The organism is Brevibacillus sp. NPDC003359 (assembly GCF_042878995.1).
Classification (GTDB): domain Bacteria; phylum Bacillota; class Bacilli; order Brevibacillales; family Brevibacillaceae; genus Brevibacillus.
Window position 1 is genome coordinate 115,343 of the sequence record NZ_JBIAOR010000009.1, and the last position, 57,431, is coordinate 172,773.

Consider the following 57,431-nt stretch of genomic DNA (forward strand, 5'->3'; position numbering starts at 1 on the left):
CCATCGAAAACGCCAAACTAGCAGATAAAGAAATTGGGGAAGGCATCTATCGCGGGCCTCTTCACGGGGTACCAATCACAATCAAAGATTCTTTTGCCACAGCAGGACTCGCCACTACTTCTGGTTTCACGCCTCTAAAAGGCTACATTCCACAACATGACGCAGCAGTGGTTAGTAGACTGAAGCAGTCAGGCGCCATCATCCTGGGCAAAACGAATGTCCCTCCTCTTTTGATGGACATGCAAACAGACAATGATATTTATGGTCGGACGAATAATCCATGGAATCTGGAGAGAACAACAGGCGGAAGCAGCGGAGGATCGGCAGCCGCAGTTGCTGCCGGGCTTTCCTATTTGGATATTGGCAGTGACATTGGCGGTTCGTTGCGTGTTCCTGCTCATTTCTGTGGCGTTCTTAGCTTGAAGCCGACAGAAGGAGCCGTTCCGGCGAAAGGACACATGCCTGGCTTTGAAGGAACCTCTGATTACACTTCCTCACGTCACCTTGCGTGCTATGGCCCCGTGGCCCGATCGATCGAAGACCTGGAGGTGGCCTTTTCCATCATCAGCGGCGGAAACGGCAACGCCGGCTTGCCTCATGGACCGCAGATCTTACCCCCGACTACCAAAGAGGGGCCTATACACATACGCTGGATGGAGGAGCTCCCCGGCTACCCGACGAGCCGAGCTATTCGGGATCAGCTGCGGCGACTTGTCAAAGGGCTGGAGCAACAGGGTATGCGCGTAGAACAAGTGACGGCACCGCCCATGGATGTCCGCAAGACATGGGAGACGTGGGGAAAAATGATCGACGCGGAGTTAAACTCTACGACGCCCCCACTTCTTCGAGGTTTGGCTCATCTCATGACGATGCCGATTTATCGCCAGCTTCCCACGGCTACCATGCTCATCCCGCTGACGTTCAAAAACTACATGCGTGTCTTGACCACTCGGGAGCAGCTCATTCGCAGCTTCGAGCAATTCATGGCAGACTGTGACGTATTCTTGTGTCCGGTCAGTTGCACGACTGCTTTCCCTCATCAGGCAAAATCGAGAATGTGGGGCTATAAGCCGCTTTATACCAAACCGCTGTACGTAGACGAGAACCCGCAAAACTACTGGGCCGCTACGACTTTTTATACGAATCTGTTTAATGTAACAGGAAGTCCCGTCGTGACGGTACCAATTGGTTTTGATGAGCAAGGTCTTCCAATAGGTATACAGTGTGTGGGCAAGCGGTGGCGTGATAAGGAATTGCTACAAGGAGTGTCCAAATTGTATGCGACCTGCCCAGAGTGGCGAGCGCCTGAATTTTCTGTGGAGTAACATGATAAGCACAGCACAATAACTGGCGTAAAATATTCCAACCCAACTTGCATAAAGCCCCGTTCCTATGAAGAAAACTACCAGTGCGAACCCTATTTCTGGTAATGAGGAGGGGCTTTATGCTTCCATTCTTGAAAAAACGCCTGACACTAATCGTTTCCCTGCTGTGCGTGACGCTTCACCTGTCCGGCCTGTCGTATGCAAAAGAGACAACAAACGCTCCATCTGCCCAACAGTCACATCTCTTCCTTTCGAAGTCGTTCCTTCAATCCCAGGAGAGGCTTGCCTACTCACTCGGCATTCAAGCATACATCTACGGCTATCCGTTGGTGATGTCCGCCAAAACGATGGAAGAAATGGTCAAAAATCGGGCACCGATCAACCAGTTTTATTACGCGGATACAGTCGCTTCCCCTGCTTATCGAGATATCGTGACGCCGAACTCCGATACATTGTATATGAGCGCATGGCTGGATTTGTCGGAGACACCTGTCCGCTTGACTGTCCCCGCCAATCCGCAAAATCGCTACTATACCGTGCAAATGCTGGATGCGTACACGAATACGTTCCGCAATGTCTCCAATCGTTCCACCAAGCAGCAGGCCGGACAATATATCATCGCAAGCCCACAATGGAAAGGACCCACTCCTGCCCATATACCCGTGATCTACGCCCCTACGAATACCGTCTGGCTCATTGGCCGTGTCGAGGTAAAGGGTGAAGATGATTTGCCGCAAGCTGTCTCGTTCGAAAAGCAAATCGCGATTTCCCCTGTCCACCCAAAATTGCAAACGGCACATGTTCCCGAAACGATTCCCCCTGATGTGCTGTCGTCCCTTTCCTTTTTTCAAATCATGACGAAATGGATCCAGAGCAATCCTCCGCCAGAATGTGATCGCGTGCTGCTCGATCAATTCGCACAAGCCGGGATCGACGTCCAAAAGGGCTTTGATCCTTCTGAGCTCGGCCCAGCCAAACTTGCAGGTCTACAACGCGCCTTACAGGATGCTCCCGCCATCGTGCAAAATGGCTTTCCCGGCTACACTACCTTCCGTAATGGATGGGGCGCCTTTTCCCCTATCGGTACATATGGAAACCAGTTTCTCGCCCGTTCCTTTATCACCTATTCCGGTATAGGTGCCAATGTACCGAACGAGGAAGCCTATTATCGTGTATTGACAGATGGCGGAGGCAAACCGCTTACGGGAGCGAAAAGCTATAGGCTCCATTTTACAAAGGAACAGCTGCCCAAGACGTCTGCTTTCTGGTCGATCAACGTCTATGACAATGAGCTATTTTTAGCCAAAACAGCGGCCGATCGCGCATCGGTTCGCAGTAATACAGGGACGCTTACGTACAATCCGGATGGCTCCCTCGATCTGTATTTGCAACAGCAACCTCCCAAAGGCAAAGAAGGCAACTGGCTCCCGCTTCCTACTGGCGAGTTCAATCTCGTCCTGCGCGTATTTGCACCGGAGCCTGCAACGCTTGATAAACAACATGCTTGGCCCCCTGTCATGGAAAGCATGCCTCAACAATAAAACACCAAAAAGGCACCGCCTCATCGCGAGGGGTGCCTTCATTATTAGGCTGGTTACTTCTTCAAATCTTCAATGGAGTTGATCTCCATATAGGTTGGAACAGCCAAGCCGAGCTTCGTTCCTTGCAGGTTCGGACCGAGGTCCTCTACGTCTTTACCCAGCTTCTCCATGTAGTCTGCGTGCGTGGTTGGCAGCCAAGCTGCTACCATTCCATCCACATCGCCGTTCGATACACCTACCCACATGGGGCCAGCTTCTACTTGGCTAAGCTCCACCTTGTATTTCAGCTTTTGTTCCAGAACTGTCTTCACCACATTTGTACTGGCGATCTCAGAATCCCAAGCGACATAGGCGAGCGTCAATTTTTTGCCTTCCGCAGGCTGGATGCCTTCTACCCACTTGTTGACGGCAGCTTCATTGTTTTTCACCCATTCGGCTGCTGCCTCTTCTGGCTTCTTGCCGCTCTGGATATCGAGCATCACTTTTTCCATGTCATCAGGTGTCCACGTAAACTTGTCGAGGAACGCATACGCGCTTGGGTGCTCCTCCTTCAGTCCTTTTCGCACGATGGTATGAATCTGCTCATCCTTCCCGAAGGTGCCTTTCGGGTCTTCGAGATATTTCATCTCGAACTTGGAGAACATCCAGTGCGGTGTCCAGCCTGTCACGATAATCGGCTTTTTGTCTTTGTAGGCTTGTGTCAGTGCTGCCGTCATCGCTGCACTGGAGCCCTCTACCAGTTCCCAATCTTTCAGATCGTAGTCTTTCATGGCTTTTTCGGTCGCTTTCATCAGACCAGCGCCAGGATCGATTCCTATAATTTTATGATCCACTTGTGCTCCAACACTATTCGGTGCAGACGTACCCGTATTGCCCTCGGCAGGCTGATTTCCCTGCGGTGTTCCCGCGTTTGAACATCCTGCCATCACCATGCTGAGTCCGAGTGCTACTGCTAGCCCTTTCAAAGTGCCTTTTTTCATTTTCATGAAAACCCCTCCTACGCGTTTTTTCTCCTACCCACACTTTGCGTGAGACGATCCAGCAGAATTGCCAAAATAACGATGGCCAGACCCGCCTCAAAACCTTCACCGATTTTGATCTGTGTTACAGCACGATATACGTCCGCCCCCAAGCCTTTCGCCCCAATCATCGAGGCAATCACGACCATGGACAGCGCGAGCATAATGCTCTGGTTAATCCCGGCCATCATCGTCGTCTTCGCAATCGGCAGCTGTACCTTCGTCAGCTTTTGCCAGTAGGTAGAACCGAATGCTTCAGAAGCCTCGATCAGATCGGCAGGAACTTGACGAATTCCCAGGTTGGTCAGACGAATCGTCGGTGGCATCGCAAAAATGACAGAAGCGATAACCCCCGGTACTTTACCAAGTCCGAAGAAAAAGATGGCAGGAATCAAATAGACAAACGCCGGCATCGTCTGCATGAAATCAAGCAACGGTGTGACGATCTTTTGTACCGACTCGTTCTTCGCGCACCAGATACCGACGGGAATCCCGATAATGATGGAGATCAAGCCTGCGGTCAATACTAGCGCAAGTGTTTCCATTGAATGCTCCCAATAACCCAGATTCTGAATCAAAAGAAGTCCAATGAAGGTAAAAAGAGCAATTGCCACTTTGCCAGCGCGATACGCTAGCAGCGTAAACAAAATGATCAATGCCCAAAAAGGCAGTCCTGTGAGAATCCACGAAAACAAGTCAACGGTTCCACCGATTCCAGCTGATATGAAGTCGAACAAGAAGCCTAAATTCTCTTCCAGTCCATCTACAATCGTTTCTATCCAACTATCGAGTGGCAGCTTCGGAAAAAGTTGGTTTTGACTCATGATGGATTCACCTGCCCCTCTTCATTCGTTGGCTCTGGATTATGCTGATTCACTTTTCCTGCCAGACCACCCAAGACGGCTCCTTTCACAATCACACCCAGAAGGCGATTTTGTTCCCCTGTAACCGCCACAGGAATATCGGAAAACGCAACGAGGTCGAACATCTCATTCAGAAGCGTCTGCGGTCCGACAGTCGGCACCTCGGTTCGCAATGCTGATTCCAGTGTCTGCCCTGCTTCCTTGGCTCCGTTTACCGCGTCTGCCGTCAGCACACCCAGCAATGTTTTTCGCTTATCGACTACGTACAGACTGGATACACCACGCTCTCGCATCAGTTGCAACGCGACGCGAGGTCCTTTGTCCAATGTGATCGTCTCCGCCCGCTTCATGACATTTTCAGCGGACAACACCTTGGAACGGTCCACATCCTCTACGAAGCGTTCTACGTATTCGTTTGCCGGATTCGTCATGATCTCTTCCGGGGTACCAATCTGCACGACCGCACCGTCCTTCATCAAGGCGATCCGATCCCCGATTTTCAATGCTTCGTCCAGATCATGCGTAATAAAGATAATCGTCTTCTGCATCGTGCTCTGCAGCTCCAACAGCTCATCTTGCATGTCTTTGCGAATCAACGGGTCCAAGGCACTGAAGGCCTCATCCATCAACAACACATCTGGCTCATTCGCGAGCGCTCGAGCCAGACCGACACGCTGCTGCATCCCGCCACTTAGTTGATCGGGGTAGCTTGCTTCCCATCCCTCGAGTCCTACCAGTGCGAGTGACTTCTTCGCTTTTGCCTCTCGCTCGGATTTTGGCATCCCTTGAATCTCCAAACCGTACTCCGCATTTTCTAGTACCGTCCTGTGAGGAAACAAGGCAAACTTCTGAAACACCATGCCGAGCTTCCTTCTTCTTACTTCCTGTAACTGCTCCGTGTTCATACTGACGATATCCGTACCGTCAATCAGGATTCTGCCTTCTGTAGGCTCAATCAACCGGTTCAACAATCGAACCAAGGTTGACTTCCCGCTTCCCGAAAGCCCCATGATGACGAAAATTTCGCCTGCATGCACCTCAAAACTCGCTTGGTTCACCCCAAGGGTAAGACCTGTTTCCTTCAATATCTTTTGCTTGGTCTTCCCCTGCTTCACCTGGGACAATGCGCGTTGGGGCTGGCGTCCAAAGATTTTGGTCAAATTCTCTACTTTGATCTTGGGCATGATGTCACCTCCAACTTTCTGCCCGTATCCGGACTGTTCTTTACCCTTACAATTGTAACCAGCCATTTTTTTTACCTCAAACTGGATGAGGAATGATAATCCGTCATTTTCAGCGTTCAGAAAAAACTTTACGTACTTTACTTCCTGTATTCTCAGTTTATCACGTATATACTGTACAATATCTCCATTTACTTTTTGCTTTTGGAGACGTACAATTCTATTCAGGTTACTATGACTAGAGGAGCTGCTTTTTTCAAAATGGATACCAATCAGGAAAAAATCCTCGAAAAAGCTCAGGAACGCGTGATTGAAACTCTGGCTCGCAACATAGATTTGTATGGCATTACCATGTCAACGGGACTGCTGTATGGCACGTTGCTCTTTCAGGACAAGTCAATGACACTCGATGAGATGGGCGAGGCACTGGGCATGAGCAAAACCAGCATGAGCACCGGCGTCCGCACATTGATGGATTTAAATATGGTAGAAAAGATATGGAAAAAAGGGACACGGAAGGATCATTACGAGGTCAATCTGGATTGGTACCAGAACTTCATCGACCTCTTTTCCGTGAAGTGGCGACACGCCTGTGAACATAATGTACTTGCCTTGAAAAAGTCGCTCCATGAGCTTCGCACCCTCCAACAAACAGAAGAGCTTACGGAAGAAGTCAGCGAGCGAGTTGACCTTAGTATCAAGCGCATTGAAAATGGGTTGGAATATTATCTGTGGCTGTCTCGTTTGATCGACTCCTTCGAATCACATGATATCTTTCAGTTTGTACCGAAAAAGGAAAATGAATCATAAGAAGTTCGCAATCGAAAAAGACTCGTTCCTTACTACTTAGGAATGAGTCTTTTTTGTGGTACAATTATCCAGAGCGACATTCACGCTCTTCTACGATGAAAGGAGTGGTCTGTAATGAAAAAAGACATGAATCAACATTCTTATATAGCTGTGCTTGTACCAAACAACCAAAGAGGGGGACACCAACACTAGCCCCCTTACCCGAGGAGGAAATGGATTGATTCGTAAAACAGCTCTACTGATTATTGATGCGCAAGTAGGTATTATTGAAGGGCAATTTGGTCCTGTTTATCAACCGGCTACACTTGTCCAAACATTGAAAAAAGTACGAAAAATTGCCTACAGCAAGGATATTCCTGTGCTGTACGTTCAGGATGCGGATGTCGGAGAAGTCGGTTCATACGACTATGCCATCCACCCGGAGATCGCACCTCTGCCATCAGAAACGGTGATTCAAAAACTAGCGACAGATTCGTTCCACGGAACAGACCTGCACGAAAAGCTGCAAGCGCTTGGGATTAACCACCTTGTGATCATGGGGTGCAAAACCGAATTTTGCATCGACAGCGCCTGCCGCAAAGCGACGACACTCGGCTATGATGTGACTCTCGTCAAAGACGGGCACTCTACATCGGACAATGTGGTACTGTCAGCGGAACAAATCATCGCCCATCACAATACGTGCTTGCACGGATTGGGAAATATTGAGCCATTTATATTGGTACGGGAATCAACGGAGGATGTCTTCGCCCCTACCCATGATTCATACCGGTAACATTTTGCTGAACTTCTCGAAACCGTCTCTTCAGGCGGTTTCTTGTTTTGTCCTGCCCGCGAGTGGTCCATGCTATTATGGAAGAAACGAATCTGCCTATCGCGAAGGAGAAACCATGTCGACTGCTATCGCTATACCAAGATTGGGAGTAGGAGCTGTCATCCTAAACGACAAAAATGAGATTTTGCTGGTTTTACGAAACAGAGATCCAGAGAAGAATACGTGGAGCATTCCTGGGGGAAAAGTTGATCCCTATGAACAACTGGAGACGAGTGTCATCCGTGAAATCAAAGAAGAAGTCAATCTCGATGTCGAGGTAAAGGCCCTGCTGTGCACCGCAGAAACCATCCGCCCGGAAACTGCCGAGCATTGGGTTTCGGTCATTTACGAAGTCACGATCCTGCGTGGAGAAGCACGTAATTTAGAGGTAGACGGGGCGATTGGAGACATGCGCTGGTTTTCACTCGATGCACTTCCGTCGAATCTGGCTTGCTTCACCGTACCAGCTATCGAGCATGTGCAGAATCGGAACCGTTCATGAAAAGAAAAACGGACAGTTGCCCATGTGGCCTGTCCGTTTTTTTCGGAAGAAGATTACTCCCCTTTTTTGATAATCTCTTGCACTCTGCCCACTTGTCCATCAGTCAAACGAACCTTGATTCCATGTGGATGTGTACTGGAGTTCGTCAGGATATCCTTCACGATCCCACGGGTGCGCTTGCCAGTGCGTTGGTCCTGTTTCAATACAATATCGACTTCAAGGCCGGCTGCGATGTCTTTTCGGTTTTTTCCGTTCATTTTCCCTTCTCCTTTTTTCGTTCTATGTCCCACCTATGATATAATCGACAAACAAATCCATCTCACCGGAGGAATCCATGCTTACTTTTGAAGAAAAACTAGCGATTATTGAATCTTTTCCACAACTGACTCGGAATGACGTCTCCCTGAAACGGGTTAATTTTCATTATGAAGAAAGTCTTCATGAAAAGAAAACAGTTGTCTATCATCTTCATCCGAACGGCAACGGCTTTGTGTTCGTCGGCTTTGTGAAGAGCTATCAAAAGCAAAAAGACGATAAGGGCTTCATCAATATCCGTGATTTCTCGGCGGAAGAACTGCGCACGGTTATCGAAGCGTCGATCCACTCTCTCTCCCAAAAACGTGAGGAAGCGCCTAAAAACACTGCAGCATCAGATCAATTGGAGCAAACGTGGATCGACAAGCAAAACCGCACGCTCTTGCTGCAACAGGAAGACGCCCTGTGGAACGTATACCACGGTATGAATCTGGAAGCTTCCTTCGAATCGTACGTGGAAGCCGAGCAGTACCTGATCGAAGAAGGATTCTCCTTGCAAGACTAAGCTTTTCCTCCTCCTCGCTACATGTACCATACCAAATCGTAGACGTTTTGATCAAATTGGCGCAAGCGACCCGACTGCTTGCGCCATCCCAACACAGGGGGACGGTACGACATGATCAAGTACAGAGATACGCTTCTCACGAATATCCACAAACAGATTGAGACGTGGTACGACCAAGAGATTTCCGTCTCTCATGATGATCTTTATCGCTTTCTCCATTCGTTGAAGGGGACATCGGGGACGATTGGATTGACCGACTTGTCTGATCTGTCTCAGCTTCTCCTGGAACAAATGGACGACATACCTGCCAAGAACTGGCCGACGTGTGAATGGCGAGTGTTTTTGCAAGAGTTGATCACCTTATGCTGCGAGAAGCGACCAGAACGGGAAGTTTTTATCGAGAATCCCACGCTTCGCCGGGAATCCCCTTGTGAGCAACAGCCTTTGGTCCTCATTCTGGATGATGACGTCACCCTGCTTATGTATCTAAAAGAATATTTAGAAAAACGCAACTGGTCTGTCATCGCAACGGTCTATCCTCACAAGGCTCTCGACTATTTTCACGACATGAACCCTGACTGCTTCATTCTGGATTTGAACATCCCGGAAACGGACGGCTTCCAAGTGATGCAGACGATCAGTGAAAAAATAAAGAAGCAATACGTACCTACCACCATCATCAGCATCGATTGCGAACGGGAGACGCGTCTGAATGCCTATCGCTTGGGGGCAGATGACGTCATGTGCAAACCGCTTGATATGGAAGAGCTGGTCGTACGCCTCCAGCGCCAGCTTCGCCGGAAGAGCTGGATGAACAGCATCTTATTTTTGGACGAGCTAACGGGTGTCAACAATCGCAATTCTTTTGTTGATACGTACCAACGGCTTCTTTCTGATGCCCAACGGACGAACACCCCTTTCTCGCTCGCATTTTTGGACATCGACTTTTTCAAGGGTGTCAATGATACATACGGTCATTTAGTTGGCGACGAGGTGCTTACTCGTTTTGCTGCTTTCATCGGGCAAAGTGCCGAAAAGCATGACGTATTGTTCCGATACGGTGGAGAGGAATTTATCCTGCTTATGCCGCGTACTACTGTACAGACAGGAAAGATACGTCTGGAGCAGATGCTCTCTGCTTTTTGCTCACTGACCTTCGATGCTCCTGCTGGCATGTTTTCTCTGAGCTTTTCTGGGGGAATTGTACAGGTAGACGATCCGCAACAGCCGCATACCTATTGGATCGAGGAAGCGGACACCGCCTTGTATGCTGCCAAAAATGTAGGGCGACGCAGGATTGAAGCCGCTCTGCTCACCGAAACGCACGACTCCCCTAAAGTGAAGATGAAAGTCGCTATTATCGATGACGATCCGATGATTCGCGCCATGCTTGCTGATTCCATAAAAGCCAGTTTTGACGGTTGGATGCACGTCGACATCCAGGCTTACGCGGAAGGTGCAACTTTCTTTGCCTCTACTTGGCATCAAGGACAAGAGCCCTATCTCGTCATTTTAGACGGGCTAATGCCACAGATGGATGGCCTAGAGGTTCTCCAGAAAATCCGGAATTTGCCGAATGCCAAGAAATATACAGTGATTATGCTAACAGGCCGTACGGAAGAACAGGACATTGTCCGTGCTCTCCAACTCGGTGCGGATGACTACATGACCAAGCCCTTTAGCACGCGTGAGTTAGAGGCTCGCATTACGCGACTGGTCAAACGAATGTTGTAAGGAGGTAACAAGATGGCAACGATTATGCTAGCCGAAGACGAAGCCGTGTTGCGCATGTTGATAGGCGACACGCTCGAAGATGAGGGACACGAGCTCGATATCGCTTGTGATGGAGAGGAAGCCCTGCAAAAAATCGGTCAAAATGAGTACGACTTGATTATTTTAGATTATATGATGCCAAAGCTGACAGGCTTTGAAGTATTACAGCAGCTCAAACAGATGGACGACAAAAAGGCAGTCAAGGTCCTGATCCTCTCGGCCAAAAGTCAACATGCCGAACAGGAGAAAATGCGTGCAGCTGGTGCTGATGACTTCATGCCGAAGCCCTTTAGCCCGATGGATCTTGTCCGGAAAGTGGAGGAAATGCTCGCATGACCGGGTGGTCGATTATCAGAAAAAGTATCACGCGTCGCTTCATGGCGATGATGCTTCTCTTTCTGTCACTATTGATTGCGGGCGCTGGCATCGTTCAATATTTGAATCACAGCGCACTCACCGAATATCAGACAGCATTACAAACTACCACGCAAAAACAAGATTTGGTCAGAGAAATCTCTGAGCATACGAACCAGATCTTTTTTAGGGCCAGGGGTTATTACGCTTTTTTGAACCCGTATGAGTACAATGAGCTATTTCTGGAGAAAGAGAAGCTGGAACAAGCCCTGGAAGCATTCAAAAAACTGCCGCTCAATCAAGAGGAACAAGTGCTTGTCGCTTCCATCGAGTCTTTCATCACGAACTTTTTCACCAATGTGTTTCCGACAGCTTCGAATTATGCAAAGACCGGAGACTATGAATCCCTGCGAAAATTCTCGTCCAGTGGCTTGAATCAGGCAGAGAACAACCTGCTTCAATATGCCGTGCGTTACGAGGATGAGCATGAACAGGTGTTGTACAAGAAAAACCAAACACTGTTCCAAGAGCTATCACAGCAAAGCACCTGGTTTCTCGTGTACGCGCTGATGGTGCTCGTGATCATGGTGGTAGTCACCATTCAAACCACACGGGATATCGGCAGGCCGTTGGTTCGTCTATCCAAAGATGCAGAGCAATTTGCCAATGGCGGTACACCTCTTTTGCAGGATTTGAACAGGGTTGACGAAATCGGCAGGCTCTCCCGCTCCCTCGATTATTTGATCAGGCAAATTCAAGCCAAAGAAGAAGTTCTCATGGCTCAAAACGAAGAGCTGCAAGCCCAGCAGGATGAATTGATGATGCAGCAAGAAGAGCTACAAGAAGCATTGGGCAAGATGGAGGAAAACGAACGGTATTTAGAAAAGAAAAACCGTTTCATCCTCTCCTTGTCGAATACATTGGATAAAAGCGAGCTGCTGTCCAGTATCATTCGCAATATAACCGAGGTCATGGATGCCGATAAAGGTGTCATCGTCATGCTGAACGCTGACAGGGATGCAGCCAGCTTTGGCGTTTCTCAGGACGTGCTGGAGCAACTGCGAAAAGGATTGGATGAAGGTCCATTCGTGCGAATCAAGGAAACGAGCCAGCCTTATGTCCTGATCCGTGAAAGTACAGACGCTGAGCGCGGCTACACGGAGGAAATCTCTCGCACTTCCGAGCTTTACCTTCCTGTGTTCGATGCCCATCAGACAATCGTGGCATGTATCATCCTCTCCCGAATCGATCGCAAATTCACGGATCTGGAGCTACAAGTCATCATCGCACTCGCCAAGCAGATTTCCTTGGCATTCGATAAGATCACGATGTTTGAAGAGACGGAGCGACAGCGCAAAATGACTCAGGATATGCTCGATTCTGTACAAGAAGGCATTCAGCTCATTGATCTTGGTGGAGAAACCCTGCAGGTGAACCGGAATTTTAGTGAACTCTTGTGCTACGACCATCAGCTCGCTTCGCAAGGATTTGCCTTGGAACAGTTCCTCTCCTATCTACAGAGTCAAACCTTAGAACCAGATCGGCTGATTCAATATGTCAGAGCTGTCGTTTTAGATGAAGGTGCCATTCCTTCAGGCAGCATTGTGTTTCAGATGACAGGACCGCAAGTACGCTATATTCAGCTCTATGCAGAGCCACTGTACCGAAACCAAGAGAAATGGAGTACCTTGCTCGTTTACCGTGACTTCACTAATGAATACGAGATCGACCAAATGAAATCGGAATTCGTCAGTACGGTCAGTCATGAGCTGCGTACCCCTCTCGCCAGTGTGCTCGGCTTTGCGGAGCTGCTGTTAACGAAAGAACTCAAGCCCGAGCGTCAACAGCGATACATAGCGACCATTTATCAAGAAGCGACCCGTCTGACTACGCTAATCAACGATTTCTTGGATTTGCAACGCATGGAATCCGGCAGACAGACGTATGAGCTAGAGCATGTTGCGATTGATCAAGTGATTCGAGATATTTTCGGACTTTATCGAGTTCAGTCCCCTCTCCATCGATTCGAACTCGATTTGCAAACGGAGCAAACCGTTGTTTATGGAGACCAATCCAAGCTGCGTCAAGTATTTATGAATCTGATCAGTAATGCCGTCAAATACTCCCCGCATGGTGGCAATGTCCGGTTGAGCTGTCGACAAGATGGGAATCGCTTGCTCGTGGTGGTACAGGATGAAGGGCTAGGCATTCCTTCCGAAGCTATCCCTCACCTGTTTACCAAATTTTATCGCGTAGATAACTCGGATCGCCGCGAGATCGGTGGTACAGGACTGGGTCTCGCTATTGTTCGGGAGATCGTCCATATGCACCATGGAGAAGTTGCCGTTACGTCCGAATCGGGCAAGGGTAGTACATTTACAGTTACCCTTCCGCTGGCTGAGCACGGTTTGTCCCCTGACTATCCTGCAGGGATGGAGGAGGCCGTCTCTCCAACTGGTCATTGCAATGGAAACGTTGTGATCATCGAGGACGATTTGAACTTAACCGAGCTGTTGCGTGATGAGCTGACGAGCTCTGGATTCCGTGTCAATTCCTTCTCTACGGCATCTGAGGCAGTAGCAGCAATCGAGGAACTGCGACCGGATGCTGTCGTGCTTGACCTTATCTTGAAGGACGGCGAGAGTGGTTGGAAGGTCATTGAGGAGATACGCAATAACCCGGATTTACGGACCATTCCGATCGTGATCTCCAGTGCTCTTGAGGAAAAGAAAAAGGCATTTGATCTGGGGGCAACCGGCTATCTGATCAAGCCTTATCATCCAGATACCTTGTCTAAAGCGATTTTGCTGGCCATCACGAATCATGAAGCAACGGGACAGATCTTCATTCCCGATGAACAGTAACTATGCCAATGGACGACAGGGGCTGCGGCTATGCAAGCGCGGTCTCTTTTTTTACCATCTAGCAAAGAAAATCTTGGTATATTCATGAGCATTCCATCACACATTAATAGAGGTTACTTTGTGCACTTTTGCCCTGCAAAGGAGGAGTTCATGTGTATTTCTCAAAAAAAGCAGTCGTTCCAATCGAAGAAGAGGAAACAGATGTATGGACGTGCAGTAACGAGGGCTGTACGTGCTGGATGAGAGATAACTTTTCCTTTGATAAGAGCCCGAGCTGCCCCTTTTGCCATTCTAATATGGTAAAAGACACGCGCATGCTGCCGGTCCTAACCAACCATAGCGGCAGGCGGAACTCTTGAGCCCTTCTTTTCTTTTTTCTTGCGGGTATTCTTCCTCTTCTCTACAATAAGCTCATGACGTACGAATGTTAGAGGTGTATGCCCATGAACCGAAAAGAGATGGAAGATCAAGTGATTCAAGCCTATCAGCGCGACGAGGGCATGATGATTCTCGTTTTTGCCCAATGGTGTGTGAATCATGGTCTATATGCACGCGAATTATACCGCCGCGCTTATCCCGCTCAAGGGGAAAATACGTTACTCGCTCAAATGCTGGACAATACCGTCCCAAAAGAAGAAGCAGAGGACATTCCTGATGCGACTCTCCTTGGTGTATTGTCGCTGTTTGGCAATGACGATTTGGCGTTTGTGGTCAGTGAGACCATCGATGAAATGAAAAAGAATCCGAAATAATGCATGAAAGCCACACGTACAGGTGTGGCTTTCTTTCTTTTTCCGCCTTTTCCAGAACCCCCCTCCCCTATACAAATACAATTCAAAGAAAACTTTATTATCATAAAAACTATTCACAGTTTATTGTTTGAGCGACAACGTCAGCCGACAAACGATGAAATGGAGAATATCGAAATGTATACAGATTCAAAAATCTTGAAATCTCTGTTTTACATCCAGCTCTTCTCAAGTTTTCTCGTTGTAGTCGGTCATTTCACGGCTTCTGCACTTTCTTTTACAGATCCGTTTTGGATCGTGGCCCTCAATCAGATCAGTCGCTACGGCACTGTCCTGTTGACGATTGCCACCGGTTATTTGACTGCTTATTCTTTTGAAGCCAAGAGCCCTACTGCTCGCGAGTTTTTTTCAGGGAAGCTCCTGTATATTTTTGTCCCGTATTTAGTATCTGGTGTCCTGTACCATTACTTATTGAAAAAAGGGATGCCTCATACTGCCCAGGATTTTACGAACATTGTTTTAGGCAAAACAGGTGACCATCTGTACTTTGTGTTTATGATTTGCCAGTATTACGTTTTTGCCTATCTGTTTCGCCGTGTGATCACCAAGCGCAACATTTTGTACGTCATTTGGATTCTGCTTGGTATCCAGTACGTGTACATCAACTTTATCCATCAGGGATGGTTCGGACTCAGCACGCGTCATATGCTCCCGAGCTGGATTTTTACCCTGTACATGGGGCACGTGTTGTTTTGGTACCGTGAATCGATTCTTACCTTTTTGCGAAACAACCGCTCCATCCTGACGCTGATGACGGGTGTTTCTACTGCGGCTGCACTGTTTTTTGTTGTCTCAAACAAGCTGTATGTGGCTGTGCATTTAACTTTTGTCTTCGCCACGCTTCTGTCGTTTCTCGTACTTATGGTTTTCTTTCTAGAACGCGTCGATCGTTTGCACATCAGGTTTCGAAAAGGGCTGACGTATTTTATTTTCTTGTTTCACTCTGCATTTTTGATCATGTTCAAAGATTATTTGTTTGAGAAATACGGCGAGGTATCTTGGCTGTTTGAAAACACATGGTACTCGCTGCTGTATTTGCTCCTGATTATTGGGTGCAGTTGTTTGTTGGCGCTCATGCTGGTCTGGCTGGTAAACAAACTGGAGTTTATCACCAAAGCTATGGGACAAATACGCAGGCAGCTTCACGCTAGCAAATAAACAGTCACGTCTTTGTATCACACAAAAAAATGACCTATTCATGGTGCACGTCAATTATCGATCGTGCTTTCATGGATAAGTCGTTTTTTGTGGCGTTAGATATGGTTGCTCATCGACATCGAGCCGCTGGCACATGTGTCGCAGGGCTTGAATTGCATGGAAAATTGCGTCCGCTGATCAGTAGACTCGCACGTAATCGTTCCTCCATGCCGCTCAATGATTTCTTTGCAGACGTATAAGCCAATTCCAGTACCGAGCTCCTTCGTCGTGAAAAACGGTTCAAAAATAACCGAAAGCAGGTCGGGTGGAATTGGCGATCCATTGTTGGAAACGATAATCAAGGACCTGTCAGGCGTTTGGGACACCTCAATGACGATCTCCTTATCGCCTGTTTTTTTATGTAACGCATCTATCGCATTGGAAATGATGTTGATAAACACCTGCTTCATCTCATCCTTGTAGCCTTTTAGTTGAAAGGTAGGATCGATACTGCATTTGATATCTACATTTACGTCAACGATATTCGGATAGAGGAAGGAAAGAATCTCATCGAATAACTCCCAGACGCTAAAAACCTCCATTTGCTTATAGACCGCTCCCTTTTTCGAGACCAGCAAAAACTGCGAAACCCGGTAGTTCAATTGCCGCAGCTCATTTTCAATAATCTCAACGTAAGGGAGATTCGGATAATCTTCTTTTAACAAACGAGAGAATCCCATAATGGAAGTAAGCGGATTTCGGAATTCATGGACGAAGCTGGATGCCATTTGCCCCAGAATCGTGAGCCTGTCTTTGTGAGAACGCTCGATAAATAGCTTCTTCTCTTCCAAATCGTTGTCTTTGAGGTCGGTGTATTTGAAAACGGCGTGGACCAAAAAGACATCAAAGCATTCGTTTATTTTTAATAAGGCAGGCATTAAAGCGGCAGGCGTAAAAGGACCTTTTTGGAGAAGATCCATAACCATTTCCCGGCCCATGCAAACATTGGAGACGAAATCGCCAATGTTGGTCTCTGCCCGGTTTCGTTCATATGCGACCTTGTAAGCCAATTCTTTAATATCCTCAAGAGTGATTTCCGAACGAAAATATTCAATAACCATCCGATACAGTGCTTGCCCATTCAGATGAATCAATCCCTTGTATTGATCTCTGTCCGAAACGGCAATTCGTCGCTTGAATTCTTTCACGGTCGTTGCCTCGTGCTTGTCCAAATATACTGCCAAGTCATCCATCGGCATCTATCCCCACTCCGAATAATAGGCAAATCCTCTTCCAACCTATTATACTATTATTGTTGTTAATTAACTAAATATTTTTACTACTTTAATGAAAAAGAAATAGCAAAGGGAAAGGAGCTACATGTCATCGTAGCTCCTTTTGCATACTACGTATTACTTATTTTTATAATCGTCAAGGTCGCTCCAGCCCCTGTCAGAAGGGTAGCTGATCCTAATAATTCGAACAGTTGCAGCGTGATTGTTGCTCCAGCGGTGAGAGGGGCGATGACGGTATTGTTGAACGATGAAAGTGATACCGCTGGTGAGATGATAGTCGGTGAGAATGGCGTTCCATTTATCAAGATCCTCGAGCTAACCAGTAATGCAGCTGTTGTATTTATGGAATACGAAATTAAATAGTTGCCTGCAGACGGAACCGTAAATACCGTATTGGCCATATTCACCGTAATGCCACCTGCTAACACCTGGTTGTTCGGTAAAGGGATATTCGTGCCTCCTATGATTACTGCGATAAGAGCTCCTGAGGTATTGGCACCGAAGGCGTTGATGTTGGTGAAGACTGTGCCGGTGGCTCCGGTTGGTCCAGTGTCTCCGGTGGCTCCGGTTGTCCCAGTGGCTCCAGTCGCTCCGGTGGCTCCCGTTGCTCCAGCCGTTCCAGTGGCTCCGGTCGTTCCTGTCGTTCCAGTGGCTCCTGTCGTTCCAGTTGTTCCGGTCGTTCCAGTGGCTCCTGTCGGTCCGGTTGCTCCAGTGGGTCCGGTCGTTCCGGTGACTCCTGTCGTTCCAGTGGCTCCGGTCGCTCCGGTCGCTCCGGTAGATCCTGTCGTTCCGGTTGCCCCGGTGGCTCCAGTGGGTCCGGTCACTCCAGTTGCTCCAGTGGTTCCCGTGGCTCCGGTCGTTCCTGTTGTTCCAGTGGTTCCGGTCGTTCCTGTTGTTCCCGTCGCTCCGGTCGTTCCGGTTGTTCCGGTTGTTCCAGTGGTTCCGGTCTTTCCGGTTGCCCCGGTGGCTCCAGTTGCTCCAGTGGTTCCCGTGGCTCCGGTCGTTCCTGTTGTTCCAGTGGCTCCAGTTGATCCAGTGGTTCCCATGGCTCCAGTCGTTCCTGTCGTTCCTGTTGTTCCCGTCGCTCCGGTCGTTCCGGTTGTTCCGGTTGTTCCAGTGGCTCCTGTCGTTCCGGTGACTCCGGTGGCTCCAGTTGATCCCGTCTCTCCGGTAGATCCAGTCGTTCCGGTTGCCCCGGTGGCTCCAGTGGGTCCGGTCTCTCCAGTTGATCCGGTCGTTCCGGTCGTTCCGGTCGTTCCGGTCGTTCCGGTGACTCCAGTGGCTCCTGTCGTTCCGGTGACTCCGGTCGCTCCTGTTGATCCAGTGGGTCCAGTTGCTCCAGTGGGTCCCGTTGCTCCGGTTGCTCCGGTCGTCCCGTTCGTTCCTGTTGCTCCAGTGGGTCCAGTCGTTCCTGTCGTTCCTGTCGTTCCTGTCGTTCCTGTCGTTCCGGTGACTCCTGTCGTTCCAGTGGCTCCAGTCGCTCCGGTCGTTCCGGTGACTCCGGTGACTCCGGCGGCTCCAGTTGATCCCGTCTCTCCGGTAGATCCAGTCGTTCCGGTTGCCCCGGTTGCCCCGGTGGCTCCAGTGGGTCCGGTCTCTCCTGTTGTTCCTGTTGTTCCTGTTACTCCGGTCGTTCCTGTTGTTCCTGTTGTTCCAGTGGCTCCTGTCGTTCCTGTCGTTCCGGTGACTCCGGTCGCTCCAGTGGCTCCAGTTGATCCTGTCTCCCCGGTAGATCCTGTCGTTCCGGTTGCCCCCGTGGCTCCAGTGGGTCCGGTCTCTCCTGTTGTTCCGGTCGTTCCAGTGGCTCCGGTCTCTCCTGTTGTTCCAGTGGTTCCAGTCGCTCCTGTTGATCCAGTGGGTCCGGTCTCTCCTGTTGATCCAGTTGCCCCTGTCGCTCCAGTAGCTGCGGTCTCTCCGGTGGTTCCAGTTGTTCCGGTCGCTCCAGTGGCTCCAGTTGATCCCGTCTCCCCGGTAGATCCTGTCGTTCCGGTTGCCCCGGTTGCTCCAGTGGGTCCGGTCACTCCAGTTGATCCAGTGGTTCCGGTTGCTCCTGTGGGTCCAGTCGTTCCGGTCGTTCCAGTTGCCCCGGTCTCTCCAGTTGTTCCCGTCTCTCCCGTTGTTCCCGTCTCTCCGGTTGTTCCTGTTGTTCCGGTTGTTCCAGTTGTTCCTGTTGTTCCTGTTGTTCCTGTTGTTCCTGTTGTTCCTGTTGTTCCTGATGTCCCAGTCTCTCCCGTGACCCCGGTTGCTCCAGTTATTCCAGGTGCCCCAGTCTCTCCAGTTGTTCCCGTTGTTCCCGTTGTTCCCGTCTCTCCGGCTGTTCCTGTTGTTCCTGTTGTTCCTGTTGTCCCAGTCTCTCCCGTGACCCCGGTTGCTCCAGTTATTCCAGGTGCCCCAGTCTCTCCAGTTGATCCCGTCGCTCCCGTTGTTCCCGTCTCTCCGGTTGTTCCTGTTGTTCCTGTTGTTCCTGTTGTTCCTGTTGTTCCTGTTGTCCCAGTCTCTCCCGTGACCCCGGTTGCTCCAGTTATTCCAGGTACCCCGGTCTCTCCAGTTGTTCCAGTTGCCCCGGTCTCTCCGGTTGATCCAGTGGCTCCGGTCGCTCCAGTTGTTCCCGTCTCTCCGGTTGCTCCAGTGGCTCCGGTTTCTCCAGTCGCTCCAGTCGCTCCAGTCGTTCCAGTCGTTCCAGTCGTTCCAGTCGTTCCAGTCGTTCCCGTTGCTCCGGTCTCTCCGGTTGATCCAGTTGCCCCGGTCTCTCCGGTGGTTCCAGTTGTTCCAGTTGCCCCAGTTGCCCCGGTCTCTCCGGTTGATCCAGTCGCTCCAGTCGCTCCAGTCGCTCCAGTCGCTCCAGTTGTTCCCGTTGCTCCGGTCTCTCCGGTTGATCCAGTCTCTCCAGTTGTTCCCGTCTCCCCGGTCTCTCCGGTGGTTCCAGTTGTTCCTGTTGTTCCAGTTGTTCCTGTTGTTCCAGTTGTTCCCGTCGCCCCGGTCTCTCCGGTTGATCCAGTCGCTCCCGTCTCTCCAGTCTCTCCAGTTGTTCCCGTGGCTCCGGTCTCTCCGGTTGATCCAGTCGTTCCAGTTGCCCCGGTCTCTCCGGTTGATCCGGTTGATCCAGTCGCTCCAGTTGTTCCTGTTGCCCCAGTCGCTCCGGTTGATCCAGTCGCTCCCGTCTCTCCAGTCGCTCCAGTTAATCCAGTCGCTCCAGTTATTCCTGTTGTCCCAGTCTCTCCCGTGACCCCGGTTGCTCCAGTTATTCCAGTTGCCCCGGTCTCTCCAGTCGCTCCAGTTGTTCCTGTTGTTCCTGTTGTTCCAGTTGTTCCAGTTGTTCCAGTTGTTCCAGTTGTTCCAGTTGCCCCGGTCTCTCCGGTTGATCCAGTCGTTCCCGTCTCTCCGGTGGCTCCAGTGGCTCCGGTCTCTCCAGTCGCTCCAGTCGTTCCAGTCGTTCCAGTCGTTCCCGTTGCTCCGGTCTCTCCGGTTGATCCAGTTGCCCCGGTCTCTCCGGTGGTTCCAGTTGTTCCTGTTGTTCCAGTTGTTCCTGTTGTTCCTGTTGTTCCTGTTGTTCCTGTTGTTCCTGTTGTTCCTGTTGTTCCTGTTGTTCCTGTTGTTCCTGTTGTTCCCCTCGCCCCGGTCTCTCCGGTTGATCCAGTCGCTCCCGTCTCTCCAGTCGCTCCAGTTGTTCCCGTCTCTCCGGTGGTTCCGGTGGTTCCAGTTGCCCCGGTCTCTCCAGTTGATCCGGTTGATCCTGTTGTTCCCGTCTCTCCGGTTGCTCCAGTGGCTCCGGTCTCTCCAGTCGTTCCCGTTGCTCCGGTCTCTCCGGTTGATCCAGTTGCCCCGGTCTCTCCAGTCGCTCCAGTTATTCCAGTCTCTCCCGTGACCCCGGTTGATCCGGTTGCTCCAGTTGCCCCGGTGGTTCCAGTTGTTCCTGTTGTTCCAGTTGCCCCGGTCTCTCCGGTTGATCCAGTGGCTCCGGTCTCTCCAGTCGCTCCAGTCGCTCCAGTCGTTCCAGTCGTTCCAGTTGCTCCAGTCTCTCCGGTTGATCCAGTCGCTCCCGTCTCTCCAGTCTCTCCAGTTGTTCCCGTCGCCCCGGTCTCTCCGGTTGATCCAGTCTCTCCGGTCTCTCCAGTCGCTCCAGTTGTTCCCGTCGCCCCGGTCTCTCCGGTTGATCCAGTCTCTCCGGTCTCTCCAGTCGCTCCAGTTGTTCCTGTTGATCCAGTTGCCCCGGTCTCTCCGGTTGATCCAGTCGCTCCGGTGGTTCCGGTGGTTCCGGTGGTTCCAGTTGCCCCGGTCTCTCCAGTTGATCCGGTTGATCCTGTTGTTCCCGTCTCTCCGGTTGCTCCAGTGGCTCCGGTCTCTCCAGTCGTTCCAGTCGTTCCAGTCGTTCCGATTGATCCAGTTGCCCCGGTCTCTCCTGTTGTTCCCGTCTCTCCGGTTGATCCGGTTGTTCCTGTTGTCCCAGTCTCTCCAGTCGTTCCAGTCGTTCCCGTTGCTCCGATCTCTCCGGTTGCTCCAGTGGCTCCCGTTCCTCCGGTCTCTCCGGTTCCTCCGGTTCCTCCGGTCTCTCCGGTTGATCCAGTCGTTCCAGTTGCCCCGGTCTCTCCGGTTAATCCAGTCGTTCCTGTTGCCCCAGCCTCTCCCGTGACCCCGGTTGATCCAGTGGCTCCAGTTGTTCCCGTTGATCCGGTTGCTCCCGTTGCTCCAGTTATTCCAGTGGCTCCGGTTGATCCGGTTGATCCGGTCGTTCCGGTCGTTCCCGTCTCTCCTCTCGCCCCAGTTGCTCCCGTCTCTCCTCTTACCCCAGTTGCTCCCGTCGCTCCTCTTACCCCAGTTGTTCCCGTCGCCCCTCTCGCCCCAGTTGCTCCCGTCGCTCCTCTCGCCCCAGTTGTTCCCGTCGCACCTGTTGCCCCAGTTGCCCCAGTTGCCCCAGTTGGCCCCGTACTCCTCCGTACCGGATATTTAGAAGCATCCAGCACAGCCTCCAGTTTCGTTTGCAAAAGCATATCTTGCTTTGTCGTTGCTTCGAGCATGTCCCGCACACTCTTGTTTAACTCGAGCAAATCGGCAATGGTGGCTCCTGGTCCAGATAGCCCAGGAATTGTCCCGAGTGCATACTGAATTTTTTCAGCTTCTGCATTTAAAATATGACTAAGCCCCAACTCTTCCATAGCTAAAGAAGACAACATTAAATTGAGCGCTTCGTCACGCCCTATAAGAATGGTCGGGGTGATATTCGGTATATTTGGAAATGACATGATTCTCCTCCTCTTTGAAAAGGATGTTTCCCCTCCCTCATCAGTTGTTACACAAGAAGCCATGGCATACTGATTTTCGAATCACTTGAAAAAGTATTGGCCGAAAAAATGGCGCTTACAGACAACCACGAGAAAATAGAAGGAGAAAGGCAACCGTTGCTCATTCATTAGAGGAATCAATACGAGGAGTAATCGTTATCGAGTACTTTGCCTAACCGTAAACAGGGTCTTTGTTTTCATCCGTCCTCTTCCTCCAAAAAAGAAGCCATCCCCCTTAATCTAAAAAGGGATTCCAACAAACCGTCATGCAGCTCTTACCAATAACGAATGGAGAATCTCCTTCTTTGATCAACGAGGATCGATTCTATCTTTGTAGAGAAGACCCGGTACATAATAACAACTTTCCAAATACAATACGGACAACCAAGAAGGAGTATAGCCATCTATTGTTCTACTGCATTCAGTTCCTCCAGTCTTGCAAAATAAGCTTCATTGTACTCTACACTTGGATGCGTCGGGTAATACAGCTTTGCCATGTCGTGGTGAATCTTAGCCTTTTGTTGATCCCCGATCCGATCGTAGCAGAAGCATAGCTGTATATGAGGCAGCCACGTCCATGCCGATTCGTCTACCTTCCCCATGGAACCTTGTGGCCGCTCCAATAATGTCGCCTGCCGGTACCAGTAAATGGCCTTCGGGAAGTCTTGCTTCTCCACAAAAAAAGCCCCCATCCTGCAGCAAATCTCCGCACGCGGAAGGTCAATCGCAAGTGTCCTGGTCAAAGATTGAATTTGTTTTTCAGGTTGCTTCAAGTGTGCGTAACACTCTGACTGCTTCTGACACGCCCATATTTGATCCTCGATCCAGCCCAAGCCTCCGTCTAAAAACAACTGATATTGCTCAGCTGCCTCTTCGTACCTCGCATGATCGAACAATTCATTTGCAAAATAAAATTGGTCACGCGGATCAAAAACTTCGCCTTTTTCCTTGCGTCTTACATACATTTGCAAATTCCGATCCGTATAAGGCTTATTCTTTTGGTGAGTAATGGCAATTTCACTGTGCAGAATTTCCCCCGCGACAGCCAAATACTCATGGACCGCCCCATGCCAAACAAAGTCACACTTCCGTCTGACGAGGCGATTTCTTCGCAAATAGTGAACAGGCTGTCCTCGCTCATCTACCATCAAGTGGTACGGCATCGAGACACTGTCATAATCAAAATGGTCCGTAGCCTTCAGTGCAGCAAAGCGTTCCCGATCCACTCCCAAAAGTACATCGTCCGCATCCAGCCAAAAAATGTACGTCATCTTGGCTTGTGCAAAAGCAAAGTTACGAGCTGCTGAAAAATCGTCCACCCATGTAAAATCAAATACTTGCGCACCATAGGTCAATGCAATTTCTTTGGTCCGATCAGTCGACCCTGTATCGACAATGATGATTTCATCCACCAAATCGTAGATCGTCGACAAGCATCGACCGAGTGATTCTTCCTCATCCCGAACGATCATGCACAAGCTAACCGTGAACATGCAGATCGCCCCCTCCCCAAAAAATCATTTTCTCAACATCCTATTTCTTTCCTTCCCCCATTATGTATCCGTACTTTCATAACCATCTGCTCGCACGAATATGGTGTAACAATATGTTCTGACAACAACGAAAAGAAGGTGATCATCCGAATGACCCCTCCTCTCCTTTCACTATGCATGATCGTCAAAGACGAAGCAGACCAGATCGAAGCATGTCTATCCAGCGTGCAAATGGTGGTAGACGAGATCATTGTTGTCGATACAGGATCAACCGACAGTACACAGGATATTTGTCGGAAATACGGGGCGAAAGTTCTGGAGATTCCTTGGGAAAACAGCTTTGCTAATGCAAGAAACGCCGGATTGCAAGTTGCTAAGGGAGAGTGGATTTTATGTCTGGATGCGGATGAAATCGTACAGGAAGAAAAACCGGGAGTGCTTCGTCAGGCTGTGAGTTCGAGCAAAGGCGACGCCTTTTTTATGAAAATGATTCATTACACTGGTTCGCAAAAGGAGCAGGCTTCGCACCACTCCGCCTACCGATCCGGGCAAATCCGCTTATTTCGCAACAAAAAAGGGTTCCGATTTGTGAGAGACATACACGAAGTGCTTCAATGGCCGGCCACCGTTTCCAGGGATCTCGCCGTCCCTTTGCTACCTGTACATATCCACCATCTCGGATATATGGACGATGCCGTTCAACGAAAACAAAAGGCTTTGCGCAACTTGAAGCTCTTACGTAAAGAAAGAAAGCAATCCACACAAGACCCATGGTGCGATTACCATCTTGCAAACGAATTTTTTCGCGCCAAACAATGGGAGCGTGCATTTACTCTGGTGAATCAAGCGATCAAAGGCTTTTTGACCACCAAACAACCTCCCCCTTCTATTTGCTACAAGCTGAAATTCGATATTCTTTTCCAGCATGGCAGTATGCGCGGGGCATGGCCGGGTATTGCACGAGCTATCCAGATTTATCCCAATTACGTAGACCTTCATTTTTACAAAGGCGTTTTCCTGATGGAGCATGGATTGTATGCCGAGGCGGTAAAAGCTTTCGAGTATTGCTTGGAGATCGGAGACAATCAGTGGGAGCATTATAGTGAGCAAGGGATGGGGAGCTTTTACGCTTTTCACTTTTTGGGACGATGCATGGAGCGCATGGGCAAGGGACATGAATCCCTTGTCTACGATTACACAGCGAGCTCCATACATGCTTCGTACTTCGCACAAAAACGAGAGGTGGTTCGATGAGTGTGAAAACGAGCGTGCTAATTGGCAGTCCAGTTTGTCAGAAACCAGATGTTCTCCGGATGTTTTTGTTTTCGTTAGAAAGACTGTCGACCTCAAACTTGACCTTTCACTATTTGTTCGTTGATGACAATACCGATCCGCTTTCGAGCAAAATCCTTCAAAACTTTGCAGACAAACACACAGGACAGGTTGACATTATCCCCGCTGCTGGCAGCATCCATCCTTACACATGCGATGAAACGACCCATTACTGGAGTGACGCACTCGTTTGGAAGGTCGCTGGATTCAAGGACGAAATGATCGCCCGTGCCAAACACCATGATTACGATGCCCTCTTCCTCATCGATTCGGATTTGCTTCTCCAACCAGCTACTTTGGAAGTTTTGCTCGCCTCAGACAAACAAGTCATATCTGAAATCTTCTGGACGAGCTGGACACCAGATACCGTCCCCGTCCCTCAGGTGTGGCTCAAAGATGAGTACACCCAATTCGAATGCGCACGCCATGAACAAATATCAGTAGAAGAACAATACCTGCGGAAGTACGCTTTCTACGGCCAGCTCCGTGTCCCCGGCGTATATGAGGTAGGTGGTTTAGGTGCTTGCACCCTCATCCGCAAAAAAGCGCTGCAGGCTGGCGTCAGCTTTAAACAAATTCCAAATCTGAGCTTCTGGGGCGAGGATCGTCATTTCTGCATTCGGGCTCAGGCTTTGGGTTTGTCCCTTTTTGTGGATACACACCATCCCGCTTTTCATCTCTATCGGGAGAGTGACTTTGCAGAAGCGCGAACCTGGATGAAGCAAATCTACGGCTCCGCTCCTTTACGCGTCAAAACCACTCGCCCTCCTGTGTTCAACAATACAATCCCCCTTGGAAACTAACCCATTATATGGTATATTGATTCCACGTCTATTTGGATGGAAAGGTACGGTAACTACGTATGCCAACAACTACTTTGTAATGGCCTAAAAAACTGGATAGCTTGCCCTTCGGAAAACAAACTGTTTTTCGCACAGGTGCAGTCTGCCCTTTTTTCCCATTACAAAGGAACGTAACGAAATCTGTAGGTGTAAATCCTAACGGAGGTTCGCTATGGGGAATCTCCGTTTTTTTGTGTCCAAAAACAGGCCCGCCCTACAGGACATCCAAATAGCAGGTGCGTTCCTTTCACTTTTTATACGAGGTGAAGGACCATGCATACCATCGAGCATACGTGGGTATTACGTGAAAATCATGAAAATCAGCCAGTACGGCGATATTGCAGCAATTGCGGGCGAACCGTTCTCTTTTTCGATACAAACGTCCGCCGCCACAACGCAAACGGTAGAAATATCTATCGGTTCGCTATCTATAAATGCGAAAAAAATCATACGTGGAACGAAAAACTGGCCATCTACAAAGCCTTTACAGATCATCGGGAGGTGCCAGACACGGAGTTTGGTGAGGAAATCGCGCCACTATCTACTCTCCCCTTGCATGAATACCAGGAAAAGGGCGTTCAGGAAGTGACGATTCGGATTGAGAGCGCAGAGACCCGCTTCCGCCTCGACAAGCTGCTGTCTGAACAGATAGAAGGCTGGAGCCGCAGCGAGATTGTCCGCAAGATCAAGGACGGGCATATTCGACTGAATGAGCAGGAGACGAAGCCCAGTGCTGTTTTGAGTGCGGCGGATATCATTCAGATTATGATTGAGTAAAAGTATGTATGGAAAAGTCGCAGACAATATCTGCGGCTTTTTCTTTTATTTCTTCAATACGACCGCTTTTCTCGATTCGTCCCACTCCACTTGCAATCCAAGTAAGGCAGCCAGCTCTCTTGTTTTTGCAAAAGTAGTTCCCTGGTCGTTTACATAGGAGACTTCCTGTCCGTTCACGGTCACTTTTTGCGTGGAAGGCTCCCATTCCACCGCTCCACCCACTGCCTCCGCAATCATCCGGATGGGTACATACGAAACATCATCGATTAATTTCCCTGTGGAAGTAAGTGTCAGTTCAACGGCGCACTTATCCACATCAGGCTGTGGTTTTTGTGGATAAGCTGTGAGAAACCTGTGGACATCCTGTTGAAACTTTGCCCATGCGTCCTTCGCCGACATTCCCGTATATGTTTGAGCGGTCGTATTGACGACAAAAAAGGCCGGGCAGTTTTTCCCCGTAATGTCGTAATGACGCCACAGGTGATCGACTCCCCAGCCATGTCGTTTCAAGATATCTGCGGTCAGTGCCACTGTTTGCTCGTACATTTTCTCAAAGCTTCCATCTGCGTTGACGCACATTTCAATCCCAATCGTGCAGTTGTTCGGGTAGGTGCTCAATTTGGTCAAGGCGGCCTGTGAATAAGTTTTCGCCCCGACATGGTAGCCCATCTCGTCCTCGGGCAGACAGCAAATGATTTGTTTGTCGTCCACGATGTAGTGGGCGCTTGCGACTGTCGTTGGTTTGTTGAAGTAGTTGCGGTTGGCTACGGCATTTGCACCGCTGCGCTCGTTGGCCGTCCAGTGGATGACTACTCCTTTGGGAGTGATCTTCTTTTTGGGGCGGGAATTTATGTTGGTCAAAAGCATCTCGGTGATTTTCATTGTTTACTAGGACTCCTTTCGTTTGGCTCTTTCTGCCTTTGCTTTGATTTCGGCGCTAACTAATCTCTCGACGGATTTGGGCATCGGCCAGCCTGCGCGGTGGGCATTCGCGGTCAGGCTTGTCCAGGTATGGTAGATGAGGCCGAAGGTGACGCCGTAAAACAAGAAGCCAGGGGTGCCCATGACGCGGTCTAGGAGATTGGCTACGGCTGGTAGGGCCATGAGGAATAAGGTGCGTGGGATTCGGGACAGGCCGTAGTCGGATGAGTAGGATTGGTCTTTTTTGGCGGCGGAGATGCCTGTGATCCAGTCGAGGACGATCATGAAGAAGAGGACGATGAGGATGTCTTGGCGGTTCGTGCCGTATAGATAGTGAAAGGCGGGTGACACAATGGCACCTGCTGTTGTCGCCCAGGCGTTTGCTGGGGTTGCGATGCTTTCTAGGCTGTGTAGGGATTTCATAAGTTCGTACCTCCTCGCCCCTTGGGGGAACAAAAATAGCCCCGCTAGGTACGGGGCTGACTCAAATTTTTTGTGTATGAAATATTAGTAGCTTAAAAGTCTTGGTTGGTAATTTTCTTGAATTCTTCGGGAGAGATTTCTCCGAAAGGATTGGATGTAGTTTTTACTGCTAGCCGCAGTTTTTCTACTGTGACCCACTTCATGCTAAATGCCAACGTCCAGAATGCCATCACTTAGCACCTCCTTTTAATTGGATGAGCTCAAGCTTAACCTGGGCTAGCTGTTCTCCCATTGTTTGGATTAACGCATCCTTTTGGATGTTGCTAATTTTGAGTGAGGAAAGCTCCTGTCCCATTGTCATAACTGGATCGGTTTGTTGCTGTTCTCTAATTACTGAGATAGCCTCTTTATTTTGCATCTTCATTAATCGAACGCACCCCCATAACCATTTACAAGTACACGTTCCCTAGCTGTTCCTTTGTTGATTGTCACCCATAGATTAATAGCCCATTTGGGAGCTGTTTTATTCTTATTGGTGAACAAGTAGCCTCGGTTGACCTTGACGGCATTTGTGCAGTCTTCCCATGTCGGCACATCATCTAAGTAGTTGTTGCATACTTTCACACTTTCAATGGACGAGCCTTCTGGCAAGTATCTCTCAAGTGTCACTAAGACACGCAATGGCATACCGTCCAATGTGAAGTCTGCTTTAATGTCTGGATTTCCGTACTCTAGCATAAATTCGATATGAGTCTCTGTTCGGGTGAATGTGTAAATCCGTTCGGATGAGACTCCCGTGCTGTCCGTGGCAACGATCTTGATTTGATGCTGTACGTCCAAATCCAATCGAATCCAAGCGTCATGGCTAATTTCAACTGTGTATTGCTGTCCGGCTACGCCTGCAAACGACCTGATTTGCTTGCCGTTCAGATATTCGGTAAAAGTGAAAGTGTTGGCCTCTGGATCAGTGGCTGAATAGTTCACTGTTGGCGGCTTCATGAAGATACCGAGGTCTTTGTCTTCGCCATCGATTACCGGTGGTCGGTTCCATACGGCTCTAAACTTACACACGACCTCCAAGCTTTTACCCTGTTTGTTGTCCTCGGCCCAAACAATGAGGCAATGGTCAGTGTTCTCGGCAAGGTCTATCCCAGTAAGATCAGTCGTTCCAAGGTAAATCCGCTTGTTCTTGTAGGTTAGCGCCTTATCAAACAAAATAGGCGTGCCACCATCCGATATGCTGGATGAAGCCGCCTGAGCAGGTCCGTTATTCACTTTGAAGAAAACAGAGACGATGTTGCCCGCGTCCTCGTCTATGGCCTGACCGGATACCTTGAGAGTCGAGTTTTCGGTAAGTGTCTGATTATCCGGCGTGCCCAGGGTGACGACAGGACGCTTGTTGAGATTAAGCACGCCGCGATACTTGACTGCGCCACTCGTCTGATAGATCGTCGGTGGAATACTGAAATCCGTCTGGAACGACTGGTCATAGAAGGTTGCTGGATTGGTGCCTACACCGTCGATAAACGGGCCTGAGAAGGTGCTGAACTCATTGCTGGACTCGATGCGCTTGATATAGACGCCGTCTTCATACGTGATGATCAGCTTGCCGTTTTTGTCGCTGGTAATACTGGCGTTTGTGCCTTTGACGAGTTTTTTGTGTGTTGGGAGCCAGTCAGCACCCATTGTGGCGTTTGAGTACCGTATCCACGGATTAACGGTGTCATTCGCGTCTGTGCCGTGCCATACGGCGTGTAGCTTGCCATTTGGTGTACGGATTGCCATGGATGAGGATTGTGGGTACGAGTTTGATGTAGCGTATACCGTTTGGTGTTTCCAACCATCAAGAGCGCCAAACCAGTTACCAGTGAATCCGCTAGATTTACCGAAGCAGAGAAGGGTGTAAGCTCCAGGCTCTTGAAAAATGCTAAGAATCAACGCTTCTCCGCTTGCAGAGAAAACAATTGATGGCGCTCCCATATTTTGAGTACTAGAATTAGTTCCCGTTACTCGTTCCACAGCACTCGGCGTTACAAGTGTTCCGTCCGCATTGATCGGAATGCTCCCAGCGCGGATGCTGAAGCTGTTCGGTAGGCTGCTGTTTTTTGTACTTGCTGCCCAACATAGTTTTGTTCCGTCGGGAGTTATGGCGAGTGAGACACCCTGAAAGACAGATTGAGACACGTCCAAATCATAAGCGCTCGCAATCGTGGCTCCTACATTGGTGGCATCAAACCTTGCAACAAATACCTTAGCCGAACCATTTGCGACACAGTAAACATTCGTACCTTTACACACTATTGAATACGATCCACTCACACCGATATTAAATGACGTCAATAATGAGTAAATTTTTCCGTTATCACTGGATTTATAAAATTTAACGGACGTTTTAAATGCGTCTACCACCGCACCAACCAACCACCCATTGCTCAACCGCACAGGCGGAGCCATACGGGAAACAAGGTAAGCAGACGATACCACGTTGACAGGTACGAAAACCTTGCCATCCTCTTGCGCAACCGTGAAGTTGCGTGTCACTTTGGCTGAATCATCCGTGCCGTCATTTGCCCATATTTGGATCGAAGACGCCTCAGATGGCAGCAAGCCTGATACGTCCGTCTGCCCGTCCCAAAAACGTCCTTGCGAGTAGGTCAGTGTCTTTGAAAATGACTTCGGATTTGACCCGTCAGTTGTACCGAGGGCGATTGTCTGAGTTGGTCCTCCAGCTATGGAGTATTTGACGGACAGAGACTGACCAGCGTCCACATCGGATACGGTGCCCTCTAGCTTGTAGGTGCTGCCTTCCGCCAATGTTTGATTATTGGAAGGGGACGAGAGTGTGATTGATGGCGGATTGTTGGTGATTGGTTCCAGGAATAATGCAATACTTGATCCATTGGCCCCATTACCCGCAATCGAAGTTACTTCTACAGATGTTAATGTTTGTTTGTGGTGCATATAGCTATATACAGTTTGGAAAGTATTTGATGATCCTGTTGGGAAAACATCTAATACTTCGTGGAAGTTCAAAGGGACAGAAAAATTGGAATTGGTTGCCCCGATTGCGTTAAAAATCACCAACAACGTATCTGTGTGTGATGTATTAACACTTGAGCCATTTGAAGCAGGATAAAAACTCTGTGAAGATGTTATTGCTCTTGCATCCGAGTTTAGAACGGACTTTACATTTCTAAAAACGGTTATATTCCCTCCCCAGTTTTGACTAACTGTTGGGTTTGTAGTAAATGTGGGAGCAGATTCATTAGCTGACGCTATTTTAGTTAGAACCTTATGCCTTCCGTTACTACTTACTGCTTTTTGCTCAGCCCATCCAACAGGAGGAACAAATGTATTTACTGAATCGTATGCAATTCTTGCGATAAGCAAATCCCCTGCTTGTATTCCGGTTGGCATTATTGGTGTGAAGTTGGTCATGCTTGTTGCAGCAGAAGGTGTACCACTCCCTACATAATCCACCTGTTTTTTGCCTGTTGTCGGGATGGTGTAGTCGATGGTGAGACGTGGATGGTTAACGCCATTCTCAAATGAATTAAAGGATTTACTTATGACATTTGCAGTTGCTTCGTCTCGATCCTTTAATAAAAACCCTTGATTATTTTGACCGTTCACCATGGATTGAACAAGGTTTTTTACATCAAATAAGGAGTACATGACTCCTGTACCTATAAGTTTCGAAGTAGATGGAGTTGGGTTGTAAGTTGGTTGCGTATTCCATGTATTTGAATCTGTCCAAGCAGAGGTTATGGCATGGACATCAATCGTTCTAGATATACCACCATCACCACTTTGAAACATCTCAAATGCGGCACTATTGATAATTGCATCATTTGGTATCAGTCCAAGATCAAAGAAGAAAGCAAGCCTGTTTCTTTTGCCGTTTGAATCTGTAGCTATATAAATCTGTGGATTTTGCTCATGGTTTATTAAAGGTCTTGATTCATCAAACCAAGTGTCGAAAACCTTGCTATTATCTTTGGTTAACGTAATTACAGGCATGTTCCTCCCCCTTCCTTCCGCAAATGGCCGTTATTGCGACCCATTCCTGTTTCTACCATCTAAACCTCCAACCGACTCTGAACCTCGTTGTAGTAACCCCGAATCACCCTGATAGAGCTGATAGTAGACAGGTCATCGTTGAAATTGTTGTGTACAAAACCGTCAGGCAAGGTGGATTCGATTGTATTCACTCGTACTTTCAGATTTGATACATCTGCAATCAGTACAGCCAGCTCCGCGTGAGCATCCGCAATACCTCGCTCCCAACGATTAATGTCCACTTCTGTTACCGGATCATCGTGCTTCCAGTCCGTTTTCGCTACATAGGACACTTACACCCCTCCTCTCGCTTCGATAACAAAGGTCAGGTTTACGAACTGCGCCCCGTTCATTTCAATGTTTCCTGTCTTCTCAGCAACGACCGCTCCAGTTCTGGTCCTCAACTTTGCGCTCGTGATGACTGGCACGCTGGCTACATGCTGGGCAGATACTTGTAATGCAATTCCGTCTTGTATGCCTGCAATCGGATGCGAAGCAATCTCCACAGCCTGTACAGGCACTGAAACTGAGCCGTTTATCAAAATGTCGCCGCCCGACACCCTAGCCAGCAGGTCATTCCGGACGGTTTGAAGATAACTTGGCAGGATCATTTCACGACCTCCTCGTAACGCTTGATTGGTGTCATCCCTACACGAAATTCACTGACCTTGTGGTACTCCTTAATCCCAACCACTAAGACATCTCGCAGCACGATCTTCTCCGACACAACAGGTTCAAAAGCGACTCCATTACAATGAACTGGCCTAATTCTCTCAACAGCTTGAACAGCATTCTTTGTATCGAATCGGTCCTCAATCGGGTAGACGTACCGAATCACCTTTTTGCCGTAATCCTCAACCATCTGGACATGCTTGAATGACGAGGAACTCAAACCAATTGCACGCAGCACGCTTGGGGTAAATCCAAGATACGACCAGTGCTTTTGCTGGATATTCTTTCGCCGTTCCTCAACACTCAGCAATTGCTTTCTCCCGAAATAAATCCAATCCCAGACATCCAACCCCCAGGTAGCTGACCATGGGCTAAACTGCTGTAGGATGTCCTCACGCTGCAAATTGAAAGCATCTACGACTGTCTCTGCACCTTCAAAGTGATATTCCGCCACTTCATTCTCGTACCATTGCGGCGGCAGCATCTGCCGATAGCGTTCTGGAATCATGTTGTCACCGCCATGGTTAGTGTCGATACAGAGTCAGCAGGCACCGTCAAATTCAATTCCGCGCCGTTTAAGGTGTAGCCTGTGAAATCTATTACCCCATCCACGAAAAAGAGCGCCCCGATCTGCTGGTACACGATCTGAGAACGCCCTTTTAGGTAGGTTTTGATTTGCGTAGTAATTTGGTCTTTGATCTTCTCGATTTCCGCATCTGGTCGCAAAGCGAGTTTTACAGCGATAGTCACTGGATAAACGTTCGCTGGCAGTACCTGCAAGTCGTGCAAGGCCCTTCGTTTGTCTTCCAGTTTCGTCCGTACACTCGTAGCCAGTTCCTGCCCCGCAGGGTTGCCTGTCAGGTCTGTGATATACACATCAATAGATAGGTCATGTCGTGCCTTCTCGATGGCAACGGCTCCGCCTACCCCGTCTACATTTCGCGCCCACCGCTCGTAGTCTTGGCGTCTGCCGTCTCCCTCTTCTGTCCGGGCTCGGTCAATGAGGCGCTGTCGGTAGGCGTCGTCTGTCTCCGCCTCATTGCGAGATAAACCGAAGAATACGCCTGTGGCATCCAAAAACTCTCCATCCGCCCAGGGGAGAAAACGTTGGAGAAAGCCGTACTCAAATAGCTGCTGTTGATCGCTGATTTCCTCTGCTATCGGATAGTCGAGGTCATAAAAAATTTCTCCCTCTTCCGTCGCTGGTGGCGTCTCTCCACGCTTTTGTGCTATCAATGCCATCCGATTTGCCATCCGCTGATAAATCTGATCCGGGGTTTCCCTGAGAATCGGCATTTCTGGTTTGTCTAACGTTGCCATGTATTCACCTCCGTTCTAGTTGTCCCTCTCATGCCCTCAATTTCGAGCGAAAAAATGACCCGGTTGTCCTCAAACCGAATGTCTACCACTTCTGCACGCTCAACCTCACTGTGAGCCTCTAGCGCCTCTTGTGCTTGCGTCTTAATCGCTGGCAATGAAATGCCCGAGCGCATCCTTCCTGTCGCATATAGGAAGTCTACTCCGTACCTTTCCGAGTAAATCTCGTACCGGAAACGACGTGTATTCAGGATTTTCTTTGCTGTCTCTGCCAGGTACTCCTCATAGGTAGTCGTCCGCAAGTAGCGACCATCTGGCCCTTTCTGCAATTGTTTTGTAGTCCAGTCGAATTTGTATGTCCATGGAATCGGGTTATCTGGAGATTGAACCAGTTGTGTTTCGTCTCCGTTCAACTCTGGAAACATTACTCCACCACCCCAAGCAGGAGGTATTGTTCGTTGTTGCATCGCAACAGGGCTACTTTTTTGCCCACATCCTCTGGCTTTAATTGGGCAGAACGCAATACCGACAGCTCATACGGTTCCAAGGGTGTCGGGTCCTCGTCGAGCTTTACAGACAAAGGGGACAGTGACAAAAGCTTGCCGAATTCCCCTTGCGTATTCTCGATACCGTCCTGTGCGTGCCCTCGCAGTTTTGCGATAACTGAATGCATCTCTTACGTCCTCCTTTCCAATTGGAGATCCATTGTGTATTGACCGCCTTGCCAGCGCGCTTGGCAGCTAGTGACGATCCAATCCGTGATGGTTTTATTGTCTTTTTCCATGATCTTGATGAGCCAGCCCGCACGTAACCTAGCGGCATTTTCATCCTCGTGCCGGACCGAAATGGAGCGTGTCTTGGGGATTTTGGACAACTCTGCGAGTTGCTTAGCTGCCAATCCAGCTACGTTTTTGTCCTCGCCCGCGTCGATGACTTTTTGCATATGCCCGAGTTGTTTGACCAGATTATCGTTAGATTTCGTTGCACTACTTACCACTCGATCATCCCGGTAGCGCTCGACTGTCACGACGGTGTATACATCCTCGATGCTCTCACCCGTTGAGCTGCTCGTGAGCAAGCTCGCTTTGAACATCGGGATGATGCTGTTTTTCCCCTCGGGGAGTACCGTCAGCTTGTCACGCTGATATTGCACGAAATAGCGGATGCCTGTCTTTTCATAAGCTTGCTCGGTCAGCGATGTAAAGAGGGACGTATATGATTGGGACGAGATTCTCTCCTTGACCGTAAAGCCGAATACCGGGCAGCTAAAATTGATACCTGCCGACTTGATGATTCGTGCAAGCTCTGTCCCTGCGTCTCCGTCCAGCTTGAGTCTGGAGATTTCGTTTTTTTGCAAATACCAGCCAAGCTCGTATGCTGTGGCGGATAGATCGCCTGTCCTGTCATCCCGGTCAAAACGAACGAGCGGGCCGTGAAAAAGCTGCTGAGACTCTTTTAGCTCTGTCCCCGAAAAGAGCATCAAAAAACCCGCCGATTGCAGCGGCGGGCCTTCCTTGATTCTCACATCGCAATTTTGCGCGATTTGTCCCCTGGCAGAGGACCAGGACAACTCGGTAACGGCTGGGGTCAGGTCATAGCGGGTCTGTTCTTTTCCGTAAATGACTTTCATTTCATCTGCCCTCCGTTACATTCTGTTTTCTCTTTCTAGCTTTTCGTTAATCTCTCTTTTCCTGTCTTCCAATTTTTTGCTGTCTATCCGTGGGGCCGCTTGCTGTTTCTGTGTCTTCTTTGCTACCTTCCCGCTCGTATTCGGACGAGCTGGCTGCTGTCGTGTGATGACTGCACCCGGGGATAAAAGCTGCGTCTGATTGCTCCACGTAATGAATTCGTCTTTGACAAACAACGGCAGCTCAATCGAGCCGTGAAAATCTACGTTTTTTCCTTGGAATTTTCCGTCACATGGCCCGATGAGCACATTCCACGCTAGATCAAACTCATCAATTGTCAAAAGTGCTTCGGAGCCCGTTAAGCGATCCAATCCAGCAAGCCACTGTCTAGGCCCTTGATAGCCCTGTACCTCGACGTAGGGAGCTGTACTGTCTCCGGGTAAGATGAAGTCAAAGGAGATGGACTTTGGGCGTCTGGAAGAGAGGCGATTGCCGGACAATAACGTAATCGATGTCGTGCTTTCGATGTCGTTGCCGTAGCCGCGAAACTGGATTTCAGCAGGTGTGACAGGAAATGTCAGCCTGTATTTACCTTGAAGGCGGATCATGCGGTTACCCCTCCCCTCGTCTCTAGTGCATCGAGCAGCGAGCGTTCGATGATGTCTTTGATGCGTTGGGCGACAGATGGGTCAGTAAGCATTTTCATCATGGTTGGGATACCCTGTAGCACGCCTTGTACGTGGAGTGGTACCGTAATTTGCGGAATGTTCACCGAGGTAGCCTGTTGTTTTACAGGCGAGTTGCCAACAGGAGAACGACTTGGAATAGGAGGGCCTGCTGGTATTTGTGGTTGTGTACTCACAGATTGTTCAACAGGTTTGTCCTGCCACCACGACTTGATCCAGTCGTATAAAGCACCTCCCGCCATTGATCCACCGATATTTCCACCGACACCACCGACCACACCACCGATCGCTGTTCCAACGCCAGGGGTAACGAGTGAACCAGCGGCTAATCCGACTGTCGCTCCCAATCTTCCTCCAGCCCAGCCACCGAGGGATTCCGCCCCCAAACGAGCTGCAGCATCAAGCTTGTTCTCCGATGAGAATACTTCTGCGAGGCTTTCGATGATTCCGAGTTTGGGTACCTTTTTCATCCCAGCTTTCATTTTATCGATGGGCAATTTGTTGAATTGTTCCATGAGCTTGTCTTTGAGTTTACTCGGGTGCAATTCTCCAAGCTTATTCATGAACCCATCCTTGAGTTGGTCGAATGAAAAGCCCTTGAACTGCTCCACAAGCTTGTCTTTACCCAACTTTAATCCCCCAAGCCCAAGGCCTTTCATGAGTCCATCTTTGAGCTTACTCGGGTGCAATTCTCCAAGTTTATTCATGAACCCATCCTTGAGTTGGTCGAATGACAAGCCATTGAACTGCTCCACAAGCTTGTCTTTACCCAACCACAATCCCCCAAGCCCAAGGCCCAACATGAGCCTACCATTGCGTCCACCTTTGCGCTTCCCAAAAGGAAAGCGGTTCATGAGCTGGTCTTTTAACTGATCTGCTAACTGGTCTATGACCTCACTCGTACGTCGTTTCCTAGGAGTATTCTTGTTACGTCTATTTTTTGAAGAGGTACCTGATTTACTTTTACGGTTATTACCCTCACAACAGCAGCAGTTTTTCCCGCCAGTTGCTTCTTGAGGAAACTTTTCTATGGTTGTCCGAAGATCTTTGAATTTTTTCAGTTGAGATGTCGCGTGAATGTTCAGAGCACTACCAAGGAGTAGTAATCCTCCGGCAAAAATCGCAGTACCTTTTGTCGTCTCGTCCAAAGAGTTAAACGAGCTCATTACTCCTTCAGCTGCTTCCGAAATCCCTGTATTTATCCCAGACATTTGTTCTGCGTGCAGAGTCGCGATCTCCATGGCCTCGTTTCTCGCCATTGCTTGTGCCTGCCCGGGTTTGAAATAAACATCATTCTGTGCAGACAGTTGATGCGCATTCACCGCTTCATTCCCGACTTTATATGCGCTCTCTTTCCCCATTTCCGGCACAAAAGCCCCTGTAGCTACATCTTTTACTTCTCGCAGACCCTTCGCCATGTCATTTCCGGCATCGCCTGTCAAAGCATCGAATGCACTTTGTTGTAACGTTTTATCCTGGATGCTAGAAAAAGTCATCAGGAGTTTTCCGAGGGCGATATTTATTGTTTCTTTCTCCCCCGTTGCGAGACTTCGATTCAGCGTTGCTATATCTTGGGCAGCCTTGGCCTTTGCATCCTTCTTATTTTGAGCCTTGTAATGCTTCTCAAGGATTGCGGCGAGATCACCATTATCCGACATCTTCATTGCATTCTCATACAACGCACCATACGTTTTAAAATCATTCAAAAGGTTCCCCATTGAGACAACGGTAGCGGACAGTTTTTCAGGCGTATTCAGCAATTTGCCATTCTGAAGGTTGAAGTGAGCCATGGATTCCACAAATTTTCCGGTCGCGGCTCCCCCTCCCTTGTTGCTTAAATGCTGAACGGCATTTGACTGCCTAACGGTACTATCATGACCAGTAGAAATCTCAATGGAGCTCATCATTTTCATGATTTCATCTTCCGTAAACCTCGTCGTGTATTTCAGCATGCCTGCTTTTTCTGCGTATTTTAAACCATTGGTTGCATGCACAAGTTCGGCTTTGGCGATGAGGCCGTATGCTTGATCTTTCTTTATATCAGGGTTGAGCTCACGTATTGTTATGGAAGTCTCTTCGACCTTCAGGAGTTGCTCATTATTTTTGCCACCAGCTTCAAAAAGCGTCTTTTCTCTTTCAGTCGCCTGAGCTTCTTGGGCAACCGAACTCAGCGTTGTTCCAAGAGCCTTTTCGATCGTGGAAGTTAGTGAGCCCAAGAAGTTTTTTTCCAAATCGTCATATTTACCTACAATTCCACTATAAGCATCAAACGTTTCACTCATTGTTCCTGCCATTCTTTCACCCCCTTATCCTCCCAGATGTCTACACCCAGCAAAACCCGAAAAAAGCCGGGAGACCTACCCCCCAGCTCTTTCCTCGTCCTCTGCCTCAATCATCTGACAAGCAAAAATAAACAGCTTCTGCTTGTACAAATCGACTTCGTACTCGAGTAGATCCGACGGGCGGCCTCTGCCTTTTAAAAAGGCACGGCAAATGTGCCAGGCCTCGCCGTCAGATCGGATTAGTTTTTTGCTTCTTCAATGGCTTCTTCTTCCGACTGGGTTGCATTGACTTCACGGACCGCATTGAGCAGCTTGGTATAGCCTTCTGGATTGTCGCGGAAAATTTTCTCGACGAGCTCGTACTTGGTGCCGACCTTATACGCTTTTTTCAGCTCTTCCTGATTCCAAGGGAAATCGTGCTCGGTGGCTTTCACCAGACGTGCATCGTTGTACAGGAACCAATCCGTTTTCTCGCCTTTGTCGGCCATGCGTTCGCACTCGCGCAGCTCGGACAAATTCAGTTGGCGAACCTTCCATTCGTCACCGTCGATGGTTACGGTGATTTCTTTTCGCGGAGTTTGTTCATTGGCTTTGGCCAAAAATTTCTCAAGTTTGTTTTTATTCATATTCATTCACTCTCCTATTCAGTGTAGGTTGGCAATTCATCCAGGTAGTCCGGCTTTTCGATGGACATCCCTTTCAGGTCATATGTCGCGTGATCGTTGCCGTCTGCTTTGGCTTCCCACAGCGTAATTTCGTCTGGATTCAACACGATGTTGGAGATGCGGACGCGTTCGGAATTGCCTGCTTCCTTGTCCAGCGTCTCGCCGATCAGGAATGGGAGGACTGGGGTCTTGCCTTGCGTCAATTGATCGACGCAGTAGTATTTCAACGCAGCGTTGGTTGCGGTAATTTTCAACGTCACTTCTACATGCCAGTCGTTGACGGTCTGGATTTTTCCTTTTTGCAGACGATTCGTATCGCCGTACTCTACCTTGAGGACCATTTTTCCTTCCAAGGTACCGAAGATCGGGTCTCCGTTTTCATCGTAAATTTGGCAGTTCTTCAGTTTAATATCGCGTGCAATAGCCAATTACAGCACCTCCCAGTCAATGTCAAAGTATTCGATGGCATCAAGCGGCTTCGCAGACAAGAGGAAACCACGGCGATCCCCGATGCCGTTCTTTTGATCGGTAAACGTCCAGCCCGTATCAATCGCGCCTTGCTGCTCACGGACGGTCATGTACGCATTGACGGCAGAGACAAACACCGCGCCGCCCAAATCGTTGTTGCCGAGCTTGCCCTTGTATTTCTTGCCGACTTGGCTGATGTCGTTGACGATCTGATCCAGCGTCATGCTGACACGGATTTTTCCGTAGTCCTCGCGCTCATGTGTGCCTAGCACCGCCAGTGTATTCACGGCGCTCTCGATGATGTACACATCTCCGTCGCGGGTTGCGATCAGCGTACCAGAGCCGAGCGCACTCAAAATATCGGTGTGGCCCCAATCCTTGAGCGCTTTTTTCAACGGAACGACGACTGCTGTCAGCGATTCATGCGCAGGTGTCGCGGCGATCATACCCGCTACCCATGCGGCCCACTCCAAGCTGCCGTATACTTTCCCATTGTTGTGTTGACCAGCAATGGCACTATTCACGACAAAACGGGTATTTTGCGCCACAGAGCGCTCGATGTGCTTCGCCATGTTCTCGTCATCCGCCGCTTTGCCGCCGATCACCAGCGTGCTGAGCTTCTTATTTTGCGAGCGACGATCGCTCATGAATTGTTTCGCTGCCGCTTGTACACTCGTATCGTCAAAAGGCAGATACATCGTGTCAAAATCAGCACCGGAAACCGCCATGAACAACTTGGTCGAGTCCGCAGAAGTCAGCGCTACGGTGCCGCTTGTCGCTCCTGTCAGTGCTGTTTCTGGCACGATTGTAACCGCAGTCTCACCCAGCTTTTTCACACGCACATAGTTGGATTGGCTCGTTTTCGCTGCCAGCTCATTCGCATTCGCAAACGAAAACTTCTCGGTTTGCAGCGGGCCCGCTACCTGGAGTTCCTTTTTGCCTGGTTCGGACGTCGAGGCAGTGATCGTGACCTTCAACTCGTTACCTACCAAACCTGGATACAGAGCCTCAACTCTGATCGCATCGGCTTGCTCATACGCTGCTTTTGTGGCTGTGCCATTTGTCATCCGGTACGCGAGAATCGTTGCGCCGCCTTCTGCTGCCAGCTCCACGGTATCGACCTTGCCAAACGTCTGGGCCAGTCGCTCTTCAAAGCTCCCCAGCTTCACCAGCTCATCTGGCGCGCCCCACTCTGCTTGGTACGGCACCAGTACGACACCGCTCTTCGGTACTACACGTTCTTTTGCTTTTGCGATCAGTTCGACCGTTACACCCGGACGTTCACGTTGAATGGTCATGCTTACACCCCGCCTTTGTATTTGGTCAGTCGGCTCTTCACTTGTCCTTCTGCCAGTAGTTGATCATCTGCTTCAGAAAAAAGAGCACCTGCTACCTCGAACCGTTCGGCTCCAAGGTAAGCGGCGCTCTTGATCCACTCTTGTTTGGTTTGCACAAGCTCTATCGCCTGTGCTAGTTGTTCCTTTCGTGCCACTATGATCGGACCCCCTCTACATCAAATTCGTTGATTTTGTCTGTGGCCGCTCTCTGCACCACCACGTTGTAGGTGAACTGGAACACGATTTCCGTCCGGTCCTTTTTATCCCGCCAAATACGCAAGGTGGAACTGTCGATCTCGATGGACAATCCAGACGTCTTGCCTTGATAGCTGAATTGCTTCTGACGAAGAAGCTCACGCAGCGGTTCTGCTGAAAACGGCTGATAGACACCTGCTACCTTTGGATAGTGGAGGACGATGGCTGCTTCTGAGACCACCAGATAGGAAGTGAGGCTTCTTCCTTCTTCACGGACCCCTTGCGTCAAAAGAAACGCAATTGGCGACTGGAATCGCTGCGCCATCCAGTCATCCACATTCACAACAGTAGCCAGCTCTGGATACGCTTCATTCACCAGTTCAATGAGAACGGCTAGCTCACGATCCATCAAGCTTCCACCTCCCATACTTGCGGTATTCTCTTCTGTCTTCGTCACATGTCTCTTCCCCCCACTACTTCCCTTCATTTGGCAAGGCATCCACGGCAAATGCCCGCCGAGCAGGGAGCGAGTAGCCCATGGCTTTGAACTCGCAACATCGTGTGGCGCCTATCGCCGTTTTCCCCGCTCGCCGGACAGTTGAGTCGTCGGCGTACATAAAAAGCCACCCGACAGCTTCATCGGATGGCTCGTATCTCTCTTACTTGTTTCGCTTGACTCAAGTATAACCGATTCGGCAGAAAAACCGGGAAAATGACCCTATGTGTCAGGAAGTGTCAACCTTTGTCAGTTTCAACTTGCCTATGAAAATGAAAAGAAGCTGTCATCATCAGACAGCTTCTCGTCTATCGCGGGGTGCTTTGTTTCCATTATCCAGTCTGCTGAGCCTGATCGCCATACATCGCCCAAGCCATCTTCATCACGGCACTGCGCTTGATTTCATAATACCGCTGTCGGGACACACCAATCTCTTTGGCAATCAGATTGTTTTTATCGCCATCCAGCAAAGCCTCAACTACCAATCGCTCCTGCTCACCCGGAATCATCTCGACCGCTTTATTGATCCGCTCGATTTTATCCTGCAAATTTTGCAGCCTCTTCCATTTTCGTTCCCGGCGTACGACCTCCGCATGCGTCTTATCTCCATTGGTGCCCTTTCCTTTTGGCATACCTGCATCCAATCCGTACTGAGAGACCATACCTTCCCCCGCCTCACGCAAAAAACGCTGGATGCGCACGATCTCGATCTGCATGTAATTGTAGTCGCGGATTTCTTCCTCAGCTTTCTGTAAAAAATCTACGATGGGTGCTTGCTCACTCAGCCGGGCTAAGCCTTCTTTTCTAGCTGATACTGTCCTCTGCTGCCCTTTTGCCTCTTGATCCCGTATATACTTGTCCCACTCCGGGCAAGAATCGATTTTTCCTACGTGCTTATCATGAACCTGGCAATGTGATTTCTTTCCCCAGCACGTTGCCGGACACACCTCGCATACTGCTTCCATGAAAATATCTTTGCTGATCAAGGCACTATTCCCCCTCGGTCATATATATAAAGTCCGAATTGTTGCTTAACCGTTTTCGTTGACTCTTGCGTCTTTTCTTAATCTTTGAGACAAACCGATCTGTCCGATAATAACTCCGATTAATAAGACAGCTGCTCCGATTAATGCTGCTTCTATCATTTCGTACGAGTCTCCTTTGCGTCATCATTTTCTTGTATAATGAAAGAGGGCAAAGAGGATACTCACCAGTTGTATTCTTTGCCCCAAGCCATCAATGGGGATTCCGATCGTCAGTCGGAGTTTCCTTTTTTTGTTCTAATTGCTCTTTCTTTTTCTCTTTGTTTGCCTTTAATTGCAGGTTGAACAAATTATTAATCCGAATCTGCAAATCTACCTGCTTAAACGTGACGATTAAAGCAAGGAAGCACACGACAACCGCGAGAACCTGAACATAATCAATCGTCATCATAGCATCACTTCTCCACTGCGAATCGCTTCGAGCATCGCGGTTTTCATTTCTTGCATGCTCTCTTCGCGAGGTAGTTTGATAAAGGAAGCAAGGTACTCCATGTCGGGGAGCAGAAAGTCGAGGATCGTCAGTATGGCCCGATTATCCCCTGACTGTGCTCTTTGGAGGGTTAGGCTGAATGAATCAGCTTCTCGGCCAATTGGCGCAAATATTTGTTTTTGCATTTACTCACTCCTTGTCTGGTCATATTCAGTTTTTTGGCTACCTGTTCTTCAGTCATTCCTTGAATGACGACGTGCTTGATAATCATCCGAGCTTTTTCTGGGAGTTGCATCAACACCTCCTGAACATACAGGTTCGACAGGTTGTCCTCGATCGCTTCCGTTCCCCGCATGCCCTCATTGATAACCGTCTCCCTGTACAAACGCTTCTTGGCGGCGTACTGCAATCGCCAAGCAATCCTCTTGAGCACTTTTCTGCAATGCTCTTTCAACTGCTCATCTGTCACATGCTTCACCTTCTGTCTTTTTCATCCGGAAATAGGAACGTTCGTTCTCTTTGTAGTACAAGTATCTCATACTATGGTAATAAGTTCAAGTTCTTTCTACCAGATTTTTGGAGATGATTTTTCCGGTTGATCCTCTGCATAAACATCAGAAAAGACATCAAAAAAACACGATCCCGATTGGAGATCGTGCCTGTATGGAAGTATTAAATTATCCTTACACAATTACTGTCCCTACTCCATAAAAGTACATAATTCTCATACTTTTTAGGTTTTATCTGCCCATCATGCAAGAAACACCTTAAATGAAGAAGGACCTTTAAAAATAAAAAAGCAAGCCCCTCTCGCATTCACAGCAGAAGAACTAGCTTACTTTTCTATATGTCCACTCTTTTAATCCCAAATATTCGGACGTTCAACACCCATCGTTCGCATATAATCTAGCAGCTGGCCGGTATGTACCGACTCATGATAGGCGATTCGCAGCAGCATGTCTCCAAGCGTGCGGACATACCCAACATCAGATCGATCAATGCGGACACTCTCCAAGTCGCTCTTGGACAGCCCTTTGACGAAGCGGAGAAATTCTTCTCGATACGGCTTCGCAAAGACCAAATCTTCTTCTACGGTCGAAAACTCTTTGGTTTCATACGGATTGGGGATATCAGACAAGGCAGCGCTTCCCCGCTGGATCAAAATCTGGTGATACAAAAACTCACCCTCAATGACATGACGAATCATTTCCCCGCACGTGAACGCTTTATCGTCAGGCTTCCAGTTCAGCATTTCCTTAGGAATTGCCTTCCACACCTTGATGCTTCTACGTCTTACTTCCTCAAAATTTAAGATTAAGAGATCATTTTCGTTCATGCCATTCTCCCCTCCCCGTAAGCTCGTCCTAGTTTTTTTGATAGAGATCACATGTCGCTACGTGATCATTGACCATGCCGACTGCTTGCATAAAGGCGTAGCAAATTGTTGAACCGACAAACGTAAAACCCCGCTTTTTCAGGTCCTTGCTCATCTTGTCGCTGATTTCGGTTGAAGCAGGCACATCCTTCATTTCCTGAAAATGATTATGAATCGGCTTCCCGCCTACAAACGACCAAATATAGCTGCTAAAGGACCCGAACTCCTCCACAACCCGCAAATACGCGTGGGCGTTCTTCACGACGCCGCGAATCTTCAGCCTGTTTCTGACAATGCCTTCGTCTGTCAGCAATTGTTCGATCTTGGCTTCATCGTATTGAACAATCTTCTCCGCTTCGAAGTTATCAAATGCCCGCTGGTAGTTCTCCCTCTTTTTCAAAATCGTGTACCAGCTCAGCCCTGCTTGTGCACCTTCCAAATTCAAATATTCAAAGAGCAGTCGATCATCGTATACAGGAACTCCCCACTCCTGATCATGATAATCCATATAGATAGGGTCCTGATTCACCCAGCCGCACCGATTCATGGAAAGAAACCTCCTCTATGAAATACGAACGTATATTCTTATATAAAGAATATACAATCATTGGCTATTCTGCAAGTTTTTCTTCACAAAAAAAGACCTCATCAATCTGGGGTCTCCCTGCAATCAATTAAGCTGTTAAAATAATTGGCTTCCCCTTCGTTACAACGATGGTGTGCTCGTATTGAGCTACATAACTCTTATCAGGCGTAATGATCGCCCAACCGTCCCTGCCATCCTCCACATATTCCGTCCCCGTTGAAATGAAAGTTTCAACCGCCAATACGAGACCTTCTGTGAGCAAGCGTCTATCCTTTTTGTCGTAGTAATTCAAAATGTAAGTAGGCTCTTCGTGCAAGCTCTTGCCTATGCCATGGCCCGTAAGGTTTTTGACCACTGTAAAGCCTTTTTTCCTGGCCTCCTGGTGAACAATGCGACCAATCTGACTTAGCTTTGATCCAGCCTTTGCCGCATCCAATGCCTTGTACAGCGACTCCTCGGCGCATTGGCATAAGGATTGTTTCTTAGGCTCGCCTTCCCCTACCACGATTGAAGCACCTGTATCGGCAAAATATCCATCCAGCTCCGCCGAGACATCAATATTGATGATATCGCCACTTTGCAGGACTGTATCATCAGGGATGCCATGCGCAACAATGTGATTGACACTGATGCACGTATGCCCAGGAAAATCATACGTGATATTCGGTGCAGACCGCGCTCCGTACTTTGCCAAGATCTCCCCGCCAATCCGGTCGAGTTCTTTCGTTGTCACGCCTGTCCGCACGGCTTTTATCATCGCCTCTCTTGCTTCTGCCACAATACTCCCGATCCGCTTCAAGCAGATCAAATCATGTTCATTTTGAATCGACATGTATTTGCCTCCTTTTCATTCATACCCAGTATTTACCTATTCCATTTCCCTACATTGGAACATTTTTCTTTGCCAATCGCAACCGAAGAAAAAACAAAGAACCCCAGAAGCATCCTCTGCGGCTCTTATCTTACGAAACTAGGCTAGATTCAGTGCATACATTCCTTGCGATGTGGTCGACTGCTTTTGAATAAACCCGATAGAGATTCGGTTAAATTCTTCCGGCTGATCGACATTGACGACATGACCGCAGTTAGTGACTAGACTCAACTGTGCATATTGCCTTTTTTTCACACGCATCTGGACGAAGGGCAAAAACATATGGTCTTCGTCACCCATGATGAACAAGGTAGGGATAGGAGGTTCTTTATCAAAGAGGGTTCCCAGGAATCGATTGATGCCTTTTGTCAGCTTGAACCATCTCTTGAATTCTTTTTGACAAAGCTTTTTGGCTTCGTGGATAAACAATGAACGCGATTCTTTATGACGCTTACTCGGCATGATCACCCATGCAAACAGTCGATACAACCACATGTACGGGATGAAATGCTTGACCATATTCCCCATCGTGATCAGCACCTGTGATCGAACGTTCAAGTGCGTCACAGCTCCTGCCAAAACCATAGAACGCATTCTCTCCGGGGCCTGCTCCGAAATAATCTGCACAATAATCGTCCCTAAGGAAATCCCCACAAAATGGGTGGAAGCAATTTTTAAATGATCTAAAACCTCTATGATATCTCTGCTGACATCATCAAAGGTGTATGTTTTGAACAGCTTGCCTGGGATGCTCTTCGATTTTCCGTGACCACGCATATCTACTAGAAGAACGTTGAAATTTTCTTTGTATGCCTTAAGTTGTTTACACCAAATCGATGAGCTACCCCCTGCCCCATGGACAAAAGTCACCCATTCGCAATCTTCACCACGTATGTATGTCTTATAATGGATCACTAATATCCCCCCACCTGTATTATATAGGAGGGATGTCCCAGGTGAAAGGATTACCATAAAATTGAAATTTTTGTGTACATAGAGGCATATCGTTTCACTTGAGACTCTCTACCAAAAACCACACGACATTCGAAATGAATAAAGACTGTCCGATTCCAAAACTGAGCCCTGTGAAAAATCGGAGCTTGTTATTGCTTGTCCGCCACTTCCATTGTTGGGTAAAGCCATCGATAAGCATCGGCAATAGCAGTAATCCAATCAAATAATAAGGAGTCACGATATGCATCGCTGCAAAAACGGGCGCCAGCAGGTACCCAGCCAGTATCGAAACACATCTGGCACATAGCGGCATTTTCTTACCCGCGATAGAAAAGGAGCGATCTGGGCGCCGATGACAGGGAATCCACTGCGTATTGATCTTCATCAACTCCCTCAATCTGGCTTGCAATCGCAATCGGGTGCATCACAATCCGGACAATCAACGGGAAGATGGTTGCAATCGAACGAGCTATTTTTACGCTTTTTCCGGTTTGTTGAGTAAAAAAGGAACATGCTAATCAAAACGAGAAGACCCAGTATGATCAAGACTCCTCCCGTTACATAATCCCCTTGATACAGAAAAACGCCTCCCGCTATCCAAGCGATCATGCAAAGCGTTACTCCAACAAAAAACAGATACATCCTCTCCCTTCAATTCTATCTACGTCAAAGAGTATCTGTAGTTTCACTGTGCGTTACGATCGGGGGTGAAGTCATCGACCCGGCTGATTTGTTATGGCGTCCACATAGTTATAACGCTCTGTACGTGCGTATGTAAGCCAATAAACGGGAATCGGAACAGGAGATTTTTCCCTCCTATTTGTATCTCTGTCCTCAACTTGCACATATTCCAGTTCCACATCAAATAGGCTTAAGAAACTCTCATCACTTTCCCTCCCGAACAAAAAAACCGTCAGTGCAGACACTGACGGCTCCCTCCATATGAAATATCTAAATCCTAATCATCATCACCATCATCCAAATCATCGTCGTCGGTGTCGACGGAGTTCGTGTCCCCAGTTGCAGGAGTATTTGCCGGAGCGCTGCCATTTTTATCGGCTGGTGTCTGATCATCATCGTCATCATCATCGGTAGAGCTATTGTCGATGGTGGTCGTCGAAAGCACTTTTCCGGTAATGGCATGTATGCGCACATCTACCGTTTTGGAGTCTTTTTTCGTGATCACCCGATAGACTGCTCCACTCTTTGTCTCGATTAAGTCAACATCATCGATCTTGCCGCCACTTGTTCTTTCCGTCGCAATCTGTTTCGCTTGCTGTTCGGTAATTTTGGTCTGTGGCTGCACCGGTGGATTCGAGCTTTGATTCGGTTTTGACTGCTGCTGTGATTGTGTCTGGGTTGTAGCTGGCTGTTGTTTACCTGGAGCATCCTTCCCGCCGCCATTCGGTTGCGCTGCACTGACTGTCGGATTTGAACCCGGTTGCGTTGGATTCGTCGCCGTTTCGTTTGCCTTTGGCTGCGCAGTGGCTGCGACCAAGGAGAGCTCCTTCAAATCAATAATCTCACCCGTCTGCGCATTCACCATCACACTATACGTTCCGCGCTCATTAAGGAGTTGGAGATTGTAAATGCTGTTTTCCCCTACATCCGTCATGGAGATCGATTCAATTTTCCCCGGATAGCGGGCCGTCACGATCTGTTTGACTTCCTCCTCTGACAATGCTTGCAAATCCATACTTGCAAAGATCCGTTGCATGCCAAATGCCGTAGTGACCAACAGAAAACTCGCCAGCAGCCCTATTTTCCATTTTTTATTCATACGTACCTCCTGCTATTTCTTAGCCTGCCCTGGCAGAAAAACGGTCACGAACGTCCATTTCCCTTCTTCACTATCAAGTGCAATATCGCCTTGATGGGCATCGACGATCTGTTTGGCAATAGAGAGACCTAGTCCTACGCCTCCTGTTTCGCGGCTGCGGGCTTTGTCTACACGGAAGAAACGGTCAAAAACATGCTGCAAATCTTCTTTTGGAATCCCCATTCCGTAGTCCTTCACCGAAAAATAAGGACGATCTCCTTGAATCCCTACACCCACTTCAATTTCATTCGAGCTGTATTTCATCGCATTGTCGAGTAAAACGACGAGCACTTGTTTTAGTTTTTGTTCATCGGCCATGACGAGAACCGATTCGTTGTTTGCCTTTAGTTGAAATGACCTGCCATACGCATTGGTCAATTGTGTGATAGTCGTTTGGCACAACGGGATCAAGTCGATTTCTTTGACATCCAGATTCCATTCGGCACTATTGTTTGCGAGAAGGAGCATTTGATTAGTCATATCCTTCATGCGCACGGCTTCCGAATAGATCGCTTCCACCGATTCCGCCAGAACCTCCGGCTTTTTTGTCCCCCAACGCTTCAATAGCTTCGCATAGCTTTCTACTACGGTCAGCGGCGTTTTCAATTCATGGGAAGCATCTGAGACGAACTGCTGCTGCTTCTCGAAGTTTTGCTGCAATAAATCCATCATCTTGTTAAAGGTACTTCCTAACGCATGCAATTCATCTTTGGACGTGTTCTCAAGCGGTATTTTCTTAAAAATACTGCGCGCTTGAATGGCTTCCATCGTTTGAATCATCGAATTGACTGGTCGCAAAATCAGATTGCTCAGCATGCGGCCCGCAAAAAAAGCAGGAATCAGCACGAATAGCGAAGCAAACAACAGAACGTTTAGCAGCAGGCTCAAATTCTCTTGCAAACCCGCAATACTTTCAATGACTTCTAGCGTGACAATTTTTCCATTCGTCCAAATGATCGGGACCTTGACGAACGCGTATTTCGCTCCGTTGACATCGAAGACACCGTCACTCGCTTTTCTTTCAAAGAGGGGCTTCGGTGCCGGGATTGGTTGCGTGCTGTCTACTTCCTGCGTGACGATGGCCCGTGATTGCTGATCGATAACACGGATCATGCCGTTCGATGGCAAATACGGCTGTAGCAGCGTGGCCGCGTCGAATTTTTCCACACCGGTCTGATTGAGACCGCTTTGGATGTGCAGAACCTCTCGTTGTAGACGATCCAGCTCTCCGTCTGTTGTCACTTTGTAGAACACGAAGTAAATGAAGCTGTTGACCATGAGTAACAGTAGCAAGAGTGCGACCGTTGAGAACAAATGAATTTTATTTTTGATTTTCATAATCTACCCCTTCAGCATATAACCAACGCCTCGTACTGTATGCAATAGCGGGGTTTCATACCCTTGATCCACCTTTTTACGCAAGTAACGGATATACACGTCAACGACATTTGTATCTCCGAAATAATCAAATCCCCATACGTGTGTAAGAATCTGTTCACGATTCAGAACATGGTTTTTATTCTGCATCAAATAGAGCAACAAATCGAATTCTCGCGGCGTCAGCTCGATCTGGCTGGAACCTCTCGTCACTTCCCTCGATTTTTCATCCAGGCTTAATTCCGCTACTTCTACTTTGGAGCTGGCTTCCACTTTTCTCGTCATTTGGGACAAGCGGAGGCAGGAACGGATGCGCGCCAGCAGTTCTTCGATTTCAAAAGGCTTCGTGATATAGTCATTCGCGCCTTGATCGAGACCATTTACTTTGTCCACGACAGCATTTCTGGCCGTCAACAAAATGACTGGCGTCGCGGAATCCTTTACCCGAATCCGGCGAAGCACTTCAATACCTGACAAGCCTGGCAGCAGTACATCGAGCAGGATCAAGTTCCATCCGCCTTGATTGTATTGTTCCAACGCCTCGAGCCCTGTTTTGGCGATCTCGCTTTCGTATCCTTCGTATTCCAGCTCTAATTGAATCACACGAGCAATTTTCTCTTCATCTTCCACAATTAATATTCGCTCCGACATGTAATCCTCCTAAGCCTTGCATCCATTATCCAGATGAGTTTAGCAAATATTGGCTGTGGATCAAAGAGTAATCCGTACGAAAGATATAATTTTTTACTTATATCGATAACCCCACCCACTGCCAGTACGCGTAATAAAAGACAACCATCAGGATCGCGTGGGCCGCACCCGCATACAAGCTCAATCGCAGCAAATCCTTAGGCAAAAAGGTCTCTTTGCCGCTTTCCTGGAACATGAGCAATGCTTTGGAGCTGACAGGGAAGGTGAGGCAGTAGTTCATGCCGACGATCCCTAAGAACAGAACGGTCACTTCATTCAAATCAAGGCTACTCGCAAAGTAAAGAAGTGGTGGAACAAGAATGACGGCTCTCGTCGTGTGCGATGTAATGTACAGATGCGATGTCAGCGTAAGCAGCGTGATGACGACGATGATCAGAAGCGATGATTCCCCTTCCAACTGCTCGGTGATCGTGAACAGCTTTTTCATGATCCACTCTGCCGCGCCGCTCTCCAACAACGACTTACCGAGTGCAATGGCTGCCCCTACAAACAGAATCAGGTTCCACGAGACAGACTGTACGCCATCCTTCCATTTCATGACCCCCACACTCGGCAGTGTCAAAAGAAAGGCGCCAACAACTGTCGTGGTAGCGATTTCGATGCCGTGAAAACGCTCTGTCAGCCAGAAGATGACCATCGCCCCGATCACGGCTACCGTATATTTTTCGTTGCGGGACAAGGTAAGGGAGAGCTTTTTGCTCGCGAGTGGGCGCTGCATTTCTTCTTTGGTGAGAAACAGAGCCAGAACAATCCGGCAAGTAACAATGCTGGCCACTACCCCAAACGGCAGTCCCCACAACAGCCACTCCGCAAAGCTCATCCCTTCCCCATTGAACTCCTTCAGCATATCGAGTGCGATAAAATGGGAGCCCGCTCCGATCATGGTAGAGCTCGTGGATACTAAAATAATCGTCGGAATCAGGATCGCCATGGCTTTCGTAATTGGTTTGTTCCCGATTTCTGAAGTCAGCGAGTGGAAAACAGGCAGTAGCACCGCTGCGCGTCCAGAAGTAGACGGGATAAAGAAAGCAAGGAATTGAACGACGACCGTCAGTAGCCAAAACAAGCTTTTTACATTCTTCGCGCGGCTCACGACCAAATCTGTGAGTTTGCCAGCCAAACCGGTCACTTGAAGCGCACCACCAAGGATGAACGAGCCAATCATTAGCCAAATGACGTCGGAGGCGAGCGAGTCGAACAAAATTTCCTGGTCAGCCGTTCCTGTCACCACGAGGAGTAACACAGAGCCAATCGCTACATAGGCAGAGTTCAGCGAGGTTGTCGTCCACAGGATCACGGCGACACAGAAGCAGAACAAGCTCCATTTGGCTTCAAATGTCAGGGAAGACGGTAGCATAAGCAGTAATTCAACGAACATAATCAGGACAATCGGAAGGACCCAGGCAGGTCTTTCCTTTGCGACAGTCTGTGCAATCACGATACTTGCTCCTTCGCCATTAAACGATTTGCGAGCTGCAGGCCTACCATGATGGTTCTCATGGAGCTTTCCGAGCAATCGGTCAGCCACTTCTCGGCATGCATGAACGCTTCTTCCAACGTAGACGGCATCGGCAAAATACTCGTGTACGCATCAATTCCGTGCTCATAATTGAGTCGGGCACCTTTGCCAACGGTTCCAACCAAAGCCACTACCGGCAAGGCATGCTTCTTCGCCCGCTTCGCCACTTCCACTGGAATTTTTCCTCGCGGTGTTTGAAAATCAATGCTTCCTTCCGCCGTAAACACAAGGTCTGTCTCTTGGAGCATGCGATCCAAATCAATGTACTTCATGATGATGTCGTAGCGTGGATACAGGTTCGCACCAGCGAGCACGTGCAGTCCAGCACCCAAGCCTCCCGAAGCACCACTGCCCGGCATTTCTCTGACGTCGATACCGAAATCCCTCCCGATGATCGCCGCGAATTGTTCGAGTGCTTCTTCCAACTCAACGACTTGCTCAGGCGTCGCTCCCTTTTGCGGGCCAAACACGCGAGCGACTCCGTTTTCCCCGCAAAGCTTGTTAAACCAGTTGCAAGCCACATCGATTTGCACCTGCTTGAGCCTTGGGTCCATGCCGGAAACGTCAATTTCCGCTACTTTTGCCAGTGAGATTCCGCCTTCAATACGGATTTCTTGACCGCTTGCATCCAAAAATTTCGCGCCAAGTGCTTGCGCCATACCTGCCCCGCCATCGGAAGTACCGGAATCGCCGCAGCCTAGCAAAATACGATCTGCCCCCATGTCCAGCGCCGCTTTGATCAATTCACCGACGCCATGTGTCGTCGTTTTGCGCGGGTCACGCAAGCTTCTAGGAACCAGTCGCAGTCCGGCTGCTGCCGCCATCTCAATCACAGCAGTTTGACCTGTCGTCTTTGATCCGAACACCCCAAAATGGGAAGGAACCTTTTCTCCTACGGGGCCCGTTACGTCCCTATCAATAATCGAGCCATTCGTAATTTTTACAATCGCTTTCGTAAAGCCTTCTCCTCCGTCTACCATCGGCAGTGTTTGTACTTGGGAGAGCGGGAGTACACGCAGAATTCCTTCTTTCATGCACTCTGCTGCTTGCTCGGCATCTAAACTTTCCTTAAAGCCCGAAGGCACAACGAGTATACGCATAAAAACAACATCCCTTCTCTTTATTTGAATTTGCTTTCGCATTTGTCTCACTTGAGTAAGACCAATACTAAGCTTCAAAAAAGAGAAGGGAATAATAGGAAGATGAGAAATTGATGAGAGAAAAGCAAGAAGAACGTTACGATTCTAAGCGTTTCGTTTTCTGCGCAGCTGATAGTAGGTCACAGCCAATGCGAGCGCTAATACCGTTCCTTTTACAATATCGTAAGCGTAATACGGCAGATTGAGCATCGTCATGCCGTTGAGCAGTACCCCGATCAGGATGGCTCCCACAAATGTACCGAATACGTTAGGCTTTCCTGCACCGAATACGGAGAAGCCTACGAAAGCAGCCGCTACGGCATCCATCAGCATGGAGCCACCGCTATTCACCTGCCCGGTACCGATCCGCGCTGCCAAGAGCATCCCGCCCAAGCCTGCAAAAAGAGCGGAGAGCACATAAGCCAAAGTACGATAGCGATTCACAGGAATCCCCGACAGACGGGCTGCTTCCAAATTGCCGCCTGTCATGTACAACATCCGCCCCTGCCTCGTATAGGACAAGTACACATGCGTGATCGCCACAAGTAAAAAGGTCAGGATAACGGGAACAGGAACGGAGAGAATTTCTCCCTGGCCCAGCCAGAGGAACCATTCCTGGAATTTTCCCGGAGCTTGCGAGCCGTCCTGCATTGGCATGTTTGCGTAGATCGAGTAACCCTGGGAATACGTCATATGAATGCCGTTTACGATGTAGAGCACCGCCAGCGTAGCCAGCAAATCAGGAATGCGGATTTTCACGACCAGGAAGGCGTTGACCAACCCGACGAGCAAGCTGAGTACAATCGGGACAACCAGTGTCGTGAAGACTCCTTGTTCGTACCAAACCATCATCGAAGCAGATACGACTGTGGTCAACGAAACCGTCGATCCTACAGACAAGTCAAAGCCTCCGACAATCAGAGAGAACGTAACGCCAATCGCTACAAAGGTCACAATCGAGATGGAACGAAGAATGTCCGTCAAGTTGTCGTACGTGAAGAAATACGGGTTGGTCAAACTGAATAACAACATGACAATGACGATGACTGCAACCGTTCCGTATTTATAAATAAAATCAAATAAGCTAAACTTTTTATCTGCCACGTTACTCACCTCCGCTTGCGTAATACATAATCTGTTCTTGTGTTGCTTCCTCGCGACTCAGTTGCTTCACAATCTTGCCTTCGAACATGACGAGAATCCGGTCTGCGATCCCGATGACTTCCTGGAACTCACAGGAGAAATACAGGACGCCCTTTTTTTGCTCGGCGAGATTTCCGATCAGGCGGTAAATATCGCTTTTCGCGCCGATGTCCACCCCTTTTGTCGGCTCGTCAAACATAAAGAGGTGAGCGTTTGTATCCAGCCATTTGCCAATTGCGACTTTTTGCTGGTTTCCGCCACTGAGAAAACCGACCAGCTGCTTGATATCGGCTGTTTTTACACCAAGGCGCTGCACGAGCTCTCTTGCGTTGGCCGCTTCCACCCCTCTTTTGATAAAACCGAGCCAAGACTTCTTTTTAAGTGAGGCAACAGACAGGTTGTTCTGCACGGACTCCTCGACGAAAATCCCTTCCTTGCGCCTTTCCTCCGGGACGAGCACGATTCCTGCATCGACGGCGTCTTTGGGCGAGCGCAGTTGGATACGTGTTCCATGCAATCGAATGGCTCCAGCCTTAGCCTCATCTGCACCGAAGAGCAATCGGGCAAGCTCGGTCTTCCCTGCCCCAACTAGACCAACGACGCCCACGATCTCTCCCTCGCGAACATGCAGGTCGACGCCGCGTACTTTGCCGCCAGCCACTCCTGACGCCTCAAAAATCGTTTCGCCAATCGGCACTTCCATCTTCGGGAACTCCTCGTCGAAGCTTTTGCCCAGCATGTTCGCGATCACTTCGTCCATATTGGTCGTAGCCGTCTCTGTGGTCACGACATGCTGACCATCGCGCATAATCGTGATCCGGTCACAGATTTCAAAAATTTCCGGCAACCTGTGAGAAATGTAAATGATCCCGACTCCTGCTTTTTTCAGCTGGGCAATAATGTGAAATAGCCGCTCGCTCTCCTTTGTACTCAACGGCGCTGTCGGTTCATCGAAAATGACGTACTTCGCCTTTTGAACGGTCGCCCGTGCAATCAAAATCAATTGCTTTTCCGACAGCGTACATTCTTCGACGAGCATCCTCACCGGAATGGAGAAGCCGAAGCTCTGTAAAATCTGCTCCGATTCGTTGTACAAGCTCTGCCAATTGATCAGTCCCTTGGTTTTTGCTTGGACGAGCTGGTCGAGCAAAATATTTTCGGCGACGCTCAAATACGGGATCAAGGCGGTGTCCACTTCCTGATACACACATTGGATGCCCAGTGCTTTGGCGTCCTGCGGAGATTGGATCGACACGGACTGGCCATCGATGGTGATCGTACCGCCATCTGCCTGATACGCTCCCGTGAGAATTTTCATCAGGGTACTCTTTCCTGCGCCATTGGCACCGAGCAGTGCGTGAACCTCTCCTGCGCGCACCTCAAAATCGACGGATCGCAGGGCAGGAACCCCAGAAAACTGCTTCGCTATCCCCTTCATCTGCAATGTGGACATTTTTCACACCTCCTGTATAAGTCCGAATTCCAACCTCTATAAGGAAAAATCCCGTTGATGGATTCGTATCAACGGGAAAAGCCAATTTGGTTCTTACTTGCCCCACTCTTGTATATATTGGGACAGGTCGCCCATCGTTACTTTCTTATCCTTCGGCAGGTCTTCTTGTTTCACCAGCACTGGATTCAGCTTCACGTTGTCTGGCACTTGCTCGCCTTTGATTTTCTGGAACACGGTTTGGGCATGAATGCGTCCGATATTGGATGGGTCTACTGCTGCCGTCGCTGCCCACGGAGAGTTTTCCGCCTGGATCAATTGCAGATCCTCATCGCTCAAATCGATGGAGTATACTTTGATTTCCGTACGTCCTGCTTGCTGAATGGCACGCGTTGCCCCTTTGGCAAATTCATCCCAAGCCGCCCATACTGCTGTGATGTCGCCTTTGTTCGGATACTTTTTCAAAATCGCTTCCATCTGCGTTTGCGTATCGAGTGCCGTATTGTTGGTGGCAGAACCAAATGCTGCGATCTCTTTGATGTCCGGGTATTTCTTCTGGAAAGCTTCATACGTGACTTGGCGTTTTTCCATAGGCGCAAAGCCCGCTACCCAAATTTTTACGATGTTTCCTTTACCGTTTGTATCTGCAGCCAGCTTCTCGAGGCTCAGCTCTGCCAATTTGTTGTCATCTTGCGCCACAACTGGCACTCCTGGAATGTTGATGTCTGTATCAAACAGGACGACCGGGATTTTTTTATCCACAGCCTTTTGCGTGCCCTGCTGCAACGCTCCCGCCGTACCATGGTCGATCAGAATGCCATCAAACTTTTGGTTCACAGCCGCATCGAGGTTGGACGCCATTTTTGCCAGATCGGTATCTGCGTTGAATACGGTCAACTCGCCGCCGTTTTTCTCCACCTCTGTCTTCACGCCATTGATGTATTGCGCAGAGAATGTCCCTACGTTTTGACGCATGATCAATGCGATTCTCTTCGCCTTTTCTCCCGAAGCACCGGCGTTCGTGCTTCCTGTTCC

The 57,431-nt window shown here is 49.0% G+C and carries 59 protein-coding genes (2 of these 59 running past the window's edge); 15 read left to right on the forward strand and 44 right to left on the reverse strand.

The window, feature by feature from the left end:
• Positions 1-1,325, forward strand: partial view of an amidase gene (locus tag ACFYU8_RS20395; protein WP_390302860.1) — the 3' portion only. 154 nt of this gene lie to the left of the window's left edge; only the last 1,325 of its 1,479 coding nucleotides appear in the window; the start codon falls outside the window, past its left edge; it ends in the stop codon at positions 1,323-1,325.
• Between the two features lie 119 nt (positions 1,326-1,444).
• Complete coding sequence (locus tag ACFYU8_RS20400) at positions 1,445-2,866, forward strand: DUF1254 domain-containing protein (RefSeq protein ID WP_390302857.1); 1,422 nt, start codon at positions 1,445-1,447, stop codon at positions 2,864-2,866.
• A gap of 53 nt (positions 2,867-2,919) precedes the next feature.
• Here ACFYU8_RS20400 and ACFYU8_RS20405 read toward each other — a convergent pair whose 3' ends face one another.
• Genes ACFYU8_RS20405 through proV form a run of 3 tightly spaced genes read right to left on the reverse strand, consistent with a single transcriptional unit; the run spans position 2,920 to position 5,932 of the window.
• Positions 2,920-3,846 carry a glycine betaine ABC transporter substrate-binding protein gene (locus ACFYU8_RS20405; RefSeq protein WP_390303157.1) on the reverse strand — a complete coding sequence of 309 codons (927 nt, stop codon included), beginning with the start codon at positions 3,844-3,846 and terminating at the stop codon, positions 2,920-2,922.
• A gap of 17 nt (positions 3,847-3,863) precedes the next feature.
• Positions 3,864-4,709: an ABC transporter permease gene (locus tag ACFYU8_RS20410; protein WP_390302853.1), complete on the reverse strand. Its 846-nt coding sequence runs from the start codon at positions 4,707-4,709 to the stop codon at positions 3,864-3,866.
• Complete coding sequence (gene proV / locus ACFYU8_RS20415) at positions 4,706-5,932, reverse strand: glycine betaine/L-proline ABC transporter ATP-binding protein ProV (RefSeq protein ID WP_390302850.1); 1,227 nt, start codon at positions 5,930-5,932, stop codon at positions 4,706-4,708. The genes ACFYU8_RS20410 and proV overlap by 4 nt, the downstream gene beginning before the upstream one ends.
• A gap of 258 nt (positions 5,933-6,190) precedes the next feature.
• Between proV and ACFYU8_RS20420 the strand changes: the two genes are divergently transcribed.
• The 3 genes from ACFYU8_RS20420 (at position 6,191) to ACFYU8_RS20430 (ending at position 8,055) form a co-directional block, all read left to right on the forward strand.
• Entirely contained in the window at positions 6,191-6,739 is a 549-nt protein-coding gene (locus ACFYU8_RS20420; RefSeq protein WP_390302847.1) for a GbsR/MarR family transcriptional regulator, read from the forward strand.
• A 217-nt stretch (positions 6,740-6,956) separates the two neighbouring features.
• Positions 6,957-7,514, forward strand: a complete 558-nt coding sequence (locus ACFYU8_RS20425) for a cysteine hydrolase family protein (protein WP_390302844.1) — start codon at positions 6,957-6,959, stop codon at positions 7,512-7,514.
• Between the two features lie 115 nt (positions 7,515-7,629).
• Complete coding sequence (locus ACFYU8_RS20430; protein WP_390302841.1) at positions 7,630-8,055, forward strand: NUDIX domain-containing protein; 426 nt, start codon at positions 7,630-7,632, stop codon at positions 8,053-8,055.
• Between the two features lie 53 nt (positions 8,056-8,108).
• Here the strand turns inward: ACFYU8_RS20430 and ACFYU8_RS20435 are convergent, their stop codons facing one another.
• Positions 8,109-8,312, reverse strand: coding sequence for a YwbE family protein (locus tag ACFYU8_RS20435; protein ID WP_390302838.1), 204 nt, complete (start codon positions 8,310-8,312; stop codon positions 8,109-8,111).
• A gap of 77 nt (positions 8,313-8,389) precedes the next feature.
• On the opposite strand from ACFYU8_RS20435, the gene ACFYU8_RS20440 reads away from it, so the two are divergent.
• From ACFYU8_RS20440 to ACFYU8_RS20470, 7 genes are all read left to right on the forward strand, one after another.
• Positions 8,390-8,875 (forward strand): hypothetical protein, encoded by a 486-nt coding sequence (locus ACFYU8_RS20440; protein WP_390302835.1) that lies wholly within the window; start codon positions 8,390-8,392, stop codon positions 8,873-8,875.
• 111 nt (positions 8,876-8,986) lie between these two features.
• A complete protein-coding gene (locus ACFYU8_RS20445) occupies positions 8,987-10,609 on the forward strand; it encodes a GGDEF domain-containing response regulator (RefSeq protein WP_390302833.1) in 1,623 nt (540 codons plus the stop codon).
• 12 nt (positions 10,610-10,621) lie between these two features.
• Complete coding sequence (locus ACFYU8_RS20450; RefSeq protein ID WP_069852954.1) at positions 10,622-10,984, forward strand: response regulator transcription factor; 363 nt, start codon at positions 10,622-10,624, stop codon at positions 10,982-10,984.
• Complete coding sequence (locus tag ACFYU8_RS20455; protein WP_390302831.1) at positions 10,981-13,866, forward strand: ATP-binding protein; 2,886 nt, start codon at positions 10,981-10,983, stop codon at positions 13,864-13,866. Before ACFYU8_RS20450 ends, ACFYU8_RS20455 begins: the two co-directional genes overlap by 4 nt.
• Positions 13,867-14,018: 152 nt before the next feature.
• Positions 14,019-14,225 (forward strand): cold-shock protein, encoded by a 207-nt coding sequence (locus tag ACFYU8_RS20460; protein WP_390302829.1) that lies wholly within the window; start codon positions 14,019-14,021, stop codon positions 14,223-14,225.
• Positions 14,226-14,309: 84 nt separating this feature from the next.
• Positions 14,310-14,618 carry a hypothetical protein gene (locus ACFYU8_RS20465; protein WP_390302826.1) on the forward strand — a complete coding sequence of 103 codons (309 nt, stop codon included), beginning with the start codon at positions 14,310-14,312 and terminating at the stop codon, positions 14,616-14,618.
• A 174-nt stretch (positions 14,619-14,792) separates the two neighbouring features.
• Complete coding sequence (locus ACFYU8_RS20470; protein ID WP_390302823.1) at positions 14,793-15,833, forward strand: acyltransferase family protein; 1,041 nt, start codon at positions 14,793-14,795, stop codon at positions 15,831-15,833.
• 95 nt (positions 15,834-15,928) lie between these two features.
• Here ACFYU8_RS20470 and ACFYU8_RS20475 read toward each other — a convergent pair whose 3' ends face one another.
• The 3 genes from ACFYU8_RS20475 to ACFYU8_RS20485 form a co-directional block, all read right to left on the reverse strand.
• Complete coding sequence (locus tag ACFYU8_RS20475; RefSeq protein ID WP_390302820.1) at positions 15,929-17,071, reverse strand: histidine kinase N-terminal domain-containing protein; 1,143 nt, start codon at positions 17,069-17,071, stop codon at positions 15,929-15,931.
• 146 nt (positions 17,072-17,217) lie between these two features.
• Positions 17,218-22,347, reverse strand: a complete 5,130-nt coding sequence (locus ACFYU8_RS20480; RefSeq protein ID WP_391365910.1) for an alpha-helical endospore appendage domain-containing protein — start codon at positions 22,345-22,347, stop codon at positions 17,218-17,220.
• A gap of 443 nt (positions 22,348-22,790) precedes the next feature.
• Positions 22,791-23,879 carry a glycosyltransferase family 2 protein gene (locus ACFYU8_RS20485; RefSeq protein WP_390302817.1) on the reverse strand — a complete coding sequence of 363 codons (1,089 nt, stop codon included), beginning with the start codon at positions 23,877-23,879 and terminating at the stop codon, positions 22,791-22,793.
• A 150-nt stretch (positions 23,880-24,029) separates the two neighbouring features.
• Here ACFYU8_RS20485 and ACFYU8_RS20490 point away from each other — a divergent pair, with 150 nt between their 5' ends.
• From ACFYU8_RS20490 to ACFYU8_RS20500, 3 genes are all read left to right on the forward strand, one after another.
• Positions 24,030-25,133 (forward strand): glycosyltransferase, encoded by a 1,104-nt coding sequence (locus tag ACFYU8_RS20490; protein WP_390302815.1) that lies wholly within the window; start codon positions 24,030-24,032, stop codon positions 25,131-25,133.
• Entirely contained in the window at positions 25,130-26,014 is an 885-nt protein-coding gene (locus ACFYU8_RS20495) for a glycosyltransferase family 2 protein (RefSeq protein WP_390302812.1), read from the forward strand. The genes ACFYU8_RS20490 and ACFYU8_RS20495 overlap by 4 nt, the downstream gene beginning before the upstream one ends.
• 312 nt (positions 26,015-26,326) lie before the next feature.
• Entirely contained in the window at positions 26,327-26,830 is a 504-nt protein-coding gene (locus tag ACFYU8_RS20500) for a S4 domain-containing protein (RefSeq protein WP_390302809.1), read from the forward strand.
• Positions 26,831-26,875: 45 nt separating this feature from the next.
• On the opposite strand, the gene ACFYU8_RS20505 is transcribed toward ACFYU8_RS20500, so the two are convergent.
• From ACFYU8_RS20505 to ACFYU8_RS20685, 37 genes are all read right to left on the reverse strand, one after another.
• On the reverse strand, positions 26,876-27,712 hold the full coding sequence (locus tag ACFYU8_RS20505; RefSeq protein WP_390302806.1) for an N-acetylmuramoyl-L-alanine amidase: 837 nt from the start codon (positions 27,710-27,712) through the stop codon (positions 26,876-26,878).
• A 6-nt stretch (positions 27,713-27,718) separates the two neighbouring features.
• Positions 27,719-28,174 carry a phage holin family protein gene (locus ACFYU8_RS20510; protein WP_390302803.1) on the reverse strand — a complete coding sequence of 152 codons (456 nt, stop codon included), beginning with the start codon at positions 28,172-28,174 and terminating at the stop codon, positions 27,719-27,721.
• A 92-nt stretch (positions 28,175-28,266) separates the two neighbouring features.
• Positions 28,267-28,404, reverse strand: coding sequence for an XkdX family protein (locus ACFYU8_RS20515; RefSeq protein ID WP_390302800.1), 138 nt, complete (start codon positions 28,402-28,404; stop codon positions 28,267-28,269).
• Entirely contained in the window at positions 28,404-28,598 is a 195-nt protein-coding gene (locus ACFYU8_RS20520; protein ID WP_007725684.1) for an XkdW family protein, read from the reverse strand. The genes ACFYU8_RS20515 and ACFYU8_RS20520 overlap by 1 nt, the downstream gene beginning before the upstream one ends.
• Positions 28,598-32,194, reverse strand: coding sequence for a DNRLRE domain-containing protein (locus ACFYU8_RS20525; RefSeq protein WP_390302797.1), 3,597 nt, complete (start codon positions 32,192-32,194; stop codon positions 28,598-28,600). The genes ACFYU8_RS20520 and ACFYU8_RS20525 overlap by 1 nt, the downstream gene beginning before the upstream one ends.
• A gap of 59 nt (positions 32,195-32,253) precedes the next feature.
• Positions 32,254-32,526 (reverse strand): hypothetical protein, encoded by a 273-nt coding sequence (locus ACFYU8_RS20530; RefSeq protein WP_390302794.1) that lies wholly within the window; start codon positions 32,524-32,526, stop codon positions 32,254-32,256.
• A complete protein-coding gene (locus ACFYU8_RS20535; protein WP_390302791.1) occupies positions 32,527-32,844 on the reverse strand; it encodes a hypothetical protein in 318 nt (105 codons plus the stop codon).
• Positions 32,841-33,413, reverse strand: coding sequence for a hypothetical protein (locus tag ACFYU8_RS20540; protein WP_390302789.1), 573 nt, complete (start codon positions 33,411-33,413; stop codon positions 32,841-32,843). Before ACFYU8_RS20540 ends, ACFYU8_RS20535 begins: the two co-directional genes overlap by 4 nt.
• On the reverse strand, positions 33,410-34,225 hold the full coding sequence (locus ACFYU8_RS20545; protein WP_390302786.1) for a baseplate J/gp47 family protein: 816 nt from the start codon (positions 34,223-34,225) through the stop codon (positions 33,410-33,412). Before ACFYU8_RS20545 ends, ACFYU8_RS20540 begins: the two co-directional genes overlap by 4 nt.
• The gene (locus ACFYU8_RS20550; RefSeq protein ID WP_390302783.1) at positions 34,213-34,647 is read right to left on the reverse strand and encodes a DUF2634 domain-containing protein; all 435 of its coding nucleotides are present in this window, start codon (positions 34,645-34,647) and stop codon (positions 34,213-34,215) included. Before ACFYU8_RS20550 ends, ACFYU8_RS20545 begins: the two co-directional genes overlap by 13 nt.
• A complete protein-coding gene (locus ACFYU8_RS20555) occupies positions 34,647-34,895 on the reverse strand; it encodes a hypothetical protein (RefSeq protein ID WP_137032447.1) in 249 nt (82 codons plus the stop codon). The genes ACFYU8_RS20550 and ACFYU8_RS20555 overlap by 1 nt, the downstream gene beginning before the upstream one ends.
• A 3-nt stretch (positions 34,896-34,898) precedes the next feature.
• Positions 34,899-35,852: an XkdQ/YqbQ family protein gene (locus tag ACFYU8_RS20560; protein ID WP_390302780.1), complete on the reverse strand. Its 954-nt coding sequence runs from the start codon at positions 35,850-35,852 to the stop codon at positions 34,899-34,901.
• Between the two features lie 15 nt (positions 35,853-35,867).
• Positions 35,868-36,458: a hypothetical protein gene (locus ACFYU8_RS20565; protein WP_390302777.1), complete on the reverse strand. Its 591-nt coding sequence runs from the start codon at positions 36,456-36,458 to the stop codon at positions 35,868-35,870.
• On the reverse strand, positions 36,455-38,830 hold the full coding sequence (locus tag ACFYU8_RS20570; RefSeq protein ID WP_390302774.1) for a hypothetical protein: 2,376 nt from the start codon (positions 38,828-38,830) through the stop codon (positions 36,455-36,457). Before ACFYU8_RS20570 ends, ACFYU8_RS20565 begins: the two co-directional genes overlap by 4 nt.
• Before the next feature lie 227 nt (positions 38,831-39,057).
• Positions 39,058-39,444 carry a phage tail assembly chaperone gene (locus ACFYU8_RS20575; protein WP_390302771.1) on the reverse strand — a complete coding sequence of 129 codons (387 nt, stop codon included), beginning with the start codon at positions 39,442-39,444 and terminating at the stop codon, positions 39,058-39,060.
• Positions 39,445-39,458: 14 nt separating this feature from the next.
• Entirely contained in the window at positions 39,459-39,911 is a 453-nt protein-coding gene (locus ACFYU8_RS20580) for a hypothetical protein (RefSeq protein ID WP_007723453.1), read from the reverse strand.
• Entirely contained in the window at positions 39,912-41,249 is a 1,338-nt protein-coding gene (locus ACFYU8_RS20585; protein WP_390302769.1) for a phage tail sheath subtilisin-like domain-containing protein, read from the reverse strand.
• A 2-nt stretch (positions 41,250-41,251) separates the two neighbouring features.
• Positions 41,252-41,443, reverse strand: coding sequence for a hypothetical protein (locus ACFYU8_RS20590; protein ID WP_390302767.1), 192 nt, complete (start codon positions 41,441-41,443; stop codon positions 41,252-41,254).
• The gene (locus tag ACFYU8_RS20595) at positions 41,443-41,940 is read right to left on the reverse strand and encodes a hypothetical protein (protein ID WP_390302764.1); all 498 of its coding nucleotides are present in this window, start codon (positions 41,938-41,940) and stop codon (positions 41,443-41,445) included. The genes ACFYU8_RS20590 and ACFYU8_RS20595 overlap by 1 nt, the downstream gene beginning before the upstream one ends.
• 371 nt (positions 41,941-42,311) lie before the next feature.
• Positions 42,312-42,965 carry a hypothetical protein gene (locus tag ACFYU8_RS20600; protein ID WP_390302762.1) on the reverse strand — a complete coding sequence of 218 codons (654 nt, stop codon included), beginning with the start codon at positions 42,963-42,965 and terminating at the stop codon, positions 42,312-42,314.
• A 250-nt stretch (positions 42,966-43,215) separates the two neighbouring features.
• On the reverse strand, positions 43,216-43,413 hold the full coding sequence (locus ACFYU8_RS20605; protein ID WP_017251814.1) for a hypothetical protein: 198 nt from the start codon (positions 43,411-43,413) through the stop codon (positions 43,216-43,218).
• Positions 43,410-43,637 (reverse strand): hypothetical protein, encoded by a 228-nt coding sequence (locus tag ACFYU8_RS20610; RefSeq protein ID WP_390302759.1) that lies wholly within the window; start codon positions 43,635-43,637, stop codon positions 43,410-43,412. Before ACFYU8_RS20610 ends, ACFYU8_RS20605 begins: the two co-directional genes overlap by 4 nt.
• A complete protein-coding gene (locus tag ACFYU8_RS20615) occupies positions 43,583-43,921 on the reverse strand; it encodes a sigma factor-like helix-turn-helix DNA-binding protein (protein ID WP_390302756.1) in 339 nt (112 codons plus the stop codon). The genes ACFYU8_RS20610 and ACFYU8_RS20615 overlap by 55 nt, the downstream gene beginning before the upstream one ends.
• Before the next feature lie 390 nt (positions 43,922-44,311).
• The gene (locus ACFYU8_RS20620; protein WP_390302753.1) at positions 44,312-44,788 is read right to left on the reverse strand and encodes a DinB family protein; all 477 of its coding nucleotides are present in this window, start codon (positions 44,786-44,788) and stop codon (positions 44,312-44,314) included.
• Positions 44,789-44,816: 28 nt separating this feature from the next.
• Positions 44,817-45,374: a DNA-3-methyladenine glycosylase I gene (locus tag ACFYU8_RS20625; RefSeq protein ID WP_390302750.1), complete on the reverse strand. Its 558-nt coding sequence runs from the start codon at positions 45,372-45,374 to the stop codon at positions 44,817-44,819.
• Positions 45,375-45,501: 127 nt separating this feature from the next.
• Positions 45,502-46,245, reverse strand: a complete 744-nt coding sequence (map, locus tag ACFYU8_RS20630) for a type I methionyl aminopeptidase (RefSeq protein WP_390302747.1) — start codon at positions 46,243-46,245, stop codon at positions 45,502-45,504.
• Between the two features lie 138 nt (positions 46,246-46,383).
• The gene (locus ACFYU8_RS20635) at positions 46,384-47,199 is read right to left on the reverse strand and encodes an alpha/beta fold hydrolase (RefSeq protein WP_390302744.1); all 816 of its coding nucleotides are present in this window, start codon (positions 47,197-47,199) and stop codon (positions 46,384-46,386) included.
• 94 nt (positions 47,200-47,293) lie between these two features.
• Positions 47,294-47,623: a DUF2085 domain-containing protein gene (locus tag ACFYU8_RS20640; protein ID WP_390302741.1), complete on the reverse strand. Its 330-nt coding sequence runs from the start codon at positions 47,621-47,623 to the stop codon at positions 47,294-47,296.
• 8 nt (positions 47,624-47,631) lie between these two features.
• Positions 47,632-47,847 carry a hypothetical protein gene (locus ACFYU8_RS20645; RefSeq protein ID WP_390302739.1) on the reverse strand — a complete coding sequence of 72 codons (216 nt, stop codon included), beginning with the start codon at positions 47,845-47,847 and terminating at the stop codon, positions 47,632-47,634.
• Positions 47,848-48,196: 349 nt separating this feature from the next.
• Positions 48,197-49,018 (reverse strand): PepSY domain-containing protein, encoded by an 822-nt coding sequence (locus ACFYU8_RS20650; RefSeq protein ID WP_390302736.1) that lies wholly within the window; start codon positions 49,016-49,018, stop codon positions 48,197-48,199.
• A 12-nt stretch (positions 49,019-49,030) separates the two neighbouring features.
• Positions 49,031-50,395, reverse strand: a complete 1,365-nt coding sequence (locus tag ACFYU8_RS20655; RefSeq protein WP_390302733.1) for a HAMP domain-containing sensor histidine kinase — start codon at positions 50,393-50,395, stop codon at positions 49,031-49,033.
• 3 nt (positions 50,396-50,398) lie between these two features.
• Positions 50,399-51,085, reverse strand: coding sequence for a response regulator transcription factor (locus tag ACFYU8_RS20660; protein ID WP_390302730.1), 687 nt, complete (start codon positions 51,083-51,085; stop codon positions 50,399-50,401).
• A 97-nt stretch (positions 51,086-51,182) separates the two neighbouring features.
• The gene (locus tag ACFYU8_RS20665) at positions 51,183-52,523 is read right to left on the reverse strand and encodes an SLC13 family permease (protein ID WP_390303151.1); all 1,341 of its coding nucleotides are present in this window, start codon (positions 52,521-52,523) and stop codon (positions 51,183-51,185) included.
• Between the two features lie 56 nt (positions 52,524-52,579).
• On the reverse strand, positions 52,580-53,764 hold the full coding sequence (locus ACFYU8_RS20670; RefSeq protein WP_390302727.1) for a glycerate kinase family protein: 1,185 nt from the start codon (positions 53,762-53,764) through the stop codon (positions 52,580-52,582).
• A 144-nt stretch (positions 53,765-53,908) separates the two neighbouring features.
• Positions 53,909-54,907, reverse strand: coding sequence for an ABC transporter permease (locus tag ACFYU8_RS20675; RefSeq protein WP_390302724.1), 999 nt, complete (start codon positions 54,905-54,907; stop codon positions 53,909-53,911).
• Position 54,908: 1 nt separating this feature from the next.
• A complete protein-coding gene (locus ACFYU8_RS20680; RefSeq protein WP_390302721.1) occupies positions 54,909-56,399 on the reverse strand; it encodes a sugar ABC transporter ATP-binding protein in 1,491 nt (496 codons plus the stop codon).
• 93 nt (positions 56,400-56,492) lie between these two features.
• Positions 56,493-57,431: the 3' portion of a sugar ABC transporter substrate-binding protein gene (locus ACFYU8_RS20685; protein ID WP_390302718.1), read on the reverse strand. The gene runs 87 nt beyond the window's last position; only the last 939 of its 1,026 coding nucleotides appear in the window; its start codon lies off the right edge, out of view; its stop codon occupies positions 56,493-56,495.

Excerpts from the sequence above, each read along its gene's own strand:
- ACFYU8_RS20400 (WP_390302857.1), top strand. The coding sequence starts at position 1,445 with ATGCTTCCATTCTTGAAAAAACGCCTGACACTAATCGTTTCCCTGCTG.
- ACFYU8_RS20405 (WP_390303157.1), bottom strand. The coding sequence starts at position 3,846 with ATGAAAAAAGGCACTTTGAAAGGGCTAGCAGTAGCACTCGGACTCAGC.
- ACFYU8_RS20410 (WP_390302853.1), bottom strand. The coding sequence starts at position 4,709 with ATGAGTCAAAACCAACTTTTTCCGAAGCTGCCACTCGATAGTTGGATA.
- proV (WP_390302850.1), bottom strand. The coding sequence starts at position 5,932 with ATGCCCAAGATCAAAGTAGAGAATTTGACCAAAATCTTTGGACGCCAG.
- ACFYU8_RS20420 (WP_390302847.1), top strand. The coding sequence starts at position 6,191 with ATGGATACCAATCAGGAAAAAATCCTCGAAAAAGCTCAGGAACGCGTG.
- ACFYU8_RS20430 (WP_390302841.1), top strand. The coding sequence starts at position 7,630 with ATGTCGACTGCTATCGCTATACCAAGATTGGGAGTAGGAGCTGTCATC.
- ACFYU8_RS20435 (WP_390302838.1), bottom strand. The coding sequence starts at position 8,312 with ATGAACGGAAAAAACCGAAAAGACATCGCAGCCGGCCTTGAAGTCGAT.
- ACFYU8_RS20440 (WP_390302835.1), top strand. The coding sequence starts at position 8,390 with ATGCTTACTTTTGAAGAAAAACTAGCGATTATTGAATCTTTTCCACAA.
- ACFYU8_RS20445 (WP_390302833.1), top strand. The coding sequence starts at position 8,987 with ATGATCAAGTACAGAGATACGCTTCTCACGAATATCCACAAACAGATT.
- ACFYU8_RS20450 (WP_069852954.1), top strand. The coding sequence starts at position 10,622 with ATGGCAACGATTATGCTAGCCGAAGACGAAGCCGTGTTGCGCATGTTG.
- ACFYU8_RS20455 (WP_390302831.1), top strand. The coding sequence starts at position 10,981 with ATGACCGGGTGGTCGATTATCAGAAAAAGTATCACGCGTCGCTTCATG.
- ACFYU8_RS20465 (WP_390302826.1), top strand. The coding sequence starts at position 14,310 with ATGAACCGAAAAGAGATGGAAGATCAAGTGATTCAAGCCTATCAGCGC.
- ACFYU8_RS20470 (WP_390302823.1), top strand. The coding sequence starts at position 14,793 with ATGTATACAGATTCAAAAATCTTGAAATCTCTGTTTTACATCCAGCTC.
- ACFYU8_RS20475 (WP_390302820.1), bottom strand. The coding sequence starts at position 17,071 with ATGCCGATGGATGACTTGGCAGTATATTTGGACAAGCACGAGGCAACG.
- ACFYU8_RS20480 (WP_391365910.1), bottom strand. The coding sequence starts at position 22,347 with ATGTCATTTCCAAATATACCGAATATCACCCCGACCATTCTTATAGGG.
- ACFYU8_RS20485 (WP_390302817.1), bottom strand. The coding sequence starts at position 23,879 with ATGTTCACGGTTAGCTTGTGCATGATCGTTCGGGATGAGGAAGAATCA.
- ACFYU8_RS20490 (WP_390302815.1), top strand. The coding sequence starts at position 24,030 with ATGACCCCTCCTCTCCTTTCACTATGCATGATCGTCAAAGACGAAGCA.
- ACFYU8_RS20495 (WP_390302812.1), top strand. The coding sequence starts at position 25,130 with ATGAGTGTGAAAACGAGCGTGCTAATTGGCAGTCCAGTTTGTCAGAAA.
- ACFYU8_RS20500 (WP_390302809.1), top strand. The coding sequence starts at position 26,327 with ATGCATACCATCGAGCATACGTGGGTATTACGTGAAAATCATGAAAAT.
- ACFYU8_RS20505 (WP_390302806.1), bottom strand. The coding sequence starts at position 27,712 with ATGAAAATCACCGAGATGCTTTTGACCAACATAAATTCCCGCCCCAAA.
- ACFYU8_RS20510 (WP_390302803.1), bottom strand. The coding sequence starts at position 28,174 with ATGAAATCCCTACACAGCCTAGAAAGCATCGCAACCCCAGCAAACGCC.
- ACFYU8_RS20515 (WP_390302800.1), bottom strand. The coding sequence starts at position 28,404 with ATGGCATTCTGGACGTTGGCATTTAGCATGAAGTGGGTCACAGTAGAA.
- ACFYU8_RS20520 (WP_007725684.1), bottom strand. The coding sequence starts at position 28,598 with ATGAAGATGCAAAATAAAGAGGCTATCTCAGTAATTAGAGAACAGCAA.
- ACFYU8_RS20525 (WP_390302797.1), bottom strand. The coding sequence starts at position 32,194 with ATGCCTGTAATTACGTTAACCAAAGATAATAGCAAGGTTTTCGACACT.
- ACFYU8_RS20535 (WP_390302791.1), bottom strand. The coding sequence starts at position 32,844 with ATGATCCTGCCAAGTTATCTTCAAACCGTCCGGAATGACCTGCTGGCT.
- ACFYU8_RS20540 (WP_390302789.1), bottom strand. The coding sequence starts at position 33,413 with ATGATTCCAGAACGCTATCGGCAGATGCTGCCGCCGCAATGGTACGAG.
- ACFYU8_RS20545 (WP_390302786.1), bottom strand. The coding sequence starts at position 34,225 with ATGGCAACGTTAGACAAACCAGAAATGCCGATTCTCAGGGAAACCCCG.
- ACFYU8_RS20550 (WP_390302783.1), bottom strand. The coding sequence starts at position 34,647 with ATGTTTCCAGAGTTGAACGGAGACGAAACACAACTGGTTCAATCTCCA.
- ACFYU8_RS20555 (WP_137032447.1), bottom strand. The coding sequence starts at position 34,895 with ATGCATTCAGTTATCGCAAAACTGCGAGGGCACGCACAGGACGGTATC.
- ACFYU8_RS20560 (WP_390302780.1), bottom strand. The coding sequence starts at position 35,852 with ATGAAAGTCATTTACGGAAAAGAACAGACCCGCTATGACCTGACCCCA.
- ACFYU8_RS20565 (WP_390302777.1), bottom strand. The coding sequence starts at position 36,458 with ATGATCCGCCTTCAAGGTAAATACAGGCTGACATTTCCTGTCACACCT.
- ACFYU8_RS20570 (WP_390302774.1), bottom strand. The coding sequence starts at position 38,830 with ATGGCAGGAACAATGAGTGAAACGTTTGATGCTTATAGTGGAATTGTA.
- ACFYU8_RS20575 (WP_390302771.1), bottom strand. The coding sequence starts at position 39,444 with ATGAATAAAAACAAACTTGAGAAATTTTTGGCCAAAGCCAATGAACAA.
- ACFYU8_RS20585 (WP_390302769.1), bottom strand. The coding sequence starts at position 41,249 with ATGACCATTCAACGTGAACGTCCGGGTGTAACGGTCGAACTGATCGCA.
- ACFYU8_RS20605 (WP_017251814.1), bottom strand. The coding sequence starts at position 43,413 with ATGATGACGATTGATTATGTTCAGGTTCTCGCGGTTGTCGTGTGCTTC.
- ACFYU8_RS20610 (WP_390302759.1), bottom strand. The coding sequence starts at position 43,637 with ATGCAAAAACAAATATTTGCGCCAATTGGCCGAGAAGCTGATTCATTC.
- ACFYU8_RS20620 (WP_390302753.1), bottom strand. The coding sequence starts at position 44,788 with ATGAACGAAAATGATCTCTTAATCTTAAATTTTGAGGAAGTAAGACGT.
- ACFYU8_RS20625 (WP_390302750.1), bottom strand. The coding sequence starts at position 45,374 with ATGAATCGGTGCGGCTGGGTGAATCAGGACCCTATCTATATGGATTAT.
- map (WP_390302747.1), bottom strand. The coding sequence starts at position 46,245 with ATGTCGATTCAAAATGAACATGATTTGATCTGCTTGAAGCGGATCGGG.
- ACFYU8_RS20640 (WP_390302741.1), bottom strand. The coding sequence starts at position 47,623 with ATGAAGATCAATACGCAGTGGATTCCCTGTCATCGGCGCCCAGATCGC.
- ACFYU8_RS20645 (WP_390302739.1), bottom strand. The coding sequence starts at position 47,847 with ATGATCGCTTGGATAGCGGGAGGCGTTTTTCTGTATCAAGGGGATTAT.
- ACFYU8_RS20650 (WP_390302736.1), bottom strand. The coding sequence starts at position 49,018 with ATGAATAAAAAATGGAAAATAGGGCTGCTGGCGAGTTTTCTGTTGGTC.
- ACFYU8_RS20655 (WP_390302733.1), bottom strand. The coding sequence starts at position 50,395 with ATGAAAATCAAAAATAAAATTCATTTGTTCTCAACGGTCGCACTCTTG.
- ACFYU8_RS20660 (WP_390302730.1), bottom strand. The coding sequence starts at position 51,085 with ATGTCGGAGCGAATATTAATTGTGGAAGATGAAGAGAAAATTGCTCGT.
- ACFYU8_RS20665 (WP_390303151.1), bottom strand. The coding sequence starts at position 52,523 with ATGTTCGTTGAATTACTGCTTATGCTACCGTCTTCCCTGACATTTGAA.
- ACFYU8_RS20670 (WP_390302727.1), bottom strand. The coding sequence starts at position 53,764 with ATGCGTATACTCGTTGTGCCTTCGGGCTTTAAGGAAAGTTTAGATGCC.
- ACFYU8_RS20680 (WP_390302721.1), bottom strand. The coding sequence starts at position 56,399 with ATGTCCACATTGCAGATGAAGGGGATAGCGAAGCAGTTTTCTGGGGTT.